This window comes from Sedimentitalea nanhaiensis DSM 24252, from assembly GCF_000473225.1.
Taxonomy (GTDB): Bacteria; Pseudomonadota; Alphaproteobacteria; order Rhodobacterales; family Rhodobacteraceae; genus Sedimentitalea; species Sedimentitalea nanhaiensis.
Genome location: NZ_KI421509.1, coordinates 2808868 through 2866538, shown reverse-complemented (window position 1 = coordinate 2866538; position 57671 = coordinate 2808868). Strand labels below are relative to the sequence as shown.

At 59.0% G+C, this 57671-nt stretch carries 53 protein-coding genes and 3 pseudogenes (1 of these 56 running past the window's edge); 33 read left to right on the top strand and 23 right to left on the bottom strand.

Features of this window, described 5'->3' with window-relative positions; genetic code table 11:
- The 3 genes from yghU to NANH_RS28025 all read left to right on the top strand — a co-directional run.
- A protein-coding gene (gene yghU, locus NANH_RS0115890) for a glutathione-dependent disulfide-bond oxidoreductase (RefSeq protein ID WP_027262930.1) crosses the window boundary here: on the top strand, positions 1 to 654 show its 3' portion. 228 nt of this gene lie to the left of the window's left edge; only the last 654 of its 882 coding nucleotides appear in the window; its start codon lies off the left edge, out of view; the stop codon is at positions 652 to 654.
- 122 nt (positions 655 to 776) lie between these two features.
- Positions 777 to 1952: an acetyl-CoA C-acyltransferase family protein gene (locus tag NANH_RS0115885; protein ID WP_027262929.1), complete on the top strand. Its 1176-nt coding sequence runs from the start codon at positions 777 to 779 to the stop codon at positions 1950 to 1952.
- Positions 1953 to 2521: 569 nt separating this feature from the next.
- Positions 2522 to 2902, top strand: a complete 381-nt coding sequence (locus NANH_RS28025; protein ID WP_139236433.1) for a transposase — start codon at positions 2522 to 2524, stop codon at positions 2900 to 2902.
- A 400-nt stretch (positions 2903 to 3302) separates the two neighbouring features.
- Here NANH_RS28025 and NANH_RS0115880 read toward each other — a convergent pair whose 3' ends face one another.
- Complete coding sequence (locus NANH_RS0115880; RefSeq protein WP_245601537.1) at positions 3303 to 4253, bottom strand: MurR/RpiR family transcriptional regulator; 951 nt, start codon at positions 4251 to 4253, stop codon at positions 3303 to 3305.
- 95 nt (positions 4254 to 4348) lie between these two features.
- On the opposite strand from NANH_RS0115880, the gene NANH_RS0115875 reads away from it, so the two are divergent.
- The 8 genes and pseudogenes from NANH_RS0115875 (at position 4349) to NANH_RS0115840 (ending at position 11202) form a co-directional block, all read left to right on the top strand.
- On the top strand, positions 4349 to 5497 hold the full coding sequence (locus tag NANH_RS0115875) for a mandelate racemase/muconate lactonizing enzyme family protein (protein ID WP_036049938.1): 1149 nt from the start codon (positions 4349 to 4351) through the stop codon (positions 5495 to 5497).
- 4 nt (positions 5498 to 5501) lie between these two features.
- Complete coding sequence (locus NANH_RS0115870; RefSeq protein WP_036049936.1) at positions 5502 to 6044, top strand: TRAP transporter small permease; 543 nt, start codon at positions 5502 to 5504, stop codon at positions 6042 to 6044.
- Positions 6041 to 7321, top strand: a complete 1281-nt coding sequence (locus NANH_RS0115865; protein WP_027262925.1) for a TRAP transporter large permease — start codon at positions 6041 to 6043, stop codon at positions 7319 to 7321. The genes NANH_RS0115870 and NANH_RS0115865 overlap by 4 nt, the downstream gene beginning before the upstream one ends.
- A gap of 66 nt (positions 7322 to 7387) precedes the next feature.
- Positions 7388 to 8446, top strand: a complete 1059-nt coding sequence (locus tag NANH_RS0115860; RefSeq protein WP_027262924.1) for a TRAP transporter substrate-binding protein — start codon at positions 7388 to 7390, stop codon at positions 8444 to 8446.
- A 53-nt stretch (positions 8447 to 8499) separates the two neighbouring features.
- Entirely contained in the window at positions 8500 to 8895 is a 396-nt protein-coding gene (locus NANH_RS28020) for a RidA family protein (protein WP_161631373.1), read from the top strand.
- Entirely contained in the window at positions 8892 to 9677 is a 786-nt protein-coding gene (locus NANH_RS26405; protein WP_051372459.1) for a creatininase family protein, read from the top strand. Before NANH_RS28020 ends, NANH_RS26405 begins: the two co-directional genes overlap by 4 nt.
- A 9-nt stretch (positions 9678 to 9686) precedes the next feature.
- Positions 9687 to 10589 (top strand): annotated as a pseudogene (locus NANH_RS27505) (2-dehydro-3-deoxygalactonokinase).
- Positions 10582 to 11202 carry a 2-dehydro-3-deoxy-6-phosphogalactonate aldolase gene (locus NANH_RS0115840; protein WP_027262923.1) on the top strand — a complete coding sequence of 207 codons (621 nt, stop codon included), beginning with the start codon at positions 10582 to 10584 and terminating at the stop codon, positions 11200 to 11202. The pseudogene NANH_RS27505 and the gene NANH_RS0115840 overlap by 8 nt, the downstream one beginning before the upstream one ends.
- 214 nt (positions 11203 to 11416) lie before the next feature.
- Here the strand turns inward: NANH_RS0115840 and ubiB are convergent, their stop codons facing one another.
- Positions 11417 to 12949, bottom strand: a complete 1533-nt coding sequence (gene ubiB, locus NANH_RS0115830; protein ID WP_027262922.1) for a 2-polyprenylphenol 6-hydroxylase — start codon at positions 12947 to 12949, stop codon at positions 11417 to 11419.
- 1 nt (position 12950) lies between these two features.
- Complete coding sequence (gene ubiE, locus NANH_RS0115825; protein ID WP_027262921.1) at positions 12951 to 13703, bottom strand: bifunctional demethylmenaquinone methyltransferase/2-methoxy-6-polyprenyl-1,4-benzoquinol methylase UbiE; 753 nt, start codon at positions 13701 to 13703, stop codon at positions 12951 to 12953.
- A gap of 86 nt (positions 13704 to 13789) precedes the next feature.
- Here ubiE and mutM point away from each other — a divergent pair, with 86 nt between their 5' ends.
- From mutM to gyrB, 8 genes are all read left to right on the top strand, one after another.
- A complete protein-coding gene (mutM, locus tag NANH_RS0115820; RefSeq protein WP_027262920.1) occupies positions 13790 to 14641 on the top strand; it encodes a bifunctional DNA-formamidopyrimidine glycosylase/DNA-(apurinic or apyrimidinic site) lyase in 852 nt (283 codons plus the stop codon).
- 64 nt (positions 14642 to 14705) lie between these two features.
- The gene (locus NANH_RS0115815; RefSeq protein ID WP_027262919.1) at positions 14706 to 15482 is read left to right on the top strand and encodes an enoyl-CoA hydratase; all 777 of its coding nucleotides are present in this window, start codon (positions 14706 to 14708) and stop codon (positions 15480 to 15482) included.
- Between the two features lie 169 nt (positions 15483 to 15651).
- Positions 15652 to 15915 carry a 30S ribosomal protein S20 gene (rpsT, locus tag NANH_RS0115810; RefSeq protein ID WP_027262918.1) on the top strand — a complete coding sequence of 88 codons (264 nt, stop codon included), beginning with the start codon at positions 15652 to 15654 and terminating at the stop codon, positions 15913 to 15915.
- A gap of 592 nt (positions 15916 to 16507) precedes the next feature.
- Positions 16508 to 17872, top strand: coding sequence for a chromosomal replication initiator protein DnaA (dnaA, locus tag NANH_RS0115805; protein WP_027262917.1), 1365 nt, complete (start codon positions 16508 to 16510; stop codon positions 17870 to 17872).
- A gap of 208 nt (positions 17873 to 18080) precedes the next feature.
- On the top strand, positions 18081 to 19199 hold the full coding sequence (dnaN, locus tag NANH_RS0115800; protein WP_027262916.1) for a DNA polymerase III subunit beta: 1119 nt from the start codon (positions 18081 to 18083) through the stop codon (positions 19197 to 19199).
- Positions 19200 to 19239: 40 nt separating this feature from the next.
- Positions 19240 to 20340, top strand: coding sequence for a DNA replication/repair protein RecF (recF, locus tag NANH_RS0115795; protein ID WP_027262915.1), 1101 nt, complete (start codon positions 19240 to 19242; stop codon positions 20338 to 20340).
- A complete protein-coding gene (locus NANH_RS0115790) occupies positions 20337 to 20957 on the top strand; it encodes a LysE family translocator (protein WP_027262914.1) in 621 nt (206 codons plus the stop codon). Before recF ends, NANH_RS0115790 begins: the two co-directional genes overlap by 4 nt.
- Positions 20958 to 21034: 77 nt before the next feature.
- Positions 21035 to 23452, top strand: coding sequence for a DNA topoisomerase (ATP-hydrolyzing) subunit B (gene gyrB, locus NANH_RS0115785; protein WP_027262913.1), 2418 nt, complete (start codon positions 21035 to 21037; stop codon positions 23450 to 23452).
- A gap of 653 nt (positions 23453 to 24105) precedes the next feature.
- Here the strand turns inward: gyrB and NANH_RS26395 are convergent.
- On the bottom strand, positions 24106 to 24594 hold the full coding sequence (locus tag NANH_RS26395; protein WP_036049933.1) for a MarR family winged helix-turn-helix transcriptional regulator: 489 nt from the start codon (positions 24592 to 24594) through the stop codon (positions 24106 to 24108).
- Between the two features lie 173 nt (positions 24595 to 24767).
- Between NANH_RS26395 and NANH_RS0115770 the strand changes: the two genes are divergently transcribed.
- The 10 genes from NANH_RS0115770 (at position 24768) to fahA (ending at position 34413) form a co-directional block, all read left to right on the top strand.
- Entirely contained in the window at positions 24768 to 25718 is a 951-nt protein-coding gene (locus NANH_RS0115770; protein ID WP_027262912.1) for an MBL fold metallo-hydrolase, read from the top strand.
- 24 nt (positions 25719 to 25742) lie between these two features.
- The gene (locus tag NANH_RS0115765; RefSeq protein WP_027262911.1) at positions 25743 to 27371 is read left to right on the top strand and encodes an FAD-dependent oxidoreductase; all 1629 of its coding nucleotides are present in this window, start codon (positions 25743 to 25745) and stop codon (positions 27369 to 27371) included.
- 1 nt (position 27372) lies between these two features.
- Positions 27373 to 27561: a DUF2783 domain-containing protein gene (locus NANH_RS0115760; protein ID WP_027262910.1), complete on the top strand. Its 189-nt coding sequence runs from the start codon at positions 27373 to 27375 to the stop codon at positions 27559 to 27561.
- Between the two features lie 19 nt (positions 27562 to 27580).
- Positions 27581 to 28612 (top strand): TRAP transporter substrate-binding protein, encoded by a 1032-nt coding sequence (locus tag NANH_RS0115755; protein WP_027262909.1) that lies wholly within the window; start codon positions 27581 to 27583, stop codon positions 28610 to 28612.
- A gap of 3 nt (positions 28613 to 28615) precedes the next feature.
- Positions 28616 to 29167 carry a TRAP transporter small permease gene (locus NANH_RS26390; protein ID WP_081710470.1) on the top strand — a complete coding sequence of 184 codons (552 nt, stop codon included), beginning with the start codon at positions 28616 to 28618 and terminating at the stop codon, positions 29165 to 29167.
- On the top strand, positions 29164 to 30480 hold the full coding sequence (locus tag NANH_RS0115745; protein WP_027262908.1) for a TRAP transporter large permease: 1317 nt from the start codon (positions 29164 to 29166) through the stop codon (positions 30478 to 30480). Before NANH_RS26390 ends, NANH_RS0115745 begins: the two co-directional genes overlap by 4 nt.
- A 65-nt stretch (positions 30481 to 30545) precedes the next feature.
- Complete coding sequence (locus tag NANH_RS0115740; RefSeq protein WP_027262907.1) at positions 30546 to 31091, top strand: VOC family protein; 546 nt, start codon at positions 30546 to 30548, stop codon at positions 31089 to 31091.
- Between the two features lie 64 nt (positions 31092 to 31155).
- Positions 31156 to 32511 (top strand): homogentisate 1,2-dioxygenase, encoded by a 1356-nt coding sequence (hmgA, locus tag NANH_RS0115735; RefSeq protein WP_036049930.1) that lies wholly within the window; start codon positions 31156 to 31158, stop codon positions 32509 to 32511.
- Between the two features lie 5 nt (positions 32512 to 32516).
- Positions 32517 to 33152, top strand: coding sequence for a maleylacetoacetate isomerase (gene maiA / locus NANH_RS0115730; RefSeq protein ID WP_036049927.1), 636 nt, complete (start codon positions 32517 to 32519; stop codon positions 33150 to 33152).
- Between the two features lie 10 nt (positions 33153 to 33162).
- Positions 33163 to 34413, top strand: coding sequence for a fumarylacetoacetase (gene fahA / locus NANH_RS0115725; protein WP_027262904.1), 1251 nt, complete (start codon positions 33163 to 33165; stop codon positions 34411 to 34413).
- Positions 34414 to 34765: 352 nt separating this feature from the next.
- Here fahA and NANH_RS26385 read toward each other — a convergent pair whose 3' ends face one another.
- The 18 genes and pseudogenes from NANH_RS26385 to NANH_RS0115625 all read right to left on the bottom strand — a co-directional run bounded on the left by NANH_RS26385 (position 34766) and on the right by NANH_RS0115625 (position 55402).
- Positions 34766 to 35647 carry a VOC family protein gene (locus NANH_RS26385; RefSeq protein WP_051372452.1) on the bottom strand — a complete coding sequence of 294 codons (882 nt, stop codon included), beginning with the start codon at positions 35645 to 35647 and terminating at the stop codon, positions 34766 to 34768.
- A gap of 4 nt (positions 35648 to 35651) precedes the next feature.
- Positions 35652 to 36374 carry a serine O-acetyltransferase gene (locus tag NANH_RS0115715; RefSeq protein WP_027262903.1) on the bottom strand — a complete coding sequence of 241 codons (723 nt, stop codon included), beginning with the start codon at positions 36372 to 36374 and terminating at the stop codon, positions 35652 to 35654.
- Positions 36371 to 36913 carry a zinc-binding metallopeptidase family protein gene (locus NANH_RS0115710; protein WP_027262902.1) on the bottom strand — a complete coding sequence of 181 codons (543 nt, stop codon included), beginning with the start codon at positions 36911 to 36913 and terminating at the stop codon, positions 36371 to 36373. Before NANH_RS0115710 ends, NANH_RS0115715 begins: the two co-directional genes overlap by 4 nt.
- A 257-nt stretch (positions 36914 to 37170) precedes the next feature.
- Positions 37171 to 38679: an aldehyde dehydrogenase family protein gene (locus NANH_RS0115700; protein WP_027262900.1), complete on the bottom strand. Its 1509-nt coding sequence runs from the start codon at positions 38677 to 38679 to the stop codon at positions 37171 to 37173.
- A complete protein-coding gene (locus tag NANH_RS0115695) occupies positions 38672 to 39526 on the bottom strand; it encodes an NAD(P)-dependent oxidoreductase (RefSeq protein WP_027262899.1) in 855 nt (284 codons plus the stop codon). Before NANH_RS0115695 ends, NANH_RS0115700 begins: the two co-directional genes overlap by 8 nt.
- Before the next feature lie 24 nt (positions 39527 to 39550).
- Entirely contained in the window at positions 39551 to 41224 is a 1674-nt protein-coding gene (locus NANH_RS0115690) for a dipeptide ABC transporter ATP-binding protein (protein WP_027262898.1), read from the bottom strand.
- Positions 41221 to 42123 carry an ABC transporter permease gene (locus NANH_RS0115685; protein ID WP_027262897.1) on the bottom strand — a complete coding sequence of 301 codons (903 nt, stop codon included), beginning with the start codon at positions 42121 to 42123 and terminating at the stop codon, positions 41221 to 41223. The genes NANH_RS0115690 and NANH_RS0115685 overlap by 4 nt, the downstream gene beginning before the upstream one ends.
- A gap of 1 nt (position 42124) precedes the next feature.
- A complete protein-coding gene (locus NANH_RS0115680) occupies positions 42125 to 43093 on the bottom strand; it encodes an ABC transporter permease (protein WP_027262896.1) in 969 nt (322 codons plus the stop codon).
- Positions 43094 to 43162: 69 nt separating this feature from the next.
- Positions 43163 to 44743, bottom strand: coding sequence for an ABC transporter substrate-binding protein (locus tag NANH_RS26380; protein WP_036049924.1), 1581 nt, complete (start codon positions 44741 to 44743; stop codon positions 43163 to 43165).
- 102 nt (positions 44744 to 44845) lie between these two features.
- On the bottom strand, positions 44846 to 45763 hold the full coding sequence (locus tag NANH_RS0115670; RefSeq protein ID WP_027262895.1) for a LysR family transcriptional regulator: 918 nt from the start codon (positions 45761 to 45763) through the stop codon (positions 44846 to 44848).
- 301 nt (positions 45764 to 46064) lie between these two features.
- Positions 46065 to 46226 carry a cytochrome bd-I oxidase subunit CydX gene (cydX, locus tag NANH_RS28015; RefSeq protein WP_074920502.1) on the bottom strand — a complete coding sequence of 54 codons (162 nt, stop codon included), beginning with the start codon at positions 46224 to 46226 and terminating at the stop codon, positions 46065 to 46067.
- 15 nt (positions 46227 to 46241) lie between these two features.
- The gene (gene cydB / locus NANH_RS0115660) at positions 46242 to 47405 is read right to left on the bottom strand and encodes a cytochrome d ubiquinol oxidase subunit II (RefSeq protein WP_027262894.1); all 1164 of its coding nucleotides are present in this window, start codon (positions 47403 to 47405) and stop codon (positions 46242 to 46244) included.
- Positions 47406 to 47410: 5 nt separating this feature from the next.
- On the bottom strand, positions 47411 to 49021 hold the full coding sequence (locus NANH_RS0115655) for a cytochrome ubiquinol oxidase subunit I (RefSeq protein ID WP_027262893.1): 1611 nt from the start codon (positions 49019 to 49021) through the stop codon (positions 47411 to 47413).
- A gap of 123 nt (positions 49022 to 49144) precedes the next feature.
- Positions 49145 to 50785 (bottom strand): amino acid ABC transporter ATP-binding/permease protein, encoded by a 1641-nt coding sequence (locus NANH_RS0115650; RefSeq protein ID WP_027262892.1) that lies wholly within the window; start codon positions 50783 to 50785, stop codon positions 49145 to 49147.
- Positions 50782 to 52389 carry a thiol reductant ABC exporter subunit CydD gene (gene cydD / locus NANH_RS0115645; protein WP_051372451.1) on the bottom strand — a complete coding sequence of 536 codons (1608 nt, stop codon included), beginning with the start codon at positions 52387 to 52389 and terminating at the stop codon, positions 50782 to 50784. Before cydD ends, NANH_RS0115650 begins: the two co-directional genes overlap by 4 nt.
- A gap of 309 nt (positions 52390 to 52698) precedes the next feature.
- Positions 52699 to 53247, bottom strand: a pseudogene (locus tag NANH_RS28010) (transposase); the annotation flags it as partial.
- A gap of 775 nt (positions 53248 to 54022) precedes the next feature.
- A pseudogene (tnpC, locus tag NANH_RS26370) lies at positions 54023 to 54832 on the bottom strand (IS66 family transposase); the annotation flags it as partial.
- Positions 54833 to 54862: 30 nt separating this feature from the next.
- Positions 54863 to 55402 carry a (2Fe-2S)-binding protein gene (locus NANH_RS0115625; protein WP_027262888.1) on the bottom strand — a complete coding sequence of 180 codons (540 nt, stop codon included), beginning with the start codon at positions 55400 to 55402 and terminating at the stop codon, positions 54863 to 54865.
- Here NANH_RS0115625 and NANH_RS29830 point away from each other — a divergent pair.
- From NANH_RS29830 to NANH_RS0115605, 4 genes are all read left to right on the top strand, one after another.
- Positions 55323 to 55838, top strand: coding sequence for a YgjP-like metallopeptidase domain-containing protein (locus tag NANH_RS29830; protein ID WP_367889526.1), 516 nt, complete (start codon positions 55323 to 55325; stop codon positions 55836 to 55838). The genes NANH_RS0115625 and NANH_RS29830 overlap by 80 nt on opposite strands.
- Positions 55774 to 55962 carry a M48 metallopeptidase family protein gene (locus NANH_RS29370; RefSeq protein WP_367889527.1) on the top strand — a complete coding sequence of 63 codons (189 nt, stop codon included), beginning with the start codon at positions 55774 to 55776 and terminating at the stop codon, positions 55960 to 55962. Before NANH_RS29830 ends, NANH_RS29370 begins: the two co-directional genes overlap by 65 nt.
- Positions 55963 to 56006: 44 nt before the next feature.
- Positions 56007 to 56597 (top strand): hypothetical protein, encoded by a 591-nt coding sequence (locus NANH_RS28630; protein WP_139236251.1) that lies wholly within the window; start codon positions 56007 to 56009, stop codon positions 56595 to 56597.
- A gap of 110 nt (positions 56598 to 56707) precedes the next feature.
- The gene (locus NANH_RS0115605; protein WP_139236249.1) at positions 56708 to 57304 is read left to right on the top strand and encodes a hypothetical protein; all 597 of its coding nucleotides are present in this window, start codon (positions 56708 to 56710) and stop codon (positions 57302 to 57304) included.
- 137 nt (positions 57305 to 57441) lie between these two features.
- Here NANH_RS0115605 and NANH_RS26360 read toward each other — a convergent pair.
- Positions 57442 to 57671 (bottom strand): ATP-binding protein (locus NANH_RS26360; RefSeq protein WP_036049921.1); only part of this gene is annotated, 230 nt, incomplete at its 5' end.

Below are 57671 nucleotides of genomic sequence, written 5' to 3'. Positions count from 1 at the left end.
GACGCGTGGCTGATCAACATCGGAGATGGCGATCAATTCGGCAGCGGCTTTGTGGCGGTGAACCCGAACAGCAAGATTCCGGCGTTGATGGATCACACCACCACCCCACCGACCCGGGTGTTTGAAAGCGGCGCTATCCTGTTACATCTGGCCGAGAAGTTCGGTGCCTTCCTGCCCTCGGACCCCGCAAAGCGAGCCGAGATGCTGTCCTGGCTGTTCTGGCAGATGGGCAGCGCGCCCTATCTGGGCGGCGGGTTCGGTCATTTCTATGCCTATGCGCCGACCAAGATGGAATACCCGATCAACCGGTTTGCGATGGAGGTAAAGCGCCAGTTGGACGTGCTGGACCGCCAGCTTGCCGACAACACCTATCTGGTCGGCGAAGACTATACGATCGCCGACATTGCGGTCTGGGCCTGGTATGGTCAGCTGGTGCTGGGGCGTCAATATGGCGCGGCCCAGTTCCTCGATGCGGAAAGCTATACCAACGTGCTGCGTTGGGCCAATGCCATCGACGCGCGTCCGGCGGTTCAGCGTGGTCGTATGGTCAATCGAACCTTTGGCGAACCTGAAACGCAACTGCATGAACGTCACGATGCCAGCGATTTCGACACCCGGACCCAGGACAAGATCGGCGAGCCAGCCGAGATCTGACGCGGGGTCGAGAACGCAAGTTGCACGGTACCGGGTCTTGTGACGCCGCAAAGATCCGGTACCGTTGCGACAGCCAAATGCCCGGCAAATGGCCGGATCGAAAACGCAACAGGAGAATGAACATGACCGATATCGTGATTCTGGACGGTGCCCGCACTGCCATCGGAACCTTTGGCGGGGCCTTGGCCAGCACCGCGCCAATAGATTTGGCGACGGTGGCCAGTAAGGCCGCAATGGAACGTTCGGGCGTAGAGCCGGGCCAGATCGGCAATGTGGTCTTTGGCCATGTGATCAACACCGAACCGCGGGACATGTACCTGTCGCGCGTCGCCGCGATGCAGGCAGGGGTGCCTGCGGGCACGCCTGCGATGAACGTCAACCGCCTTTGCGGGTCCGGGGCGCAGGCCATCGTGTCCGCCGTTCAGTCGTTGATGCAGGGCGATGCGGAATTTGCGCTGGCAGGCGGGGCGGAAAGCATGTCCCGCAGCCCGTTCATCGTGCCGGCCGCCCGTTGGGGGCAAAAGATGGGCGACGCCAGCGCGCTGGACATGATGCTGGGCGCTCTGAACTGTCCGTTCGGCACCGGGCATATGGGTGTGACGGCGGAAAACGTCGCCGCCGAGCACCAGATTACCCGCGAGGCGCAGGACGCTTTTGCGATGACCAGCCAGCAGCGCGCCGCCGCCGCCATCGAAGCCGGGGTATTTGACAGCCAGATTGTCCCGGTCCAGGTCAAGGTTCGCCGCGACATGGTGGATTTCAAGGTCGACGAACACCCCAAGGCCACAACGGCCGAAGCCCTGGCCGGGCTGCGAACCGTGTTCAAGAAGGACGGCACCGTCACTGCGGGCAATTCCAGTGGCATCAATGACGGCGCCGCCGCCATCGTGCTGGCCACTGCAAATGCCGCCGAGAAGGCAGGTCTGACGCCCAGGGCGCGGATTCTGGGCTATGCCCATGCCGGTGTACGCCCCGAAGTGATGGGCGTCGGACCCATTCCCGCGGTTCAAAACCTGCTTAGACGCACCGGGCTTTCGATTGGCGATTTCGACGTGATCGAAAGCAACGAGGCGTTTGCGGCGCAAGCGCTGGCAGTCAACAACGAACTGGGCCTGGACCCGGCCCGCGTGAACCCGAACGGGGGCGCGATTGCGTTGGGCCACCCGGTTGGCGCGACCGGTGCCATCATCACGGTGAAAACACTGTATGAACTGGAGCGGACGGGCGGAACCAAAGGCCTGATCACCATGTGCATCGGTGGCGGACAAGGCATCGCTCTGGCCATCGAGCGGCTTTGAAACCAAAGCCGGGGGGCTGTCTGCCCCCCCCCCGGCACCCCCGAGGATTATGCGTAAGACATTGCTTCCCGTTTCTTCTCTGAGAGAATGAAGTCGGCCGGGTTCCGGATAGCCATCCGAGAGCTGGTGGCGGGCGGGCCACCCCGAGGAATGATCCGGTCTGCGGTGGCAAAATTTCTTGCCACCCGTCACGTCTGTCCGGCCATCCGAACGGTAGAAGGCATGATCAGGGACAACGACAACGATATGAGCCGTATTTCGGGCGAGGTAGATCGCCAACATCATTGCATTCGTAGCTTTCAAAGCCAGCCTGACGGTTCACAGCGTGCCAGATGATCGCCAGATGACGATCCCGAATTGCGCGGCGGCGATCGAACGTTTGCCTGGGCATCGCGCGCACCCGGAACATTGCAACGTATCTAGACCTCTCTGCCAAAACAGATTCAGTGGACGCAAGGATGCTGGCACTCTTTGCAGCAAAGCCGCATGAGCTGCGTTTATGGCAGCCACCGAGCTAAGAAACGGTCGAGCTTCGCGGCTTGCGGCGGCGGCGCGATGATCTTGCCCAGGTGATCCGTACTGAACAAAACAGACTGGAACATCCACAAATCAAAGCGGTAGAGCAATCATTGAAGCGCCATGTTCGGACTATGTCCAAGGAAACGAGTGAGCTGGACACCCAAATCGCCACGCTGGTCGCCGCAACACCAGAGTTTCGGCGGAAGTCGGATCGTCTGACATCGGTGATTGGCGCCGACCCCAAGACTGCTGCGGCCTGCCTTGCCTGTGTGCCGGAACCCGGCTCACCGACAACAGGCGAAGCAGCGGCCATTGCTGGCCTTGCGCCGCACACCCAGGATTCAGGAGCGATGAAAGGGCACCGTCGTATATCAGGCGGAAGGCGAGAGGTCAGGGCGAGCCTCTATATGGCCGCACTTTCAACGCTGTAATACGATCCGATGATACAATCGTTTGCACATCGATTGCGTGAGCGTGGAAAGCCCGCCAAGGTCGCAATCATAGCCATCGTGCGCAGGCTGAGCGTCATAATGAACGCCGCCCCGAAGACGGGAGCCCCGGCGTGACGGCCATTGCCTGCATGACGATTGCAGACCTCCGCTGCCACTTTCCCCAGAGCGGTCGTTAACCAGCGTCGAAAGTACCGGTTCTGTAACCGGCCTTTCGCCGCGCCTTGCCGTTACAATCAGGTCGCGGGGCGAAGCGCCATTTCACTGAGGTTGCACAAATGTCCGCTTTCGGAAAATCGTCATCACATTATCGGGCTAAATAACAGTTCTCTGATGTTGGGGGCTGTAAAAGTTCAACCAACATCCGCGCATTTCTTTTGGATCAATCGCCGATCGGTTGGCGCTCCACATGGCCGTGCAGTCGGCTGAGCGTCAAGCGTATCCTGCTGAGATTTTCGGCGCTCTCGCTTCGCAAGATTGCAAGATGACCCGCGATGCAATCAAGGGCAAAAAGCTGTGCATAGCGGGCTTGGTTCGGCAAGTTGTAGAATGCTTCCTGATCGACGGTATCCATCGTCAGAACGAGGTGTGCCTGTTCTGCCAACGGGCTTTCCGGACGTGTGATCGCAATGACCTTTGCGCCGTTGGCGCTTGCATCTGCCGCGCAAGAAACCAGGTGAGTGGGACGGCCTGTTACGGAAAACACGAGAAGGACATCTCCGGGTCCGGACACAGCAGCGGTCATCTGCTGTCGATACCCGTCCGAGGTGGCCTGAACGGACAATCCCAAGCGGAAAAACCGATTTTCGGCCTCTTCTGCGAGGATGGCTGATGTGCCGCCGGTTCCAAAACAAAAAACGCGCCTGCTCTCGTTGAGTGCCGTTGCGATGGCTTCGAGAACTTGAGTGTCCAGTTCATTGGTGGCCTGATCGAGAGCCGCCTTGGCAGCCTCGCTCATTCGCGTGACGATGTCGCTGACATTGGTGTTGGCGGCCACGCTGGGTGCGTCGATATACATTTTTGCGACAGCCGTTTCCCGGGCCAGCCGCAATTTAAAGTCGGAGTATCCGCTGCATCCCAGTTTGCGGACAAACCTCAAAACCGTGGGCTCGCTGACCTCGGCCCGCGCGGCAAAAGCCTTGATGCTCAGGGACATGACCTGCTCCGGATCGGTCATGATCACGTCTGCCACCTTTCGCTCGGCATGCCGCAATGTCGCAGAGATGCGTTCAATCGATCCAAGCAATCGCTCATCATATGAAGTTTTGATGTCGCCCAAATTTCCGGTTCCCGCGTTATGCTTACATTTGTCGGAGCCTAGCACCAAAAACACAGACAAAACAGAATGTAGTAATACATACTAAATAACAAAAACGTTTGTAATGCTACAAAATCGTGTTATGCAATGGCGAACTGGGAGGGTTCAAAATGACAGCGACAAGAATCAAGGCTTTGTATTTTGAAGAAGTTGTCGTTCCAGCGCATGAAGGGGTCATCAACTCTGACGGCCTCGACAAGCCGTTGCACATGCTGCCGTCCAGGGGGAAACCGGGCTGGTCCGTTCAGTTCGATACGTTGCCCAAGGTTATCCTCCGGCTGGAACTTGAAAACGGTGTCATAGGGCTTGGCGAGTTTTATCGGGACCATTCGTGGAGCGTGCTCGAAACGGTTGCACATTCTCTGATCGGTTTAGACGTCTCCGAAATCTGCCTGCAATCCCTCCCGATCGCCTTGTGCCGGGAGTATGATGGTTTCGAATGTGCCATCTGGGATGCCGCCGCCAAATGCCTCGGAGTTCCGCTTCACCGGCTTTTGGGCGGGGCAGTGCGTGACAAGGTCTGTGTCGGCGCCTGGTCCAGCCACAGGCACACGTCAGAAGTAGGCGTTTGGGCGCGGGGCTATCAGGATCAGGGTTTCGACTGCATCAAATTCAAGGCCGATCTCGAAGACGATCTGACGGGTCTCTGCAGCGAAATTGCTCAGCACGCTCCCGGAATGAAAATCATTCTTGACCCGAACCAGCGCTTCGAAAACCTGGGCGAGGCCAAAAGGATTGCGCGTCAGATCGAAGGCATCGGCAATGTCCTGCTGCTTGAAGATCCGATGCCACGCTGGATGCTACAGGATTTTGCCCGCCTCAGGGCGATGACCAGCATCCCAATCTTTCTGCATGTCTCCCTTCCCTACATTCTGCAGGGTCAGCGCCCCTATGACGCTGTCAACGCGTTGCAGCATGGCGCGGTTGACGGGTTCAATTTCAACGCGGGCCTGGCGAAGTTCCAGCAGCTCGACAACGTTGCTCATACGGCCAATCTGCCATGCTGGCACGGGTCCGAGATTGATCTGGGCATTCTGGAAGCGATGTATGTTCATCAAGCTGCGGCGGCTCCGTCCTGTACATTGCCCAGCGATATTTTCAGCCGCATGATCCGTCAGCACGATTTGCTGAAGAAACCGCTAAACGTGACGCCTCCGTTTGTTGCCGTGCCCACAGGACCGGGGCTGGGTGTCGAGCTCGACCGCGACGCGATGGAAAAATTCAAGACTGCCGAAAAAACCGTGACGGACAGGGGCTAGACGGATGTCAGCGCTTGCAACACTGTCACAACGCGCGGGTCTCTTGAGCCAACGGATCAATTCCGTCGTTGAAATCGTCATCGCGATCCTTCTCGTGCTGCTTGTTCTGGACGTCTGGCTGGCGGTTCTGGATCGCTATGCGTTTCACTGGCAATTGCCATGGCCCGAGGTTCTGGCCCGCTTTCTGATGATCTGGGCGGCCCTGCTGGGTGTCTCCTCGGGTGTCGCCCGACGCGAGCATATCGGTCTTGGCCTGATGGTTCAGCGCCTGCCCGTGCGGCTGAAGGCGGTGATTCTGATCAGCGTCGATGCGCTGGTGCTTTTCCTCTTTATCGCGCTGTTTTTCTTCGGGCTGGAGTTCGCGGAAAAAGGTGCATCAAGGCAGGCGCAAATTCTCGGCGCCACTCTCTTGATCCCCTTCGCCTCCATTCCGGCCTGCGCACTGCTGTGCATCGTCCAGACCATATTGGTCGGATTGCGCGACATGGGACATTACGCGGTCGGCGGCTCTCCCGACGACATCCTTGAAGAGGAGAACACACCATGATTGTCGGGCTGCTTTTCGTCGTGCTTCTTTTGTTCGGAATGCCAATCGGCTTTGCCATCGGGATTGTCGCGTTTGTCGGACTGTACCAGACGGGCGGTGCGAGCTTTGCAGCCCAAGCCCCGGGAAAGATGTTCAACGGGCTGAACATCTTTCCGTTCCTGGCTATGCCGTTCTTTATTCTGGCTGGCGAGATCATGAACCATATCGGGATCACTTCTCGACTGGTCAAACTGGCCCAGTCCATCGTCGGGCATCTGCGCGGCGGTCTTGCCCATACCAACATGCTGGCATCGGTCTTCTTCGCGGGTCTCAGCGGGGCGGCTACAGCAGACGCTGCGGCTTTCGGGCGAACACTTGTGCCCGAAATGGTCCGCGAAGGATACAGGCGCGACTATGCCTGTGCGGTGACTGCCGCGGGCTCGATCATCGGGCCAACCATTCCGCCGTCGGGGTTGATGGTCGTTTACGGCTCGCTGATGGGGGTTTCGGTCGGCGGCTTGTTCGCGGCCGGAATCATTCCGGGCATCCTGATCTGCGCGACCTGCATGGCGGTGATCTGGTTCGGCGCAAAACGCAACAACCTGCCCGTCGCCGGTAAAAGGGCCTCGTTCATCGAGGTGGTCGCAGCGGCACGCCATTCCCTGACGGCGCTTCTGATGCCCGCGATTATCCTTGGCGGCATTCTTGGTGGCCTGTTCACACCGACTGAAGCGGCCTCCATCGCAGTTGGATATGCGCTCTTCCTTGGCTTCTTCATCTACCGCAATCTGTCGGTTCATGATTTGATCACGATGCTGATCCGAACCGGCCGCATCACCGGGGTGATCTTTGTCATCATCGCCTTTGCAGCCGTGCTGGGGTGGTGGATCAGTTTCAACCGCTTCCCGCAAGCTCTGGCGGAACTGGTGGTCAGTGTTGCCACAGAACCCTGGATGGTTCTGACCCTTATCATTATCATCCTGCTGGCCATAGGGATGATCATGGATATTACCGCAATCCTGATTATTCTGGCGCCGATCCTGGTCCCGTTGACTTCGGAGATCGGGATTCAACCGATACACGCCGGCATCATCTTTGTCACCGCGCTCAACATCTCACTCATGACGCCACCGGTCGGGGCCTGCCTGTTCGTACTGTCGTCTGTGACAGGCGAGCGGATCGAAAGGATTGCGGCCAAGCTGTGGCCCTTTCTACTGGCCGAAGTCTCGCTTCTGTTCGTTCTCGCCTTCTGGCCGAAACTGGTCATGTTCCTTCCCAATGCTCTTGGTTTTCGCTGATCCGGAAACCCAAAACAAGAACGGTTAACCCGCCAAATATTCAATAATTTCAACAAGGAGACTCTCATGTCCAAACTCAACAGAACTGCTATGATTGCAATTTCCGCAGGACTGGTCGTCGCGGCCGCGTCGTCGTCCGCCGATACGAAACTGCTGAAGTTCGCGCATGACAACATCACCGATCCACTGGAGAACCCCGCACATGCCTGTGCCGCCGTTTTCAACAATATCATTGAAACGGAATCCAACGGATCGATCACGACCGAGGTATTTCCATCAAACCAGCTTGGCAATGCGCGCGAGCATGTTCAGCTTCTGCGTGACAACGTCATCCAGGCGACGCTGACCTCGACCGGGGCCATCGCTTCTTATTACCCCCGGATTGATGTTCTGAACCTGCCTTTCGCCTTTGACAGCAACGCGTCGACCTACGAGGTCTTCGATGGTGCCTTCGGTGAGGCGCTGGCGGCTGATATCGAGCAAGTTCTGGGAGACGTCGAAGTTCTTGGTTTCCCGGATACCGGTGGTTTCTTTGCAATCACCAACTCCAAGAAGCCGATCAGGACACTGGCAGATTTCGAGGGTATCCGCATCCGGACAATGACCGTTCCGGCACACCAGACAGCCATTCAGTCTCTCGGCGGGCAGGCCTATCCGCTGGCTTGGGGCGAAGTCTACACCGGCCTTCAGACCGGTGTGATCGATGGTCAGATGAACCCAATCCCGATCATCTCGACCTACAAGATGTACGAGGTGCAGGACTACATGACCCTGACGAACCACCTGTTCTCGCCTTACACATTCATGGTCTCGTCCGCGTTCTACGATAGCCTGACCGAACAAGAGCAGGCGATTGTGCGCAAAGCCGCAGAATCGTGTGTCGTGGCCAGCCGAGGCATCGCCCGGGTCATCGAGGCCTCTGACCGGGGACTGGCGGGTCTGGTGGACCAGATCGAGGTGTCTGCACTATCGGACGAAGACCGGGCCGGTTTCCGCGATGCAGCGCAACCCGCCGTCATCGAGTTGATTGAAAACAGCGGCGACCCCAAAGCCGTCGAACTGCTCAACCTGTTCCGCACAGAGGTCGAGCAGGCCAACGAAGTAACGTCACATTACATGGACTGATCGTCTGCGCGGCCTGCAAGCTGTGGGCCGCGCTTTTTTGGAGAGAATTCACTTTGACACACCCCCACCCAACAAAAATCGTACCGCCTGCAACGCAACACCTCACGGCGGGTCCCTACTCTCCTGTTCTGGAAGTAAAGGCCGGTTCTTTCGTCATCATCTCCGGACAGGCCCCAATCAAGGAAGACGGCTCGCTCTATGAGGCTGACATGGCCATTCAGACCAAGGCCACGCTCGAATCCTGTCTTGTGCAACTGAAGAACGCAGGTTGCGATTTCAACGATGTTTTTAAGGTAAACGTGTATTTGACCGATCTTGCCAATTGGCCCGAATTCAATCGCATCTACTTAGGTTTCATGCCCAAACCGCTACCTGTACGCACGGCTGTACAGGCGGGACTCTTGCACAACTTCCTTGTCGAAGTGGATATGTGGGCCGCCAAACCATGATCTGGGAACAACTGGTCCATACTGATTTCGCAAGTATCGATCGCGCCACGCCGGTCGTCGTCAATATCGCGGCCATTGAGCAGCATGGCCCGCACTTGCCCCTGGATGTGGATTGCCGCATCGGAAGCCATTTCTGCGAGCAAATCGAATTGGCACTGCGTGAAAACGTTCTGGTGCTGCCGCAGATCAAAGTCTGCTGTTCAAAACACCACATGAATTTTTCGGGTACATTGTCGGTGTCGCATACCACGCTTCTTGCATACCTCACGGATATCCTGAATTCCGTCTTAGCGCACGGTTTCAGGAACGTTTTCATTCTCAACAGTCATGGGGGCAACCAGGCCATCGGGCGTGTTGTCATTGAGTCCCTTGGTCCCACCTTTGAAGCCGCGGGTGGCTTGCTGGGCATAGCAAGCTGGTGGGATGTTGCCTCGACAGAATTGACGAAAATAAACGACTCCGGCCCACAAGGGGTCGGCCACGCCTGCGAATTCGAAACCTCCCTGATGCAGCACATCGACATTAGCAGCGTAAGACAGGCCGAGATCGGATCGAAAGCTTACGCGAGCCTTAGGCCGTGGGCGGATGGAGACCTATTGCGCGGACCCTCGGTAAGTCTCTATCGGTCAATGAAATCGATCTCCGGTGGCTCTGGTGTGGTCGGCGACCCTTCGTTCGCGTCCCCCGAAAAGGGCCAGAAAATTTCAGAAATCGTTGTTCCAAAACTTGTTGAAATTCTGACGGATTACCGTGCAGCTCAACCGTCACAAGTCGAGGGTTGATTTATACTTGTGCCATCATTCATCGCTGTCGATTGGGGTACTAGCAGTTTTCGACTGTGGGTAGTGGGCGCGCGTGGTGAGGTCCTCGCTTCAGCCGATGCCCCCTTCGGCATGTCGCGCTTGAAGAGAAGCGATTTTGCCAACGTCCTCGAAGAAACTCTAACCAAACTACGAATTGGCCCAGATGTTCCTGCTGTCATCTGTGGTATGGCGGGTGCTGCACAAGGTTGGTGCGAAGCACCATATCTGTCTGTGCCAACACAATTGGACGAATTGGGGAATGGGGCCGTCAAGGTGCGCGGTTCGCTGCGGGATGTTCGAATCCTGCCGGGGGTCAAACAACGATCGCCAGCCAACGTGATGCGCGGCGAGGAAACCCAGATTGCAGGGTTTCTGTGCCAACAACCCGAGTTTGAAGGCACCGTTTGTCTTCCAGGGACGCACACGAAATGGGTTCATGTATCGGATGCGACTATCCAAGACTTTGAGACCTGCATGACCGGGGAACAGTTTGCCATGTTCTCAGAGCGATCCGTTCTTTCTCACTCAATGATTCTGGATGGCTGGAGTACCCCATCGTTCGACGAGGCCGTCAAAACAGCTGCAGAAGACCCTGCTAGCGTCTCCCGCAGATTCTTCTCGATTCGAGCAAATATGTTGATTGCTGACCAGACCAGCGCTGAAGCACGCGCTACATTGTCTGGGTTGCTCATTGGCTAAGAGTTGATGGCGGTCGGGGCATACTGGCAAGAGAACCCGATTGTGCTGATCGGCGATACCTTTCTCTGCAATCTCTATCAGCAAGCTTTAACCCTCTTGGGCGCCGACAGCTGCGTGATGGAAGGTACCGATATTACACTGAGGGGCCTGCACGCGGCCCATAAACTGCAAAGAGAACGGTCCAATGCATAGAGAAATCGTCGCTATACTCCGTGGCGTCCGCACAACGGAAGTCGAGGCCATCGGTGAGGTTCTGATCCGTAGCGGCATAACGATCATCGAAGTTCCACTTAACTCGCCATCCCCCATTGAAAGCATCAAACGACTGGCACAAAGCTTTGGCAGTGTTGCCCGCATCGGCGCAGGTACCGTGCTGTCAGTTGACGATGTGCATCGCGTGGCGGATGCCGGGGGCAAATTGATCGTCTCCCCAGACGTGGTGCCTGATGTCATCGAAGCAACAAAAAAAGCCGGGCTCTTGTCCTACCCCGGGGCGTTGACTCCGACAGAATGCTTTCGTGCGCTGCGGCATGGTTCGGATGCCCTGAAGCTTTTCCCATCCTCGCTCATAGGTATCGACGGCCTGAAAGCGCTATCCGCTGTTTTGCCAACCAATGTGAAAACCTATGCCGTCGGAGGAGTAGGACCAGAGAATTTCCAAGCTTGGCTCAACGCTGGTGTAACGGGCTTCGGTATCGGCTCGGCAGTTTTTCAACCGGGATTTAGCTCTTCGGAAACGGCAATGCGAGCGGAGAAAATCGTTGCTAGCTACGACAATGCCTTAAAGAATAAAAAACTGTACTAAACTTAAATACGACACGCCTCGCAAAGCTGAAAACTGTCCGAAAATTTATGATCAAAATACAAAGCTTGATCTGAAATCTCGGCTCCCATGGAGCGCAAGCAAGGCGTGTCGATCAATGACAGGCATTCACGAGAAGATTATCAACCTGAAGCTCGCGCCGTTGGTTCTTGGGCACACGGTAGATATCTTTAGCGTGAGGAAGGCCCGGTAAATTTCAGGTGAGCGCGTCGATCATCAACATCAACCCGGCCCCAATTGCGATACCCCCAGCGCCCGTGGCAATCAGGGTCGCCCACGACGATCGACGCGGCCGTTCGGGTTCCGAGGCCTGTCGAACCAGAGCGGCCTCGACCAGGCCGGGAAGGCGTGGCCCGAACCGGGCGAGAACGCGCGCGGTCTTGGTCAGATCGCCGATGACCGCACGCGGGCCAATGGACTGTTTGATATAATCCTCGACCACCGGGCGCGCGACCTCCCAGATGTTGGTATGCGGATTCAGGGACCTTGCCACACCTTCGACCACAACCATGGTGCGCTGCAGCAGGATCAGTTCGGTGCGGGTTTCCATGCCAAAACGCTCGGTGACTTCGAACAGGTAGCTCAGCAGCCGTCCCATCGAGATTTGGGTGGCATCCATGCCGAAAATCGGTTCGCCCACGGCCCGCAGAGCACGGGCGAATTCGTCTACATCCTTGTCGGCGGGCACATAGCCCGCTTCGAAGTGCACCTCTGCCACACGTCTGTAGTCGCGCCGGATAAAGCCGAACAGGATCTCGGCATAGACCCGGCGGGTGTATTCATCGATATGGCCCATGATGCCAAAGTCATAGGCAATGATATCGCCATTTGCGGCAACCTTGAGGTTGCCCTGATGCATGTCGGCGTGAAAATACCCGTCGCGCAGGGCATGCAACAGAAACAGCTTCAACACGCGCTCGGCGAGGGCGCGGCGATCGTGCCCAGCGGCATCCAGCGCCGCGTTGTCGCCAAGGTTTGCCCCATCCGCCCAGCCCAGCGTCATCACCCGGCGTGCCGACAGGTTCCAGATGATCGGCGGCAGCTGAAACCCTTCATCGTCCTTGGTATTGGCGGCGAATTCCGATGCCGCCGAGCTTTCCAGCCGCAAGTCCAGTTCGCCGCGCACCACGCCATCGAAATGTTCGATCACCTCCATCGGACGCAGCCGGCGTGCCCCCGGAGCAAACAGATCGACGATGCGCGCCGCGAAATAGAAGGCGTCGACATCCTTGCGAAAGGCCCGTTCGATGCCCGGGCGCAGAACCTTGACCGCCACCAGTTGCCCGGTTTCCGCCAGGCGCGCGCGGTGCACCTGAGCAATCGAGGCGGCAGCGATGGAGTCGTCGAATTCCGAAAACATCTCGACCACGGGGCGGCCCAGTTCGCGCGCCACCTCGGCCTTGGCCTGTTCAATGGAAAACGGCGGCAACTTATCCTGCAAGACGCGCAGCTGTTGCGCCAGATCATCACCGACCACATCCGGGCGGGTCGAGAGCACCTGACCGAACTTGATATAGGCCGGTCCCAGCGCGGTCAGCGCCCGCGTGGCCGGTGGCATGGCGGGGTCGCCCTTGTAACCCAGCCACTGGAACGGTTTGCCCAAGGCATGGGCGACAAAGCGCAGCAGCGCGGGGGCCTCGAACGCGTCCAGCACCACGTTCATGGCACCGGTCCGTTCCAACGTGGCGCCGGTGCGGATCAGGCGGATGATATTGTGCGGACCGCGCATGTCAGAGTTTCCAGCCGGAATGCAGCGCCGCGATTCCCATGCTGAGATTTCGATACCTGGTCTGTTCGAACCCGGCGCGGCGGACCATGCCCAGAAACGTCTCTTGGTCCGGGAAATTGCGGATCGATTCGACCAGATATTGATAGCTGTCCCGATCCCCGGCAATCAGCTGGCCCATGCGTGGAATGACATTGAAACTGTAGAGATCGTAAAGCTTCTGCAGCCCGTCGTTTGGCAGCTGGCTGAATTCCAGCACCATCAGGCGACCGCCGGGGCGCAGCACACGAAACGCCTCGTTCAGGGCCTGCTGCGGGCGGGTGACATTCCGGATACCAAAGGAAATCGTGTAGACATCGAATGTGTTGTCGGCAAAGGGCAGCGCCATGGCATCCCCGACAATCCAGTCCAGACTGTCGGCCATCTTTTCGGCCTCGGCACGTTTGCGCCCCTCGATCAGCATCGGTTCGGTCAGGTCCAGCACCGTGGCATGTCCCCACCCCGCGCGTTTGAGAAACCGGAAAGAGATATCGCCGGTACCGCCAGCCACGTCCAGCAACCGCTGACCGGGGCGCGGAGCCAGCCAGTCCATCATCGCGTCCTTCCAGACACGATGGATGCCCATGCTCATCACGTCGTTCATCACGTCATATCTGGACGCGACCGAATTGAATACGCCCTGTACCCGCCCGGCCTTTTCGCTCTCGGGAATGGTCTGTGACCCGAAATGGGTGGTTTTGTCGTCGCTCTGTACCATTGGCTCTTGCCGCCTCGCAATTTCGCCCCTGTTATAGGGTGCTGTGGGGCAGGCACAATGCGGCCCCTTGGACCAGAGAGAGCGAAATGCCGGAATTACCGGAGGTAGAGACCGTGCGCCGCGGGTTGGCGCCGGTGATGGAAGGCCAGCGGATAGACCGGGCCGACGTCAACCGACCCGATCTGCGCTGGCCGTTTCCGCCCGACATGGCGGATCGCCTGCATGGACAGCGCGTCTTGCGGCTGCGGCGGCGGTCGAAATACATCCTGATGGATCTGGAGAGCGCGGAAACCCTGTTGGTGCATCTGGGCATGTCCGGGCGAATGATGGTGTCGGGCGACCCGCTGGGTCGGTTCGCGCATGACCACCCAGTCGCACAGAAACACGACCACGTGGTGTTGCACATGGACAACGGCGCGCGCGTCACTTTTAACGATCCGCGGCGCTTTGGGGCGATGGATCTGTTGCAGACGGCCACTGCGGATCGGCACAAGCTGTTGGCCGGGCTGGGGCCCGAGCCGCTGGGTAACGATTTTCACGAACAGCATCTGATCGATGCCTTCCGGGGGCGGCGCATGCCGGTCAAATCAGCCTTGCTGGATCAGAAGATTGTTGCCGGGCTGGGCAATATCTATGTCTGCGAGGCGCTTTATCGTGGCCGGATGTCGCCACGTCGGCTGGCAGGACGCATAGCGTCCAAGCGGATTGCGGCCCTGGTGCCGATCATTCGGCAGGTGTTGCAGGATGCCATTGCGGCAGGGGGCTCTTCGCTGCGCGATTTCCGCCAAGCCGATGGCGAACTTGGATATTTTCAGCATTCCTTTGATGTCTACGGACGCGAGGGCCACCCATGTAAAACACCCGAATGCGAAGGGCTGATTCAACGAATCGCTCAATCCGGGCGCTCCTCCTTCTACTGTGCGCAATGCCAAAGATAACTTGATCCGTTGTCGTCGCGTGTTAAGGAGTCGGCCCTGAACGGAACAAACGAAAGCATATTCCATGGCCTTTGAGACGATCAACGTCGAAGTCGATGACCACGTTGCCCTGATCAAACTGAACCGCCCCGATGCCCTGAACGCCCTGAACACCCAGCTTCTCAGCGAGTTGTGTCAGGCCCTGGAAGAGGCAGACGCAAATGACAAGGCACGCTGCATTGTCATCACCGGCTCGGACAAGGCCTTTGCCGCCGGTGCGGACATCAAGGAAATGTCCGAGATGAGTTTCGGCGACGTGTTCACCATCAACCTGTTTGCCGATGTCAGTAACCGGATCGTGCGGATCCGCAAACCGATCATCGCCGCCGTTGCGGGCTATGCTCTGGGGGGGGGATGTGAGCTGGCGATGGCTTGCGATTTCATCATCGCGGCGGATACCGCCAAGTTCGGCCAGCCGGAAATCAACCTTGGTGTGATTGCGGGCCTGGGTGGAACGCAGCGCCTGACCCGGTTCGTGGGCAAGTCCAAATCCATGGACATGAACCTGACCGGCCGCTTCATGACCGCCGAAGAGGCCGAGCGCAGCGGGCTGGTCAGCCGGGTGGTTCCGGCCAAGAAGCTGATGGAAGAAGCGATGAGCGCAGCCACCAAGATCGCGGAAAAGTCGATGATGGCGACGATGGCGGCCAAGGAATCGGTCAATCGCAGCTATGAGACCACGCTTTCCGAAGGCCTGTTGTTCGAACGCCGGGTGTTTCATTCGATGTTCGCAACCGAGGACCAGAAGGAAGGCATGGCGGCGTTCCTTGAAAAACGCACGGCGCAGTTCCGCGACAAGTAGCGCAGGAAATCACGATTCTGGTTGGCAAACCGAAAAAACTTGGATATTGGGCGCGGTCATACATGCGCGTGCGGCCCGCTCAGGCTAGAATCATACCGATGGATCGTTCCTTGGGTCGGGTTGTCGCTGCGTTGCAGAAGTGAACTGAACTCGAACAAAGGTTGATACCATGGCCAATTCGCCGCAATCCAAGAAACGCGCCCGCCAGAACGAGCGCCGCTTTGCCGTTAACAAAGCCCGCCGGTCGCGCATCCGCACCTACCTGCGCAAAGTCGAAGAAGCAATCGAGACGGGAGACAAGGATGTGGCAACTGCTGCTCTGCGTGCAGCGCAGCCCGAATTGATGCGTGGCGTCACCAAAGGCGTGTTCCACAAGAACACCGCAGCGCGCAAGATGTCGCGCCTGACATCCAGAGTCAAATCTCTGGGCTGAGTCGCGATACCGGCCAAGTTGAAAGACATGATACCAAAAGGCGTTGCTCCGGCAGCGCCCTTTTTGATTCTCCCTATAGTTGCATATCTGGTGCGTTATTTACCGCATAGATAGTGTGGCCTTTTCGCCCTCGGATAGATTCTTTGCACCCAATCGCCGAGTCAACACCATAGTTTCATTGCCGCTTCACACCCGAAATTGCTACCACTGTACTCAGCGATTCACTTGCTTGGGGGGACAGGCAGTCATCATTCAGACTCTACGGGCATTGGGTTCATGAGCGATGACGATTGTTGAACGGTCCGGCTGCCAAACCGACTGCTTCAGCCTGCTGCACTAACCGGCTACTCACCGGTTTGCGGCCCTGTCATAACATGAGTGTGTAACGAAGTTGTGTCGATCTAAACATCCTGTCGGGATGCAGGATAGCCGATGCCTCATCGTCACTGCGGCGCCATTGATTTGCGGCGCCGACGGTGCCAGCCATGCGGCTGGTGCACTCATATCCTGTGCTGTGAATCCTGCCGGATTGAACTCCGGTCAAACAAGGGGAAAGGCCACAAGGCCATAATTGGGATGCGTGAGGCGCTGCATGACACAAGAAAAATGGGGTCAACTCAGACAACGACTGCTCAAAACAGTGGGGCAGAACAACTATACCACCTGGATCGAACCGCTGGAGTTCGCCCACCTGCAGGATGGGGTGGCCATCTTCAACGTACCGACCAACTTCATGGGCAATTACGTCAGCCAGAATTTCGCCGACCTGATCCTGTATGAACTGAACACGTCGGGCACCAAGGTGCAGCGGGTCGCTTTCCGTGTCGCTGCCAATGTACCGGTACGCCCCGCTCCACGGGTTGTCGCCCCAGAGACCCCGACACCTGCGGCCGAGTCCACCGCACGCCACGATGCGTTACAGGCCGCACCGCTGGACGCGCGCTTTACCTTTGACTCGTTTGTTGTCGGCAAGCCGAACGAACTCGCCCATGCCGCGGCGCGGCGCGTCAGCGAAGGCGGCCCTGTCACCTTTAATCCCCTGGTGCTGTATGGTGGCGTCGGACTGGGCAAGACCCATCTGATGCACGCCATCGCCTGGGATCTGCGCGCCCGCAAACCGGAACTGAACGTCCTGTATCTGTCAGCCGAACAGTTCATGTACCGCTTTGTCCAGGCCCTGCGCGAACGCAAGATGATGGATTTCAAGGAACTGTTCCGCTCGGTCGACGTGCTGATGGTCGATGACGTCCAGTTTATCGCCGGTAAGGACAGCACGCAGGAAGAGTTCTTTCACACCTTCAACGCGCTGGTGGACCAGAACAAGCAGATCATCATTTCCGCCGACCGTGCGCCGGGCGAGATCAAGGATCTCGAGGATCGCGTCAAGTCGCGCCTGCAATGCGGTCTGGTGGTGGATCTGCATCCAACCGACTACGAACTGCGGCTGGGCATCCTGCAAACCAAGGTGCAGCAGTATCGCGACAGCTATCCGGGGCTGGAAATCGCAAATGGCGTGCTGGAGTTCCTTGCGCAGCGGATCTCGACCAACGTGCGTGTGCTTGAAGGCGCGCTGACCCGGCTGTTCGCTTTCGCCTCGCTGGTCGGGCGCGAAATCGACATGGAACTGACGCAGGACTGTCTGGCCGATGTGTTGCGCGCCAGCGAACGCAAGATCACCGTCGAAGAAATCCAGCGCAAAGTATCGGATTACTACAACATCCGGCTGTCCGACATCATCGGACCCAAGCGGTTGCGCTCTTACGCACGCCCGCGTCAGGTGGCGATGTATCTTGCCAAGCAGTTGACCAGCCGGTCTCTGCCCGAGATCGGCCGCCGATTTGGCGGACGCGACCACACCACGGTGATGCACGGGGTCAAACGGATCGAGGAACTGAAACTGACCGACGGGCAGATCGCAGAAGACGTGGAGATGCTGCGGCGGACGCTCGAAGCCTGATCCAGACCTGTCTTGCGCTATGAACCGGGTGCCCATACGGCACCCGGTTCCAACGGTTCACGGATTGCGAGGATGCAATACCCGGAAACTGCCTTGTCTCCGCCCCTTGACGGCTGACTCATTCCGGCGGACAAATTCACAAAAAACTTGTGCTGTCGGGGTAAACGGCTAGTTTGCCCTTCCCCGCCTTAACAGAGGATCGAAGGATATGAAGCTCAGCATCGAACGCGGCGCGCTATTGAAGGCCGTGTCGCAGGCGCAATCGGTTGTGGAACGCCGCAACACGATCCCGATCCTTGCCAATGTCCTGATTGAAGCCGAGGGCGATGAGGTGCATTTCCGCGCCACCGATCTGGATATCGAAGTGGTCGACAAGGCCCCGGCACAGGTGGAACGCGCAGGGGCGACAACCGTGGCGGCCACCACCCTGCATGAAATCGTGCGCAAGCTGCCGGACGGCGCGCTTGTGACACTGACGGCGGACAGCGCAGCGGGGCGCCTGACAGTCGAAGCCGGGCGGTCGAACTTTTCGCTGGCCACCCTGCCCAAGGAAGATTTTCCGGTCATGGCGACCTCGGAATACGACTCGAACTTTTCCGCCCCTGCGGCGATGCTGCGGCGATTGTTCGACAAATCGAAATTCGCAATTTCCACTGAAGAGACACGCTATTATCTCAATGGCGTCTACATGCATGTGGCCGAGTCCGAGGGCGGCAAGGTACTGCGCTGCGTGGCGACCGACGGTCACCGGCTGGCCCGGATCGACGCCGATTTGCCGAATGGGGCCGGAGATATGCCCGGCGTGATCGTCCCCCGCAAGACCGTGGGTGAAATGCGCAAGCTGCTGGATGACGATGAGATGGCGATCGCCGTTTCGGTCAGCGAAACCAAGGTCCGCTTTGCCACGCCCGACATCACCCTGACCTCCAAGGTAATCGACGGCACCTTTCCCGACTACACCCGCGTCATTCCGCAGGGCAACACCCGTCGGCTTGAAGTCGATGCGGCCGAGTTCGCCCAGGCGGTGGATCGTGTGGCGACCGTCTCGTCGGAACGCTCGCGCGCGGTCAAGCTGCAGTTGGAAGAAGACCGGTTGATTCTGTCGGTCAACGCACCGGACAGCGGTGCCGCAGAAGAGGAACTGGCCGTGGCCTATGCCGACGAGCGCCTGGAAATCGGCTTTAACGCCAAGTACCTGCTGGAGATTGCCAGTCAGGTGGACCGCGAAAACGCAGTGTTCATGTTCAATTCATCCGGCGATCCCACGCTGATGCGCGAAGGCAACGACCAAAGCGCGGTTTATGTGGTCATGCCGATGCGTGTCTGACCCGCACCGGACATCGTCGGCCCGGAAAGACGCGGCAGGCATGCCTCTGGCTCTGACCCAACTCAGACTGTCCCATTTCCGCTCGCATATGACGGCGCGAATTGAGCTCGACGGTCGCCCCATCGCCATTCACGGGATGAACGGTGCCGGCAAGACCAACATCCTGGAAGCCGTATCGCTGCTGTCGCCGGGACGCGGCCTGCGTCGGTCAAGCGCATCGGATATGACCCGCCGCCCCGAGGGGCTTGGCTGGAAAGTCTCGGCGGTGATTGACGCCGAGGGCCGGGCGAGTGAGATCGAAACCTGGTCGGAAAACGGCGCGGCGCGGCAGGTTCGGATCGACAACAAGGCGGCCAGCCAGGTTGCGCTTGGGCGGATCGCACGGGTCTTGTGGCTGATTCCGGCCATGGACCGGCTGTGGACTGAAGGGGCCGAGGGGCGGCGAAGGTTTCTGGACCGCATGACCCTGAGTTTTGTACCCGATCATGCGGATGTCTCGCTGACCTACGAAAAGGCCATGCGCGAGCGTAACCGCCTGCTCAAGGAGCAGGTGCGCGACGCTGGCTGGTACGGTGCGCTCGAAGCGCAGATGGCCCGGGCAGGCCACATGATTCACCAAAACCGGTGTCAGACGCTAGATCTGTTGAGCGCGGCACAGGCGAGGACGGAAACCGCGTTTCCGGTGGCCGAGCTGGACCTCACCCAGACCGAAGGCGAGATGCCTGCCAGCGCCGATGACTTGCGCGAAGCATTGGCCGAAAGCCGCTTTCGCGACTTGGCGGCGGGGCGCACGCTAGTCGGCCCGCACCGCGCCGATCTTTACGGTGTCTACGCCGCCAAGGGCGTTCCCGCGCGGGATAGCTCGACCGGCGAGCAAAAGGCATTGCTGGTCTCTTTGATCCTGGCCAATGCGCGCGCGCTGTTCGAACAGATCGGCGCACCGCCGATCCTGCTTTTGGACGAGGTCGCCGCCCATCTGGATGCGCAACGCCGCGCCGCCTTGTATGATGAAATCTGCGCCCTGGGTGCGCAGGCCTGGATGTCAGGCACCGGCCCGGAGCTGTTTGCCGAGCTTGGCGACCGCGCGCAGGAACTGCACGTCACCGAGGTCGATGGCGTGTCGAAAGTCACAGCCTTATGACCCTGTCCGCCGTCGATCTGCTGCTGTACGCAAGCGCGGTCTTCATCCTGTTCATCACGCCGGGGCCGGTCTGGATGGCGGTGATCGCCCGTGCCATGTCGGGCGGGTTCGCGGCCGCCTGGCCGCTGACGCTGGGGGTGGTGGTCGGCGACATGCTGTGGCCGCTGCTGGCGATCCTGGGCGTCAGCTGGGTGGTAAGCGAATTTACCGCCGCCGCGATGATCCTGAAACCGATCGCCGCGCTCATGTTCCTGACCATGGGCGTTCTGACCATCCGCAACGCCGGTCGCGTCATCGGTGCCGACAGCCGTCTGACCCGCCCCGGTGCGTGGGCCGGCTTTACGGCCGGGGTCGTCATCATTCTGGGCAACCCCAAGGCGGTGCTGTTTTATATGGGCCTGCTGCCGGGCTTTTTCGACCTGCGCTCGCTGACCGGCTGGGACATCGCGGCGATCGTTCTGGTGTCGCAGCTGGTACCGCTTTCTGGCAACCTGATGCTGGCCGGTATGGTCAGCAGACTGCGTGCGGTTCTGGGGTCTCCTGCGGCGCTGCGGCGCACCAATCTGGTGGCCGGGATTCTGCTGATCCTGGTTGGGGTCGCAATCCCCTTTACATGACACAAAATATGGGGCGATCACGTGACATCCCCCGCAATAAGCCGTATATGAAGGTCAGAAAAACAAGGAAGACCCGGATGTCGGACGACGTAAATGCGCCACAAGAGTATGGCGCAGATTCTATCAAGGTTCTCAAGGGCTTGGATGCTGTTCGCAAGCGTCCGGGCATGTATATCGGAGATACTGATGATGGTTCGGGTTTGCACCACATGGTCTACGAGGTGGTGGACAATGGCATCGACGAGGCGCTGGCAGGCCACGCAGACGCGGTAACGGTCAAGATTCACGCCGACAACAGCGTTTCTGTCAGTGACAATGGCCGTGGAATTCCGGTTGGCATCCACGAGGAAGAAGGCGTTTCGGCCGCCGAGGTCATCATGACCCAGCTGCACGCGGGCGGAAAGTTCGACAGCAACTCCTACAAGGTCTCCGGCGGGTTGCACGGTGTCGGCGTCTCTGTGGTCAACGCGCTTTCGGACTGGTTGGAACTGCGCGTCTGGCGCGACGGCAAAGAGCATTTTGCCCGGTTCCACCATGGCGACACGGCAGAGTCGCTGAAGATCGTCGGAGAGTCCGGGGGCCATACCGGAACCGAGGTACGCTTTCTGGCCTCGACCGATACGTTCTCCAATCTGGAATATTCGTTCGAAATCCTGGAACGCCGCCTGCGCGAACTGGCTTTTCTCAATTCCGGTGTGCGGATCATCCTAATCGACGAGCGCCCCGCCGAAGCCCTGCGCAGCGAGCTGTTTTATGAAGGCGGCGTCAAGGAATTCGTCAAATACCTGGACCGGCACAAGTCGTCGGTCATGGACGAGCCGATCTTCATCACTGGCGAGCGTGACGATATCGGCATCGAGGTGGCGATGTGGTGGAACGACAGCTACCATGAATCGGTACTGCCGTTTACCAACAACATTCCACAACGCGATGGCGGCACCCATATAGCGGGCTTTCGCGGCGCATTGACCCGGACGATCAACAGCTATGCCCAGTCCAGTGGCATCGCCAAAAAGGAAAAGATCAACTTTACCGGCGACGATGCCCGCGAGGGGCTGACCTGTGTACTGTCGGTCAAAGTTCCGGACCCGAAGTTTTCCAGCCAAACCAAGGACAAGCTGGTCAGTTCCGAGGTCCGCCCGGCGGTCGAGGGGTTGATCAACGAAAAGCTGTCCGAATGGTTTGAGGAAAACCCGAACCAGGCCAAGATCATCGTTGGCAAGATCGTCGAAGCCGCAATGGCCCGCGAAGCCGCCCGCAAGGCGCGTGAACTGACCCGTCGCAAGACCGCGATGGACGTGAATTACCTGGCCGGAAAGCTCAAGGATTGTTCCGAAAAGGACCCGTCCAAGACGGAACTCTTTCTGGTCGAGGGGGACAGCGCCGGTGGGTCGGCTCAGACCGGGCGCGATCGCCGCACCCAGGCGGTGCTGCCCCTGCGCGGCAAGATCCTGAACGTTGAACGCGCGCGTTTCGACCGGATGCTGTCCAGCCAGGAGATCGGCAATCTGGTGGTGGCGCTCGGCACCGGCATCGGGCGGGACGAATTCAACATCGGCAAGTTGCGTTACCACAAGATCGTCATCATGACCGATGCCGATGTCGATGGCGCGCATATCCGCACATTGCTGCTGACATTCTTCTATCGGCAGATGCCCGAGTTGATCGAGGGCGGATTTCTATACATTGCGCAACCGCCACTCTACAAGGTCGCGCGCGGCAAGTCCGAAGTCTATCTGAAGGACCAGATGGCGTTGGATGACTACCTGATCCAACAGGGCGTCGAAGGTGCCGCCCTGCGGCTGGGGTCGGGCGAAGAGATCGCTGGCGCGGATCTGACGCGTGTTGTGGATGAAGCCCGCCAATTGCGCCGGGTACTGGACGCATTCCCCACCCACTATCCACGCCACATATTGGAACAGGCTGCCGTTGCCGGTGCCTTTGTACCCGGCGCGGTGGATTCCGATCTGCAAGGTGTCGCCGACAAGGTGGCAACGCGTCTGGATCTGATCGCGGTCGAATACGAACGCGGCTGGCAAGGTCGGATCACCCAGGATCACGGCATCCGCCTAGCACGCATCCTGCGCGGCGTCGAAGAGGTGCGCACCCTGGACGGCCCAATGCTGCGCTCGGGCGAAGCCCGCAAGACCGGTAGCTTCACTCAAAGCCTGCAGGACATCTATTCGATTGCGGCAACGCTGGTGCGCAAGGACCGCGCGCAAGCCATCTATGGTCCGCTGGGTTTGCTGGACGCGATCCTTGATGAGGGCGCCAAGGGCCTGAGCCTTCAGCGCTACAAGGGACTTGGTGAAATGAACCCGAGCCAGCTGTGGGAAACAACGCTGGACCCGGATGCCCGGACATTGTTGCAAGTCCGGGTCGAGGATATGGCCGAAGCCGACGATCTCTTCACGAAACTGATGGGCGATGTCGTCGAACCCCGACGCGAATTCATTCAGAAAAACGCGCTGAGTGTGGAGAATCTGGACTTCTGAAGTTTTGTAGGGAAGCACATAAAATTGAGCGGCGCGCATTTAGGTGCACGCCGCCCGCAAGGCGTCTGAGATTATAATATTACTTATTCAATGGCTTGCGAAATTTTCACCAGGATGGCGGACTTAGGGGGTCGCGCCAAAATCGCCACTTCCCTGCTAAACCTGAGTTAATCTTCAATCCAGTCTACGGTCAGTCTTTGGCCATTCTCGCCAGCCGATGCCCGCCGTATCGTCGACGGATCCCAGTAGCATTCCACGCCAAAACACGGCTTCTGGCTCAACATCGCCGAATGCGAACTGAGCATCCTCGCACGCCAATGCATCGACAGACGCATTCCGGATGATGCCATCCTGAAGACGGAAGTTCGGATATGGACACAATCCCGCAACTCCGCCCGTACGAAGGCCAACTGTCAGTTAATACCCCACGGAATCAGAACCGAACTCGCACAGCTTTACCCGCAAATTGGCTGCATCACAGAACCAGAATCATTTTGTCCCACCTGAATTGGCCCACCACCGGATCCAGTTCTTGGGAATGGGGCCGCGAGACCGGAGGCAAGGGATATTGCAGATTGACAGCCATGCTGGTGTCTCCTCGACAATTCGGTTTTGTGTTCTGTTTGTAGCCCGTCGACAGGCGTCTCATCGGGTCAATCCGAAATGTTGGTGTCCATGCTGGACCGTCTTGGGGCGTTGGCATGCTTGTCCAATTCGTCATGAAGCTGTTCGATCAAGTCATCAAAGTGACTCGCTTCGTCTTCGGAAAACGCCCCCATAAGCCGGGCCTGGAACGACATCGCTTCAGGAATGATATCGTTCAGCACCCGCTGCCCGGCCTCGGTCAGTTCGATTTCGACAAGCCGCTGATCTCTGGTGCTCGCCGTCTTGGCAAGCAGTCCGGCCTCGACCATTTTTGCGACGGCGCGGCTGACGCGGGGTTTTTCCAGGTTGACGCAATTGTGTATGTCGCGAACCGACACCTTTTCGCAGCGCGCCACGTGCACCAGCACCCGCCATTCTGGCATCGAAAGGCCGAAACGCTCTTCATATATCGTGGACAGCACCTTGCTGATCCGCGACGCCAGAACAGCGAGCTTGTAGGGCAGAAAGCCTGAGAGATTGAAATCATTAGGTTTCATGGCTGAACGCTTCCGAAAATTATCGTTGCAATCGAAATGATATTGACATCTACGGCCACTGCAAGGAAAAACGTTTCCAGTGAAACGAATCTAGATGCCGCTACGGCAAGAAATTGAGCACTGCACCCGGCCTGTCAACACGTTCCGGTCGGGCGCGCAAAGGAGGATCACGGATGGCCAAGGCATTTGCGTCCCAGGGAGACCTGGGCGAGAAAAACATTACTTTCACCGAAGTGGGTGATGGGCTTTGGGCCTTTACCGCCGAGGGCGACCCAAACAGCGGTGTCATCATCGGCGACGACAGCGTGATGATCGTCGAAGCCCAGGCCACACCGCGTCTGGCAAAAAAGGTGATCGAAAAGGTCCGCGAAATCACCGACAAGCCAATCAGCCATGTGGTTCTGACCCATTACCACGCGGTGCGCGTGTTGGGGGCATCGGCCTTTGGCGCCGATCAGATCATCATGGGTGAACAGGCCCGCGCCATGGTCGTGGAACGCGGACAGGAAGACTGGGACAGCGAATTCCAACGCTTCCCGCGCCTGTTTGAAGGCCACGAGAGCATCCCCGGACTGACCTGGCCGACAACCACGTTCAGTGACGACATGACGGTCTATCTCGGCAATCGCCGAGTCGATCTGATGCATCTGGGACGCGCCCACACCGCCGGGGACATCGTCATTCACGTGCCGGATCAGAACGTGATGTTCACCGGTGACATCGTGGAATACCATTCCGCCTGCTATTGCGGCGACGGGCATTTCGCCGATTGGGGTAACACGCTCGACAACATCGCCGCCTTTGACGTCGACGCCATCGCACCGGGACGGGGCGATGCGTTGGTCGGCAAGGACATGGTGAGTGCTGCGTTGGAAAGCACCCGTGATTTCGTGCAAAGCACTTACCTTCCTGCCGCCCGCGTGGCGTCAAGGGGCGGGAGCCTGAAAGAGGCCTGGGACGCGGCGCGCGAAGCCTGTGATCCGAAGTTCAAGGACTTTGCAATTTACGAGCATTGCCTGCCTTTCAACGTCGCCCGTGCCTATGACGAAGCGCGCGGTATCGACACGCCGCGCATCTGGACCGCGCAGCGCGATCTGGAAATGTGGGACGCGTTGCAGGGCTGAGGACCAAAGGGAGGAGGAAACACGATGTTTGACGACAGGTATACGCTGGCCTTCAGGGCCTACCCTTACGAACGTTCAACCGATCAGGACCAGGAGGTGCCGGTGCGCCACCCGGTCGTGGTCATGGGCGGCGGCCCAATTGGCATGGCCACCGCGCTCGATCTGGGGCGGCAGGGCATTCCGGTGCTGGTGTTGGACGACCACGAAGGCGTCGGCATGGGCAGTCGCGCAATCTGCTTTGCCAAGCGCTGTCTTGAAATCGCCGACCGCTATGGTTGTGGTGAACCGATGCTGGACAAGGGCGTTGTCTGGAACGTCGGCAAGGTGTTCCATCAGGACCGCCAGGTGTTCGAATTCAACCTGCTGCCCGAAGAAGGCCACAAATACCCGGCTTTCATCAATATGCAGCAGCCGTATTTCGAACAGTTCATGATTGATCGCGCGCGCGAATTGCAGGCGCAAGGCGCACCGATCGAAATCCGGGGAAAGAACCGGGTCGATACGGTTCAGGTCAAGGACGATCACGTGGTGCTGACGGTGATGACGCCGGATGGCCCCTATACGCTCGAAGCGGATTGGCTGATCGGTTGCGATGGGGCCAGTTCGCCGCTGCGTCGGATGATGGGTCTGGATTTCACCGGGCGGGTATTTCAGGACAGTTTCCTGATTGCCGACATCAAGATGAAGGGCAACACGACATTCCCGACCGAACGCTGGTTCTGGTTTGATCCGCCGTTCAAATCCGGGGCGTCGACGCTGTTGCACAAGCAACCGGACGATGTCTGGCGCATCGATTTTCAGATCGGCTGGGATGTTGACCGCGCCGAAGAACTGAAAGAGGAAAACATCCGCACCCGTCTGGATGCGATGCTGGGCGCGGACGTCGAATATGAATTGGTCTGGTCGTCGATCTATACTTTCCAGTGCAAGCGGATGGAACATTTCCGATCCGGTCGGGTGTTGTTCGCCGGGGACGCGGCGCATCAGGTGTCGCCCTTTGGCGCACGTGGCGCCAATTCGGGCATGCAGGATGTCGACAACCTGGGCTGGAAACTGGGTCTGGTGATCGAGGGCAAGGCACCGCACACGCTGCTGGATACCTATGACACGGAACGGGTTTACGGAGCCGACGAAAATATCCTGAACTCGACCCGGTCCACCGATTTCATCACCCCGAAATCCGAGATCAGCCAGATATTCCGCGACGCGGTGCTGGACCTGAGCGAACATCACGCCTTCGCCCGCCCGCTGGTCAACTCCGGCCGTCTCAGCGTGCCCTGCACCTATGACGGATCTCCGCTGAACTCTGCCGATGGGATGGCCGGTCCGGCCCGCACGCGGCCTGGCTCTGCCTGTCCGGATGCGCCGTTGGGGGATGGGTTCCTGCTGTCCCGGTTCGGCGACGATTTTGTCCTGCTGACGATTGACGCCGATGCGCCCGACAGCTTGGACGAAGACGGCATCACCCTGCGCCGCGTTGCGGTTTCGGCAGCGGATGATCCGACCGGCCAACTGGCGGAACGCTATCTGGGCGACGCCAGTTCCGCAGTCTACCTGATCCGTCCGGATCAGCATGTGGCGGCACGGCGGACGAGCTTTGACGAAAACCTGATCCGGCAAGCCGTTCGCCGGGCCACCGGAAAGGACTGCTGACATGGGCGATCTGAACCTTACGGCCAATATCGACCGACCGGATGACTTTTACGAAGCGCTTTTGTCGACGCACGACGGGCTGAACAAAACCCAGAGCGATGCGCTGAATGCGCGGCTCATCCTGATTTTGGCAAACCACATTGGCGACCGCGACGTGCTGAAAGCAGCGCTCGCAGCCGCCGCAAAATAGACAGTCCAGGGAGGACACTATGACGATGAAACTGAAAGCGCTCGCGCTGCTTGTCGGCGCGGCCATGACAACCGCCGGTCTGACGACCAGCGCCCTTGCCCAAACAGAACTGGCGCTGTCGAGCTGGCTGCCGCCGCGCCACCCGATCGTGGTCGGGGCCATAAAGCCCTGGGCCAAACAGGTCAAGGAAGTGACCGACGGACGCGTCACCGTGCGGGTTCTGGCCAAGCCGATGGGCTCGCCGCCGTCGCATTTCGACATGGCCGCCGATGGCATTGCCGACATCACCTACGGTCTGCATTCCTTTACCACGGACGACCGGTTCTCACGCTCGCGGATCGGGCAGTTTTCGTTCGTCGGCGATGATGCGGTGTCCGGGTCCAAGGCCTTTTGGAACGTCTATTCCGGCTCGCTTGATGCGCAGGACGAACACGAGGGCGTCAAACTGCTGGGGCTGTTCGTGCATGGGCCGGGGGTGTTTCACAACAACGTCCGCAAGATCGAACAGACCGGGGATTTCGAAGGGCTGAAAATCCGCGTGCCGGGCGGTTATGTGTCGGACCTGATGACAGATCTGGGGGTGACGACGCTGTTTATGTCTTCCCCCGAGGTGTATGAAAAGCTGTCGCGCGGCGTAATCGACGGGGTGACGTTTACCTACGAGGCACTGACTGCGTTCAAGCTGACCGACGACATCAAATATTCCATGCGGGTGCCCGGCGGGATTTATAACACCACCTGGTTCCTGGTGATGAACGAAGGCAAATGGAATGAGATTTCCGCAGAGGACCGTGCGGCGATCGACGCGATCTCGGGCGAAGCCTTTGCCGAACTCGTGGGTGCCGCCTGGAACGATGCCGACGAAAAGGCCCTGGTTGCAATCGACAAGGCTGGAATCGAAATCTACGACGCTCCTGCCCCGGTTCTTGAAAACATCAAGACCAGCGCCGCCAAACACGAAGCGGCCTGGGCCGAACAGATAAGCGGCGACGGCTATGACGGGGCCGCGGCCCTTGCGGACCTGCGTGCGCAGGCCGGTGTGGAGCACTGAGCGATGGAACGGCTTCGCCATCGATTTCCGGTCCAGCCCCCCAAGAACGGGGGGCTGGACATCGGGTTGCTGCTCGACCGGACCCTCGGGATCGGCGCCGCTGTCGTTCTGCTTGTTCTGGCCTTTGTCACCTGTATCGACGTGGCCGGACGCTATGTTCTGGATGCCCCACTCGCAGGCGCTTTTGAAATGACCGAACTGCTGCTGGCCGCGCTGGTTTTCATGGCCCTTCCCCTGACCACAGAGAAAAACGAACATGTCGAGGTCGATCTGCTGAACATGGCACTGTCCGGACCCGCCCAGCGGTGGCTGGCGGCCTTTGCCGGGCTGTTTTCCGCAGCCTTGCTGGCGACCCTCGCCTGGCGTTTGTTCAGCCATGCCTACAAATCGGCTTTGGACGGGGCGGTAACAAACGCATTGGAAATTCCATTGGCCCCGTTTGGCTATTTGGCGGGTGCATCCTGTCTTTTGTCCGCCTTCATCGCTTTCCTGCGCGGTTTGCAGCCGCCAATCGAACCCGGCGACAATCCCGATACACTGGAGAGCGCGCCATGATGGAATCCCTGATCGGTTTCGCGATCCTGCTCACATTGATCCTGCTGCGGGTGCCGATTGCCTTTGCGATGGCCGCCGTGGGCGGCATCGGATTTGCCCTTATGCGCGGTTGGGAACCGGCCTGGGCAATGACGGGCCAGGTCGCATTCGACACCTCGCTGTCTTACAGCCTGTCGGTGATCCCGCTGTTCATCTTCATGGGCAATATTCTGGCCGGATCGGGCGTGGCGCAGGGTCTGTTTGCCGGGGCGAACCGCCTGTTCGGCCGGATGCGCGGCGGGCTGGCAATGGCGTCGGTGTTTTCTTGTGGCGGATTTTCGGCGGTCTGCGGGTCGTCGCTGGCAACGGCCGCAACGATGTCCAAGGTCGCGATGCCATCGATGCGGCGGTTCGGCTATGACGACAAGATCGCCACCGGTTCGATCGCGGCGGGCGGCACATTGGGCATCCTGATCCCGCCCAGCGTGATTCTGATCATCTATGGGCTGCTGACCGAAACCAACATCGCCAAACTGTTCATCGCCGGGATCATCCCCGGCCTGATCGGCGTTGCGCTTTATCTGGGTGCGGTGATGGTCGCGGTTCGCCTGAACCCGGCACTTGCGCCCGATCAATCCGAACCCGATCCCCTGAGCCGCACCGATATGATCGGCCTGTGCAGCGTGCTGGGTCTGTTCCTGTTCATCATGGTGGGCATCTATGGCGGGTTTTTCACCCCGACCGAGGCTGCCGGTATGGGCGCCGGCGCCTCTCTCGTGATCGCGGCGGTGCTGCGCACCATGTCGTGGAAAGAGTTCTTTGCCGCCACCTTGGACAGCGTCCGGGCGACGGCGATGATATTCGCAATCATCATCGGAGCGGAACTCTTCACCAACTTTGTGAATTTTGCCGGGCTGCCGGATGCGTTGGCCGGGTTTGTAATCGACAATGAACTGCCGGTCTGGGCGGTCATCGTGTTTATCATCCTGGTCTACATGGTGTTGGGCTGCGTGCTGGAAAGTCTGTCCATGATCCTGCTGACGGTTCCGGTGTTCTATCCGCTGATGTTCGAGTTGCAATTCACCAACGAACTGTTGATGGACCCTGAAAACGCGCTGATCTGGTTTGCTATCGTCGTCGTCGTCGCCACCGAGATCAGCCTGATCACCCCGCCCGTGGGGATGAATGTCTTCGTGCTCAAGGGTGTTCTGAAAGATGTCTCGCTGGGCACGATCTTCAGGGGCGTTTTCCCGTTCTGGGTCGCCGATATCCTGCGGCTGGCCCTGTTGATCCTGGTCCCGTCACTGTCGCTTTGGCTGGTCGGGGCAATGTAGACCGGCGCGGTATCGGGCCGCGCCGTCAAACTGAACCTGTCTGAACCCTCGGAAAGGAGGACCCAATGAAAATCGAACAGATCCATCATGTGGCCTATCGCTGCAAGGATGCCAAGGAAACCGTTGAATGGTACGGTAAGAACCTGAATATGGACTTTATCCTGGCAATTGCCGAGGACGAGGTGCCATCGACCCACGAACCGGATCCCTATATGCACCTGTTTCTGGATGCCGGGAACGGCAATGTGCTGGCGTTCTTCGAGCTGCCGACCAAACCCGAGATGGGCCGCGACCCGAACACACCGATCTGGTGCCAACACATCGCTTTCAAGGTCAAGGACCGCGATACGCTGATCGAATTCAAGGACCATCTTGAGGCCAATGGCGTCGAGGTCCTGGGCATCACCGATCATTCGCTGTTCCATTCGATCTATTTCTTTGATCCCAGCGGCCACCGCCTCGAACTGGCCTGCCCGGACCCCGAGGAAGAGGCGATGCTGGCGCGCATGGACGATGTAAAATGGGATATGCTCGAAGAATGGTCGCGGACCAAGAAGGCACCTAAACACGCCGACTGGCTGCACGCCAAGGAACTGGACAAAAAGATCTGAAACGGACTGCCGCGCGCCAGGGATCGCCTTGGCGCACAGCCCCCCGATCATACGGAGACGCGCGATGAACGATTTGGATATCAGCCCGATGGTGCAGGCGGACGGCGGCACGACGACGCCCGGCTATATGCCCGGATTTGGCAACGACTATGAAACCGAGGCGCTGCCCGGCGCCCTGCCCCAGGGCATGAACAGCCCGCAGAAATGCAACTATGGCCTTTATGGCGAACAGCTCTCGGGCACCGCCTTTACCGCGCCCAGCCATCAGAACGAACGCACCTGGTGTTACCGCATCCGCCCGTCGGTGAAACACTCGCACCGTTACCAAAAAATCGACCTGCCCTATTGGAAATCCGCGCCGCATATCGCCCCGGATGTGACCAGTCTGGGCCAGTACCGCTGGGATCCGGTGCCGCATACGGACGCGCCACTGACCTGGCTGACCGGCATGCGCACGATGACGACGGCGGGCGACGTGAACACCCAGGTTGGCATGGCCAGCCATATCTATCTGGTCACCCAAAGCATGGTGGACAGCTATTTCTATTCCGCCGACAGTGAACTTTTGGTGGTGCCGCAAGAGGGCCGCCTGCGGTTCTGCACCGAATTGGGGATCATCGATCTGGAACCCAAGGAAATTGCCATCCTGCCGCGCGGGCTGGTCTATCGCGTCGAGCTGCTAGACGGCCCGGCACGCGGCTTTGTCTGCGAAAACTACGGCCAGAAATTCGAACTGCCGGGCCGGGGCCCGATCGGGGCCAACTGCATGGCCAACCGGCGCGATTTCAAGGCCCCCGTCGCCGCCTTCGAGGACCGCGAGGAGCCCAGCACGGTGACGATCAAATGGTGCGGCCAGTTCCATGAAACCCGGATCGGCCACAGCCCGCTGGATGTGGTCGCCTGGCACGGCAACTATGCACCGGTGAAATACGACATGCGCAATTACTGCCCGATCGGCGCGATCCTGTTTGACCACCCCGACCCCTCGATCTTTACCGTTCTGACCGCGCCCTCCTCGTCGCCGGGCACCGCCAATATCGACTTTGTGCTGTTCCGCGAACGCTGGATGACAATGGAAAATACCTTCCGCCCGCCCTGGTACCACAAGAATGTCATGAGCGAGATGATGGGCAACATCTATGGGCAGTACGACGCCAAGCCTCAAGGCTTTGTGGCCGGTGGCCTGAGCCTCCACAACATGATGCTGCCGCACGGACCCGACCGCACGGCGTTCGAAGCCGCCAGCAACGCCGATCTCAAACCTGAAAAGCTGGACAATACCATGTCCTTCATGTTCGAAACTCGCTTTCCGCAGCATTTGACCGAATTCGCCGGAAAAGAGGCACCGTTGCAGGACGATTACATTGACTGTTGGGCCAATATCGAAAAGAAATTCGACGGCACACCGGGGGAAAAATAGGCGCGATGTTGACGCTCTATTCCTATTGGCGTTCGACCACGTCCTACCGGGTGCGGGTGGCGCTGAACCTCAAGGGGCTGCCCTATGAAACCGTTCCGGTGGATCTCGTGGCAGGGGCGCAGCGCGCTTCGGACTATGTCACACTGAACCCCGGACGGGGGGTGCCGACTTTGGTGCTGGAGGACGGATCCGTCCTGACCCAATCGCTGGCGATCCTTGACTATCTCGACCAGATCGCCCCAGACCCGGCGCTGTTACCAACCGATGCGCTGCTGCGGGCGCGGGTTCAGGCCGCCGCACAGACGATCGCGCTGGACATCCACCCCGTGAACAACCTGAAAGTCGTCAGCCGCCTGAAATCCGAATACGGGCTGACCGGCGATGATGCAATCGACTGGATGCGCCACTGGATGAGCGAGGGGTTCCGCGCCTATCAGGCCCTGCTGCCCGACGGCCCGGCGTTCAGCTTTGCCGACACCCCTCTGCTGTGCGACATCTGCCTGGTCGCCCAGCTTTACAATGCGCACCGATGGGGGGTCGACATGACCTCCTTTGCCCGGCTCCTCGATATCGAGAAACGGGCGTTGAAACTGCCGGCCTTTGACGCCGCGCGCCCCGAAAACCAGCCCGATGCTGCCTGAAGGAACGACTATGACACAGCTTCTCCGCTCTTGGGTCGACAGCGCCAATACGGCGACCACCGACTTTCCACTCAACAACTTGCCCTACGGCGCGTTCCGCTCAACTGGCGGCGACCTGCATGCCGGGGTTGCCATTGGCGATCAGATCTTGAACGTTACGGCACTAGAACAGGCCGGGCTGCTGGACTTGCCGCAACCCAACGTTTTCGCTGGCGGCACATGGAACGATTTCATGGCGCTGGGGCCGGATACCTGGGCCAGCCTGCGCGCCTTTCTGACCGGGGCGCTGGCCGAAGGCTCGGCACGCCAGGCCGATCTGGAACCGCATCTGGTGGCGATGGCGGGTGCGACGCTGGAAATGCCCTTTGCGGTCACCGAATTTACCGACTTCTATGCCAGTAGAAACCATTCATTCAACATTGGCTGCCTGTTCCGCGACCCGGCCAATGCCTTGCCGCCGAATTGGCTGCATATTCCCATCGGATACAACGGACGTGCGTCTTCCGTTGTGGTCAGCGGCACGGATGTGATCCGTCCAAACGGCCAGCTCAAAGGCCCGGATATGGAAATGCCGATCTTTGCGGCTTGCAAGCGGTTCGATCTTGAGCTTGAGATGGGCGCCATCGTCGGCACCCCTTCCAATGGCCGCGTCAGCGTGCAGGAAGCCGACGACATGATCTTTGGCTATGTGCTGCTGAACGACTGGTCGGCCCGCGATATTCAGGCGTGGGAATATGTCCCGCTTGGCCCGTTCCAGGCCAAGGCGACGGCCACCACGATCAGCCCCTGGATTGTCACCAAGGCGGCATTGGAACCCTTCCGCGCCTCGACGCCCCCGCGAGAAAAGGAACTGTTGCCCTATCTCGCAGAGCCGGGTCCGATGCTATATGACATCGATTTGGAAGTGGGCCTCGCGCCAGACGGCAAGGCCGAAACGATCCTGTCGCGCACGAACTATGATGTGATGTATTATTCGGCGGCGCAGCAACTGACGCATCACACCACCAGTGGCTGCCCGATGAGGGTTGGCGATCTGCTGGGGTCGGGCACGATTTCCGGCCCGGAAAAAGAAAACCGCGGCAGCCTGATAGAACTCAGCTGGGGCGGGAAAGAGCCGCTGACACTGGACACCGGCGAAACCCGCACCTTTCTGGAAGACGGCGACACCCTGACCCTGCGTGGCGCGGCCAAAGGAGACGGTTACCGGATCGGGTTCGGAGAATGTGCCGGCAAACTGTTACCGGCCCCCGCAATCTCCTAGATACAGTGGTTGCCGCAGGCTGTCTGTCTGCGGCTTCGCCTCTTGCAGGCCGCAGAAATAGTCCACGAGACGGACCGGTTTTCCGTCGGACGTGCCGTCGGACTTGCGCCTTCGGGCTGTTGCCGCGATGGGTGCGTGCGCTTTTTTCCGGTTCCTCCCTTCATGCGGCCAACAGCCGGAGCAGCCAGGCGAGATTGTTGGACCCATTGTCAGGATGAGCGGGATCGCACCCGTTGGATGCCGCGATGCGCAGATCGATCTCAGAAGGGGTGACCTGAGACAAAACTCTCCTCCACCTTATAGAGAAACCGCGTGTCGATGCAGAGCTACCGCTCCTTGGGTCATAACTATTTCAGTTAGGCACAAAATTCAGGAATGTGTTGCCGAATAGACGTGGATTGGAAAGCCGAAACTCGCGCCCGTGCCTGACATACTTCACATCGGAGTTTTGCAAACATGCCTCCAGCTTTTGCGCATCGGAATAGGCAAGATCCAGAGCCACGATACTCGGTTCATCCTCGGTCAGAACAGCAGTCGGAAGGGGCCCGTTACGCGCTTCGATCGCCGCCGGTGTCAGTATCCGCATTTTGCCATTCCCCGTGTCAAAGACGACGCCGCCAACACATGGATGAGGTGCACCATAAAGGCCGGAGTATTTTGCCGTTAGCGTGCCCATATCCTTATCGCGCGCCAATATTGAGACCCCTGCGTAGCCATGAACCGAATTCGGATGCTCCAACCAAGACGGCACATAAATCAATTCGGGGCGGTGTTGCTGGCACAGGAAAAACGACAGGCGCGGACACGTCGTGTCTGGCAGCAAGGCAAGCGTTGTCTTTGTGCGGCCCGTGCTGCCGTCTGGCAGCGTCACCTCGCGTCCGAATTCCAGATGCCCGCTGATAGGAAACCCGGCCTTTTCCGCGAGCTCTGCGTCTGCGACAGAATTGGTACTGTGCAGCGCCGTCAACGCAATGCCTTCGCGTTTTTGCAAATTTTCGTAGACATGACGCCCAAAACGAAAATCGCCTGCAGGCACCTCATCAATCAGCGTATCGTCGTAGATGCCCATGATTTCCAGCAGGCAGCCCTGGAACATGGCAAGGCTGGTGCTTGTCCCCCATGGATGTTTACCCATGGGCGTCATGTTGAACCCGACCGCGATCAACCGGTCACGCAAGGCACTGATGTCGTGCACGGCAATCAAAGGATGATCGATTCCGAAAGTGGTATTCATGTCATCAATCCTCGGGCTTTAGAAAGGACACCTTTGCCGCACCGACCTGTCTGGCCTTGGCGCCGACGACCACCGTTCCCGCGCCGACGTCCTCAACCACGATTGCGCCTGCCGCAACATTGGCCCCGGCGCCGACAGTGACATTGCCAAGGATGATAGCCCCGGCACCGATTACTGCGCCATCACGGATTGTCGGATGCCTTTGCGGGCCGCTATTGGAAAAATTGCTGCCCAACGTGACATTGTGCCAGATCGAGACATCCTCCCCGATCACGCAAGTCTCACCAGCGACGAAACCCAGCCCGTGGTCCAGCCAAAAGCCCGGCCCGATCTGCGCGTTGGGGTGGATATCGGTCGAAAAGGCCCGGCCGAAGGTCGAGCTTACGGCAAGCGCAAGGGTATGATCGCCGTCCTGCCAAAGCTGGTGGGCGACGCGGTGGGCCATGACGGCATGAACACCGCGCGCAAACAGCAGGGAGGCGACCGCGCCACCCGGTTCGAAATTGCGCCGCGCGGTTTCGGTGATGTCATGGGTGCTGACCTCGACCAGAGCCGGATGCCCGGCATAGACACGGCGGATGACGTCACCCGGCACACCCGCAAAAGCCGCAAGAAGCGCCCCCGCAAGATCGGCAAACCCCTCAAACCGCCGCGGCGTTACGCCAAGCAAAGCGGCGGCGTCGGGGCTGTCGGTCAACAGCGCTTCGGCTTCTGTCGCCAAATTCATCGTGCACCACCCCTGCAAGCCTTCATTCCCTTGGCCCCTCGATCAATGCCGCGAAGGACCACATCGTTGAAATCGTCTCTTGGCGTGTGCCGCGCACCAAAACCCGACACGGGGCCGTTCCCAAGCCAGATATATGCCCCTGGCGCCTGTTCCAACATAACGGCGAAATCCTCGGACGCCATCGACGGGTTTTGGTCGTCATTTACGGCGTCCGCGCCCGCAACTTTCTGCTGCGTCGCAATACCTTCGCAAATCTCGGTCGTCCGCTTTTGCAACCGTGCTTTCACGGCCTCGTGGAAATAGCGCGTGCCGCCCGCAAGGCGGACGGTTTCGGGGATGAGGTTATAAACATCGCCCGCATGAACCGGCCTCACGCTCAGCACCGCAGGCGACTGCGGAACAGGTGCGCGCGAAACGACAGATTGCAGCGCCCCGATCAATTGCCCGGAGGCCACGATATTGTCCGTGCAGTCATGCAGCATGGCCGCGTAGCCACCGTATCCGGTGGCGGCGATATCAATGGTATCAAACCCCACCATCCGCGCGCCTCGCCGAACGCAAAGCACACCCGGTGTCAGCATACCCACGATGCATCGTGTTTTCCATTTGCGCCTGACGTTCGGCTGCAAATTCGGATGTCTTGCGCTCTTGGCAGGCCAGTTCCAGGTGCTTGTGCAAATCGCGACGCCACCCTGCCCAGATCGAGTGAGTCGATGTGAAAAAAATCGTTTTCGGGCATCGTGTTGCTTTCATTTGCAGGGCGGCGGGCGCTTGGACCACCACCCCGTTTCCTTCATCAGGACACATATCCAAAGGCGATCTTGGGCGTTTTTCCACTGTCCAGCCACACTGACTTGGGACTTGTATACTCCATCAAGGCGTCGCTGCCACTGGACCGGCCAAAGCCCGAATTCAATGAGCCACCAAACGGCGAGGACACATGGATCGCCTTGTAGCTGTTGATCCAGAACGTGCCGGCGCGCACAGCCGCCGCCATGCGGTGCGCACAACCAACATCAGACGTCCAGACAGCGCCGGCCAGCCCGAATAGGGTGTCGTTGGCGATGGCAATGGCCTCTTCCTCGTCCGCAAAGGGGATTGCGGTGACGACGGGGCCAAAAATCTCGGTCTGGGCGGCGGCTGCCTTGTTGCCCAGACCGGACAACAGCGTTGGCGGCACGAAAAATCCGGTTTCGGGCGTACTTGTCCGGGTGCGAACACTGGCGCCTTCGTCGCGCGCAGCGGCGATCATTCCACTGACATGGGCGAATTGGCGGCCATTGCTGATCGGGCCGACCTCGGTTGCCTCATCGAGCGGATCGCCCAGCGCGATACTGTTCATGCCTGCCGCTATCATGTCCGTAAGCTCGGCATGGGCCGACTGATGTACCAGCAGCCGGGACCCGGCCACACAGCTTTGTCCAGCGCCCGAGAAGATCGCGGCCTGAGCGCCCAGTGCGGCGTGTTTCAGGTTGGCATCGTCAAACACGATATTGGCCGATTTTCCGCCAAGCTCCAGCACCGCAGGTTTCAGCGATTGCCCAGCTGCCATGGCAACGCGACGGCCGGCTTCCGGAGAGCCGACAAAAATCACCTTGCGCACCGCGTCATGTTCGATGGCCGCCTGACCGGTCGTGGGTCCCAATCCGCACAGCACGTTCACCAACCCTTTGGGCAGGCCAGCGTCTTCGGCGATATGCACCAAAGCCACGGTTGTCAGAGGCGTCAATTCGCTGGGTTTGATCACGACGCCATTGCCGGTGGCGATGGCCGGTGCAATTTGCCACCCGGCGGTAAAAATCGGCGCGTTCCACGGCGTGATCTGAAAGACCACGCCCAAAGGTTCGCGCAGGGTGTAGTTGAGGTGCCCGCTGGGAACGGGGATCACCTCGCCATGCAGCTTGTCGGCCCACCCTGCGTAATAGCGGAACATCTCAGCGACCTTGGCCACCTCGATCCGGCAATCGCGGATCGGTTTGCCAGCAACCAGCGCTTCGAGTTTGGCCAGTGGTTTCTGATTGGCGATGACGGCGCGCGCGACATCCTGCATCACATCGCCGCGTCTGGCCGCAGAAAACCCTGTCGCCCAGTCCTTTTGCACCGCCGCCGACGCGCAGCAAGCCTCAGCCGCCAGTGCCGCGCCGCAATCACTATAGCGCGCCAATTCCACCTGGGCATATGGGTCTTCGAGCACCACGGCATCGCCCGCGCCATCGCGCAATTGGCCAGCGACAAGGCTTTGCACGGTTGTGCCAAGCCCAAGTTCCCCCATGAGCGAGAGCAGAAGGTCTTTGCGTTCAGACATTTTCGGACGCTCCGTATTTGAAGATCTCGTTGAAATCGGCGCTATCGGCCAGAATTTCGCGGCTGTTTTCCCAGATTGCGGCGATGGCCTGCGTGGCAGGCAGATCGAGCCCGCCCTGGGCGGCCAATTTGGTGGCCAACCCCACATCCTTGCGCATCAGCCCCATGGTGAACCCGGAATCGAAGGCCCCATTCAGGATCCATTTGGGGAAGTTCACTTCGCTGACCCCGCTGCGCCCCGATCCGGCATTGACGCCTTGCAACAGGCTCTCCAGCGGCACCCCGCAGTTTTGCGCCAAACGCGCCATTTCACTGACCAGCACCAGGTTTGCCGCGCAGAGCAGATTGTTGGCGATTTTGGCGGCGTGTCCCGCGCCTGCCGGCCCGACATGCACGGTCTTGGCCGTCAGATCGTCGAGTACCGGGCGCAGCGCCGCGATCGCCTCTGCCGGGCCCCCCAGAACCATCGTCATCGTACCCGCGCGTGCGCCACCCGGACCGCCACTGACCGGACCGTCAAGGAAGGTATAGCCCGCCGCCGCCGCCGCGAGTGTCTTGGTCGTGTCCGGTTCCGAGGTCGATGTATCCAGGATGATCGTACCGACCTGCACATGAGGCACAAGATCGGCCATGACGCTGGTCACTGTCCCGGCATTTGGCAGCGACAGGATGATCTGGTCGCATTCTTGCGCCAACTCGCCCAGGCTCTCACAGACCTTGCCGCCATTGATCTCGGCCCGCGCGCGCGCTTCTGGCATCGCGTCATGGCATTGAACATCGTGGCCCTTTTCGACAAGCCGCGCGATCATCGCGCCGCCCATGGCGCCACATCCTACCAATCCGATCATGGTCTGCTCCTCACACTCATGTTTCTAATGGCCCGTTGCGCGCGGCGCGGTGGCCAACAGCATCCGGGTGTAGTCGTTTTCGGGGGAATCATACAAAGCCTCGGCCTCTCGGCATTCGACGATCTTGCCTTGCTTCATCACCGCCACCCGGTCAGAGACCTGCCGCACGACTGCCAGATCGTGGCTGACAAACAGCATGGTCAGCCCAAGCGATCGGCGCAATTCCATCAGCAGCGCCAACATGTCCGCCTGAATGGAGACATCCAGCGCCGAGGTCGGCTCATCACACAAAAGGAACCGGGGCCGCACCGACAGGGCGCGCGCGATGCAAATGCGCTGACGTTGCCCGCCGGAGAACTGGTGTGGAAATTTGCGCCCGGCCGCTGCCGGAAGGCCGACACGTTCCAGCAAGGCGCCAACAAGCCGCGGGATATCGCTGCGTGCGGCCAGACCGTGAAACCGGATCGGTTCGGCCAGAATATGATCGACGCGCATCCGGCCGTTGAGCGAAGAATAAGGATCCTGAAAGACCACCTGAACATCGCGGCGCAGCGCCTTGCGCCTGGCGCGCGACCGCACATCGGCCAGCGGCCCATGATCATCATAGCGCACATTGCCGGACGTGGGCAGGACAAGGCCGGTCATCATGCGGCCAAGCGTCGATTTTCCAGACCCGCTTTCGCCGACAAGGCCCAGAACCTCGCCCCGCTTGATGCTGAGGCCCGGAATGTCCACGGCGCGGAATGTGCCCGCCTTTCCCCAGAACGATTTCTTTCGGGTGGCAAAATCCTTGGTCAATGCGCTGGCGGTGACGTAATCGCCGGAACTTTCGTCCTTGTGGCCCTGCAAAAGCCATTGGTCGATTTCGCCGGTCTTTTGAGCCGGATTGCGGAATCTGTCTTCGCGCCGTTCGATGCTGGGGATCGCGGCGATCAGATCCTGGGTGTATTGCTCTGTCGGGGTGTGGATCACCTGGGCTGTGGGGCCGGTTTCCACCAGCTTGCCGTGGCGCATCACATAGACCCGGTCAGCGGTTTCGGCGATCACACCCATGTCATGCGTTACCAGGATCACCCCAAGAGACCGCTCGACACAGATGCTGCGGATCAGATCAAGCACCTGTTTTTGCACCGAGACATCCAGCGCCGTTGTCGGTTCATCCGCAATCAGAAGGTCCGGGTCACCCGCCATCGCAAGAGCAATGACCACCCGTTGACGCATCCCGCCAGAGAATTCGTGCGGGTATTGCCCCATGCGGCTAGCCGCATCTGGTATGCCGACCCCGTCCAACCGGTCAGCGGCCATCTTGCGCGCCTCAGACATCGGCAAATCCCGTAGCAAGGCAATGGATTCCGCCAGTTGGTCGCCAACTGTCATCAAAGGGTTCAGAGACGTCATTGGATCCTGAAAGATCATGCCGATCCGCCGCCCGCGCAGCCGCGCCATTGCCGCGTCGGACAGATCGATCAGGTTCTCACCTTCCAGATCGATCCTGCCGCCCGACACTTTTCCGGGATGCGACAGAAGGCCCATGATGGCATTGCCGATGGTCGATTTACCGGCACCGCTTTCCCCGATCAGCCCGACGATCTCGCCGCGCCGGACCTCCATGTCAAAGCCATGCACAGCGGTGAAATCGCCGAGCCGGTGCGGGAAGGTGATCTTGAGGTCTTTAGTTCTGCACAAAATCTCGGTCATCGCAGCCTCGGATTCAAATAGTCGCGGACCCAGTCGGCCACGAGATTAAAGGCGACCACCATCACCAGCAGCATGATGCCCGGAAAGATCACGACCCACCAAATGCCGGAAAACAGGTATTGACTGCCGATCTGGATCAATGCGCCCAACGATGGCTCTGTAAGCGGCGTGCCGAGGCCAAGGAAGGACAGGGTTGCCTCGGTCACGATGGCCACCGCGATTTGCAGCATGGCAAGGACAAGCACCGGCCCAAGGATGTTCGGCGTGATATGGCGCAGGATGATCGTTGCCGTCGGCAGGCCAATGGCGTGACAGGCGGTGACATAATCCTGTCCCCGTTGCACCATGGCCGAGGCACGCACGATGCGGGCGAACTGGACCCATCCGGCAAGGCCGATGGCGAGGATCATGATCGGAACGGCAGCTTGGGCAAAGACATCTGCGGGAAGCGAAGCCTTGAGGATGCCGTTGAACAGCAGCGCAATCAGGATCGGCGGAAAGGCGAACTGGATCTCGGCAACCCGCATCAGCACCGCATCGGTCATCCCGCCGAAATACCCGGCAAGCAAGCCCACGGTCATCCCGATGACGACGGACAGCGCCACAGCGCCAATCCCCACGAGCAGAGAAATCCGACCGCCATAAAGCATCGCTGACAGCACATCGCGGCCCTGAAGGTCTGTCCCCAAAAGGAAACGCGGATCAGCGCCGTCCTGCCAGGCGGGTGGCATATTGTTATCCATGATGGAAATCGTGGCCGGATCAAACGGCGTATGGGGCGCAAAGACCGGGGCAAAGGTGCAGCCGATTATCATCAGTACGATAATGACGGCCGATATGATCGTGACCGGAGAGTTCAGCAGCTCATACCAGAAGTCAGAGCGAATTCGTTCAAGCATATCAATGCGCTCCGTGACGAATACGGGGGTCGATCAGCACATAGACCGCATCCACGACAAGGTTCGAGATCGTGAACACCAGCCCGACAAAGATCAGATATGCGGCCAGCAACGGAATGTCGCTTTGCCCGATAGCGTGCAGCAATAGCGAACCCATGCCCGGCCATTGAAAGACCCTCTCGGTGATGATCGAGAAAGCAAAAAGTGAGCTGAGTTGCAGGCCAATCGCCGTGACCACGGGAACAAGCGTGTTTTTCAGCGCGTGGCGGAAATAGATCCGTTGCCCCGGTAACCCGCGCGCCCAGGCAAAGCGGATGTAATCGGTGCGCAGCACTTCCAGCATCTCGGCCCGGATCAGGCGCAGGATGACGCCAAGTTGAAACAGACAAAGGACTGCGGCGGGCATCAATGCGTGGCTCAGCCCGTCCCATGTAAAGAGGCTGGAGCGGACCCCAAGGACCGTAACCACATCACCGCGCCCGAAAGAGGGCAGCCAATTCAGCCAGACCGAGAAAACGAGAATCAGCAAAATGCCCAGCAGGAAGGACGGGATCGACACGCCGATCACCGAAAGCGCCATGATCGTCTGGGCAACGCCGCCCTTGCGCCGGATACCGGTGTAAATACCTGCCGGAATTGCAAGGATCAGCGACAGCACCCCCGAAAGCATCACCAGTTCAATTGTTGCGGGAAGACGGTCTGCGATCATCTCGCTGACATCGCGGTTGAAACTGTACGATATTCCGAAATCGCCCTGCAGCGCGTTCACGACATAGCGGGCATACTGAACGAGGATCGGGTCGTTCAGGCCAAGGCTTTCACGCAGCGCCTCGCGGTCTTCCACCGATGTTTCCTGTCCGACCAGGGACAAGACCGGGTCGCCCACGAATTGAAATACGAGGAAGCCAACAAGGGCAACGCAGAGCATCACAACCGTGGCCTGAAGCAATCGGGCCAGCAGAAAATACATATCAGGTGTCCATGTGGAGGAAACGTTGGGGGAATACGGCCCGATGTCGCCGGGCCGTAAAACCGAGGCTTAGTTGACGTTGAAGTATTCCAGCGGGAATTCAAACGTCGGGTGTTGCACCACCTCGACTTTCTCCGCCGCGCCCCAGACCAATTGCTGCACATGCAGCGGCACAAGGCAAACGTCTTCGACCATCAAGGCCATCGCGTCTTGCAGCATCTTTTCGCGTGCGGCGGCATCCATCGTCACAGCGGCCTCAGCGGCCAGTGCATCGGCCTCGGGAACCGAACAGCCCGAGATGTTCCAGGCCCCTTTGCCGTTTTCCAGATCGCGGGTGCCCAGCACGTTTTGGAAAACGTTCAGGCTGTCCATCGTCGACGGCGTCCAGCTGAGCAAGAAGAACGAGGTGCCGAAATCGGGCGCGACAACCTTGGGGAAGAACTGCGCTTTGGGCTGGGCGATCAGGTTTACCTTGACCCCGACCCGGGCCAGCAGGCTGACGGTCGCCTGACAGATCTGACCATCGTTGACATAGCGGTCTGTCGAACAATCCATCGTCAGTTCGAAGCCCTCAGGATAACCTGCCTCGGCCAGCAGCGATTTGGCAGTCTCGACATTGTATTCCAACCTGGTCAGATCTGGATTATAGCCGCTCACCTTGTCCATCACGTATTGCGTGGCCAAAGTCGCCTGCCCCTGCATCACGCGGTCGATGATTGCCTGTGCGTCCACTGCGTGTGCGAATGCCTGACGGACTCGCAGGTCCAGGAACGGGTTGCCCTCGACCGGGCTTTCGATGATCTGATCGCGCCATTGGTCCATGCCCAGGTACATGGTGCGCGCCTCGGCGCTGGAAACGACCTTGACCCCCGCACCGTTTTCAACGCGCGCAATATCCTGCAAGGGCAAGGGCATCACCAGATCGACCTCGCCTGACAAAAGCGCCGAAACCAGCGTCGCGGCGTTGTTGATCGGGGTGAACACGACCTCGGTCACGTTGCCCGTTTCGCCCCAATAACCGTCAAAGGCGGCCAGCGTCGTTTTTTCGCCCTGCGCGCGCGAGACCACACTGAATGGTCCGGTGCCGTTGGCGTTGGTCGCGCTGAATGCTTTCTCTTCGGCCTGAAGGTTGATGGGCTCGACCGCGCCATTCGCTTCCGCCCATTGTTTGTCGAGGATCATCAGATCGAGGAGATCGTTCAGCAAAATCGGATTGGGCGCTTTGGTCACGATTTCGACGGTCATGTCATCGACGGCGCTGTAACTTTCGACCGAGGCCAGCACGTGTTTGAAATTCGAGGTTTCGGAAAGGGCGCGATCCATGCTGAAGATCACATCATCGGCGGCAAAAGCAGACCCGTCATGAAAGGTCACGCCGTCGCGAAGCGTGAACCGCCATGTCGTTGCGTCGACCTGCTCCCAGCTTTGCGCCAACTGGCCTGCGATCTCGAAATCTTTGTCGCGTGCGACCAAGCCCTCGTAGATGTTGGCCAGAAAATAGTTAGTAAAGCTTTCATTGTGGCTGTGCGGATCAAGGCTGGTCGCATCCCCTTGGGACGCCATACGCAGCGTTTCCGCCTGAACCGGGATGATCGTTGCCGTTGAAAACGCCAAGGCCGCAGCCAGAGACGCGAGATAGGTTTTTGACATCTTATTACCCTGTTGAGATTTTTTGATTCTCGGCAGTGTATGTTCAGAACCGGCCTGCGGGAATTGCAGTAAATGTGAATTATTGTTGCCCCAGAGGCAACGCTAACCAGCATTCCGAAACGCGACCATCGACCGTGTGATGTGATCGACCAGACGTGTCACCCCTTCGGGCAACCGCCGACCATACCGAGTAAAAACCGAAGCCTCGCCTTTTCTAAGCTCCGGGACCGCCAGGCGTTTGGTGGCAATGGTCCCATCTGCGATTTCACGTGTCACCACAAAGGCCGGAAGCACCGTAACACCCAGCCCTTCGCGCACAAAACTGCGCAGCACCGCCAGAGAGTTGGAATGCACAAGCGCCCGCAATCTGACCCCATGTGCGCCTTCGGCGACCGCAATCATATCGCCCACGCCAAAGCCCGATTTCAAAAGCGCCGAGGGCAAAGTTTCAAGTTGCGCCATTGTGACAGGTTCTGACAGGTCCGCCCATTCCGACGTCGGGCTTACCAAAAGATCAAGCGGTTGCTTGACTTGCGCAGCGGTTCGGATCGCCCGTTCCTTTCCGGCATTATAGGCCAGGCCAAGATGCGCGCGATCGGTTCTCACGGCATGCAAGACCTGTTCGGTCGATCCGCTCAGCAGGTCATAGGTAAATCCGGGAAACGCCGCTTTATACGACGTCATGGCATTGCCAACAAAATCACTGATGAATCCATCGCCCACAGCAATCATCAATTCGCCACGCCGCATCCCCTTGAGCGCGTCGAATTCCGAAAGCAACGTTTCCTGTTCGCTTTGCTGATGTTTCAAATAGGTCCGCAGGATGGTTCCCGCCTCAGTCGGGCGTACGCCTTTGCGTCCACGTTCAATCAGAGCCGTCCCCAGAGACGTTTCAAGCGCTTTGATTTGGCGGCTGATTGTTGATGGTTCGACCCCCAAACGTTCCGACGCGGATCTGATCGACCCCTCTTCGCAGGCAACGAGGAATGAAGCAGATTGGACTGTGTCGATCTTGAACAATGAATGCTCCTCGCCGCCGCCAAGTGGTTTTGCAAAACACCGGAGCGCTGGTTCCTATCCTCTCTATAAGTTCAAGCCTTCGATGGCGAGACCCGGTTCTGCACCTATGCCGAGCGATACAATCGCACTGTCCGGCATGAATATCCGGTTCAATGGCACGGGTTAGGCCCCTCAGTCCCATGCCGATGACAAAGAATGTAGCCGGGAAATAGGCACGCCGCGATCGTCCGCAAAATCAGCTGCGAAAGCTGACATGGTCAGGCCTTTCTCAATCTGTCATCAACTGTCCGGTTGCGGCGGGTCATGACACGTGCCGCAACCGATCTTGTTGCTCGTCCGATGTGTTATCCGAAGAGTCTCCAGCCATTTTGCGTTCGTCTTCTTTCAGTTCGAGCCACATCGCGTTCATCACGGCGAAAATGGCGGCCAGCGGAAGGCCCAGAATCCAGGCAAAATACCACATCGAAAGTTCCTTTTCCTAATAGAGAGAGTGGGAGTTTTCAGAGACATCAGCCTCAGTGACCTTGCCCCACAGAACTTTGTAGACCCAGGCGGTGTACATCAGGATCAACGGCATAAAGATCGCGGTGGCCACCAGCATGATGAACAGCGTCAGATGTGAAGACGAACTGTTCCAGACCGTCAGCGACGACTGCGGATCGCTGGAACTGGGCATGATGAAGGGGAACATGGTCAGCCCCACAGAGGAGATCACGCCTAGAATTGCCATCTTGGAAACCAGCAGCGTCGAAACTTCGCGACCGGCCCGCAGCCCGAGGTATGTCAACAATCCGCCAATAATCCCCATGAGCGGGGCAACGGCGATCCAGGGACGGTCCGCATAGGCAGACAGCCAGCTTGGGGTGCGCTCTACCTCGAAATGCAGCGGGTTGGACGGGCCGTTCGTGACATAGTCCCCGACGATGCGAAATCCTTCGATACCGAAGGTCAACCACAGGCCCGCCAGCACATAGGTACCAACCGCGACCAACGCCGCCTTGGAGCCAATGGCGCGGGCGCGGATTTGAACCGGGCCTTCCGCTTTCAGCGTCAGCCACGCACTGCCGTGCATGATCAGCATCGACAACGAAACCACACCTGCAAGGATCGAGAACGGGTCGAGCAGGCCGATGAACTTCATGTACCAGGCCCCTTCGTAGATCGTATGCAGATCGTCGGTGAACTGGAACGGAACACCCTGGATCACATTCCCTACGGCAACTCCGAACAACAGCGCAGGCACGGCACCGCTGGCAAAAATCGCCCAATCCCACGTGGTTCGCCAACGCGGGTCGTCCCGCTTGGAGCGGTATTTGAACGCGACGGGGCGCACGATAAAGGCTGCCAGGATAAGGAACATCGCCAGATAGAAGCCAGAAAAACTCACAGCATAAAGCGGGGGCCAAGCGGCAAAGATGGCGCCGCCGCCAAGGATAAACCAAACTTGGTTCCCCTCCCAAACCGGGCCGATGGTATTGATCGCGATGCGGCGCTCAATGTCTGTCTTGGCGACGAAGGGCAGCAGCGCGCCAACCCCCATGTCAAACCCGTCGGTGAGAGCAAAGCCGATCAGCAAGACACCGAGCAGACCCCACCAGATAACGCGCAGCACGTCATATGTGATAAGTTCATGTAAAATCATCTGTCTTACTCCGCAGGTGTGGCGATAGCATCGGCATTTCGGCGACCAGCCAGGCGATCGTTGTGACGCTGGTTCCAGGCATCGGTCTCCTCAACATCCTGAAAAGGGCCTTTGCGAATGTACTTCAGCATCAGACCCATCTCGATGATGAACAGGATCGTGTAGAAGATCACGAAACCAGCCAGCGTCAGGGCCACTTCGGTCATCGATAGCGCGCTGACAGACATCGCTGTGGGCAACACGCCATCCACGGTCCATGGCTGGCGTCCGTACTCGGCCACAAACCATCCCAACTCGGCCGCGATCCACGGTGCAGGGATCATCCACACTGCCAAATGGAGCGCCGGACGCGGGAAGTTCATCCCCTTGAACGAGGCGCGGTAAAAGAAATAGGCCATGGTGGCGATGAACCCGAAGCCAAGCCCCACCATCAGCCGGAAGGCCCAAAACAGCGGCCAGACAGTCGGCACCGTGTCATCGGCGGCAGCCTTGATCTGCTCTTCGGTAGCGTCCAGAGGATTGTCGACGTATTTCTTGAGCAGGAAGGCAAAGCCAAGATCGGCTGAATGTGCCTCGAACGTCGCCATAACCGCCGCTTCAGTAGCGTCGCGATTGGCGCGCACGTCCAGCAGTGCCTCGTAGGCGATCAGGCCAGAACGGATGCGGTCCTCGGCGGTTGCCACCAGATCGTTGATCCCCGGAATTTCGGTTGTCAGAGACCGCGTGCCGATCAGGCCCATCGCCCAGGGAATCTCAATCGCGTAATGGGTTTCGCGCGCCTCTTGATCCGGAAAACCGACCAGATTGAAGGGTGCTGGCGCTTTATGTGTTTCCCACATTGCCTCAATCGCGGCGAGCTTCATTTTTTGGCTATGGGTCGCCGAATAGCCGGATTCATCGCCCAGCAAGACGACGGAGAACGCCGACGCCAGCCCGAACGCAGCACCGACAGTGATCGAGCGACGGGCCAATTCTACATGGCGGTTGCGCAGCAAGTACCACGCAGAAACGCCAATGACGAAGACCGAGGCGGTGACATAGCCTGCCGAAACCGTATGGACAAACTTGGCCTGCGCCACCTCATTGAAAAGAACCTCAAAGAAATCCGTCATTTCCATGCGCATGGTCATCGGGTTGAATTCGGCACCAACCGGGTTCTGCATCCAGCCGTTGGCGATCAGAATCCACAACGCCGAAAAGTTCGACCCGATGGCAACCAGCCAGGCGACGGTCAGGTGCCCGACTTTGCTGAGCTTGTCCCAGCCAAAGAAGAACAGCCCCACAAAGGTTGCCTCAAGGAAGAAGGCCATCAGCCCCTCCATCGCCAGTGGCGCACCAAAAATATCTCCGACGTAGTGGCTGTAATAGCTCCAGTTCATACCGAACTGAAATTCCATTGTGATGCCCGTGGCGACCCCAAGCACAAAGTTGATGCCGAACAGCATTCCCCAGAACTTGGTCATCTGCCGCCAAATCGGGCGGTTGGTCATCACATAGACCGTTTCCATAATCGCAACGAGGATCGACAGACCCAGCGTCAGCGGTACGAACAGGAAATGATACATCACCGTCACCGCAAACTGTAGGCGGGACAATTCAACGATACCGAACTCCATTAAATCCACTCCAATCTGAAGATGGCGATTCGGGACCATCAACCATTCGATTTTAGGAATGTGTGCGCCTTTGGCAGCCTCGGTACATTGATCCAGATCAATAACCGACATTGGAAATACAACTTATATCAACGGCACGACCCGGTCGGCAAATTCTATCTCTGCTTTGCGATGTGCCGCGATGAGAATGGCCGAGTTCGGAAGGTAATCCCGGACATTCCGCAGCACGGTCATGGCGGTTGCGCTGTCGAGCCCCTCGGTCGGTTCATCCAGCAACAACACGGCGGAATTTCGCAGCAAGGCGCGCGCCAGCGCCAGGCGGCGCGCCTCACCACCAGAAAGACCGTCGCCACGCACCCCGATAGCCGTTTCAAGACCCTGTCGCGCCCGCATCGTCGAAGCCAGCTGCACCACCTCAAGAACTTGCCACAACGCACTGTCGTCGCTTTCAGGCGCGGCAAGGCGCAACGCGTCGGCAACGGATCCCGACATCAACGCGCTTCGTTGCGGCAAAAGCGTTACCTCGTCGCGCAACACCGCCTCGTTGCAATCGGAAACGGACGCGGCACCCAACAAGATTTGCCCCTTGGAAACAGGATGCAGCGCTGCAACGGCCAGCAACAGCGTTGATTTGCCCACACCGCTGGGACCGGTCAGTGCAACGGTTTCACCTGATGCCACGGTAAGGGTCATATCCTCGATAATTGGGACCGATGAAAGATCGCGATGCAAGGTAACCGATTGGATGCTCAACGCGCCGTCTGGCACAGCAGCGCCCCCATGTATTGGCGATCGGGTCGCAATATCGCGCGACACCCGCCGCGCCGCCTCTGCCATCCGCCCAAGGTCACTTGCCGCCCTGCGCAAAGGGGCGATCGTTTCCGCCAAGGCCAGCGTGGCAAAGAAACCAAGTGCTGCAAATGGCGGCGCAATGGCACCGTCCTGCGCCATCGAAACCCCCAACCACAACGCACCCGCCGACACCCCCATGCCCAGCAGCTGTATCGCCGCACCGGCAAAACGCTCTGCCTTGTCCTGTTGTCGGCGCAAGTCAAGCCGCCGACCTTCCGCCGTCATGGTCAATTCCACCTGAGCCGTCACGCGCCCGTAAGCAGCCAGATTGCGCCGCGCTCTGATCAGGTCGATCAGCCGAGCGCGGAAAGCTTGCACCGCCGCTTCTGCCCTGCGGGACAAATGCGCTGTTTTGCGGGTTGTCTGCCAAAAAATCACTGTTGCCCCGCCGGTGAAACCGATGAAAATCCACACTGCTATTGGCAGACCAACCAACCACCAGAGGACAGCAAGGGCGGCTAATTGCGTTGCCAGACCTGCCAACACCGGTAAAAACAGCCTCAGGGACACGCCATCGAGCGCATCAACATCCGAGGTCAACCGGTTCAAAGCCCGCGCTCCTCTCAGCCGGACAGCCCGGCGATAGGGGGCAGCCATGAGACCGCTCAGCAAGTTCAAGCGCAGCGACTGAAGGGCGCGCAGTGTCGCGTCATGAGTCAGCACCCGTTCCCCGTATCGCGCCGCCGCACGCCCCAGAGCCAGGAATCGCACCATCGCCGACGGTCTGAAAACATCGAACACAGCCCCCAGCCCGGCCAATCCCGCAGCTGAGGCAGCCGTGATGAACCATCCCGAAAGGCCCAAAAGGGCCGCTCCCATAGCCAACACAAGGAAGCTGAGCAAAGCGCCACGGATCAACGAAACGCGCTGTTCTCGCAGAATGAGACTGAATATCTGCCACAGCGCTTTCATCGGGCCGCTCCGATGTGGACAACTCTGTCCATTCGGGCGGCCAGCTCAGGGTCGTGGGTCGCTACAATCAGCGTCGCGCCCCGCGTCACCTGTGCCAAAAGACCATCGGTGACGGCGGCGGCTGTTATCGTATCCAGATCGGCCGTCGGCTCGTCCGCAAGGATCACATCAGGTGCGCCATAGATTGCCCGCGCCAGCGTCAGGCGGCGTGCTTCTCCGCCCGACAGGCCGCCACCGGCCTCACCCAATCGCGTGTTGAGACCCTGCGGAAGCCGTGCCACCACGTCATCGACCGCCGCTTGTTTCAGCGCTGGCCATAGATCTCCTTTACGGCCAAGTTGTAAATTCTGCCGCAGACTGGCGTTCAGGAAATGCGGTGCCTGGGGCATCCACCCCACCCGCGCGCGCCACGCATCGGCCGTGTCCTTCGAAAGCGTCTGCCCCGCCACCTGCACCAGCCCTGCAACCGGTGCCGCCAGCCCCGCCATCAACCGCAAGGCGGAAGTCTTGCCAGCCCCGCTTTGCCCCATAAGCGCGACGCTTTCACCTGCTGCAATGTCGATGTCAGTCAACATATCGCCATTCGGCAGCTGACAGCCCCGGAGTGAAATGGCGGCAGCGCCCGGCATCCGTGCGCTTGCCGCACCACGTCCCATTAGCAAGGCGGTTTCTTGGGCGTCCCACACGCCGAACTCTTCCAGGACGGCATCGGCTGCGGCTTTATCATGCCATGCGGCCGAAAGATCGCGTAACGGCTGATAAAACTCTGGAGCCAATAACAACAGGAAAATACCGGCCTGCGGCGTGAGCCCCCCACCCCAGGCACCGAACTCAAGCGCCCCCAGCAGTGAAAATCCGACATATACCGCAACCATTGCCACACCGATCGCAGCAAAAAGCTCAAGCACTGTGGATGACAAGAATGCAACGCGCAGTACAGCCATTGTGCGATGCCGCAGCTCCCCTGCGTGCGCGGAAAACCCCTCGAGCACCGCCTCCTTCGCCCCCAGCAGCCGAATATCGACCAATGCCGAAAACCGCTCGACCAACAGGTCATTCAAAGTGCCGATTTCCACCAGCTGTCGTTGGCTCGCTTCTTTTGCCGCCATACCGACAAGCGCCATGAAGACCGGGATCAAGGGGCCGGAAATCGCCAGGACAAGCGCCACAGCCCAAGACTGCCAGACCGCCAGGGCGAGAATGGCCAGAGGCACCACCATCACCCGCGCCCGTGCGGGTGAATAGCGCGTGATAAATGGCGCAAGCAGATCAAGCTTTTCACTCGCCAGCGCCGTGATCCCCCCCGCGCCGCCAAATCGGCTGTCTTCGGCACGCGTCGCCTCGACTGAAACGATGTGCGCCCGAGCGGAATGGATCACAGCCTCTGCCGCAGCCTGTAACTGCGCTTCGCTTACCATGCTCAGCCACGCCCGCAGAGCACCAAAGCCCACATAAGCCGACACAACCCCAAGCACCGGAATTTCATCCTCTGTCAGCAAGCCTCCCAAAGCGTACGCCACCACGGCCGCCTGTAACGGCCAGAGCAGCGCGGCCAGAACCGACAGAATACTGGCACGACGTTGCAGCTGCGCGCCAGGCGTCATCGGAGCGGATCGTGGCGATGCGCCCGCATGTTCTGCAATTGCGTTGTTCGATTGTCGTTTGGTCACGAGCAGGCCATATAACTTGATTCTATGATGTTGGTTATTAAACTTGACTGGTCGTGAATGTGACCTGGATCAAATAGAGACGCATTCAAATGACCAAATATAAAGTTTCAGACCGATTGTCCGCCGTCAGGGATTGTGGACCCATTGTCAGCGTGATCCAAGAGAGGGGCTGGCACATCTGATTGGTTTGATTGCGCGGCGGCTTTGCGGTCAGCAAACGCCGGAATGCGATGGCCTGTCGTTGATCCGTTCCCGTTGTTTCAGAATGGCTTGGCCGCGCCCGAAGTAGACGTCGGCGGGTATAAAATTCTGCAAGCTCTCGTGGTAGCGCTGGTGGGTGTAGTGATCGACGAAGGCATCGATCTGCTGCTGGTGGTCTCCCGGCAGGTAGTAATTTTCCAGCAGGATGCGGTTCTTCAGCGTCTGAGGCCAGCGCTCGATCTTGTCCTGGGCCTGCGGGTGATACGAGGCATCGCGGTCGTGGTCCATCTGCTGATCTTCGAGCCACTCGGCCAGCTCGCGCGATGTAACTGGCGCCATTGCCCGATAACAGCCGCGGGGCGTTCAGAACCATCGCCCGGTCGCAGCCCAAGGCCTGTAGAGTCAGGTCCAGCGTGTCGGCCACATCCCCGGTCTTCATCGTCCTGTAGAGCTTCCAGGCGGTGATGTAGCAGCTGTAATCGTCCAAGATGGTCGACAAACAGAACCAACCCCAGCCAATGACCTTCAGGTAAATAAAGCCGGTTTGCCAGAGCCGATTGCCCTCTTGGTCTTGTCCCTGAACTCGTCGGCGACAGACCTCTTTCCTTCAGGGCCAGGTTCGCGATCTTCTCCCGAACCTGCTCGGGGATGCGGTTCGCGGTTTCAGTATTTTTCTTGATACCGCGCTGCACATCGCGCTTCTGGTCTTCGGACAGTTTCAGGTTATGAGATCGCGTCTGGCCAGATGCACGGGGTACGCCGCTTTGCGCCCGCCCACCATATCCCTTTGAAATCGCTTATTTTAAATTGGCGACTACGCTCAACTATTACGCCTTGCTCTGTGGATTGCGTCCATTTTCTTCCACGAACGCGGCGACCAAGGGGTAAGATCATGGCGAAACTGTCCAAACGCATCATCGACGCATTACAGCCAGAGGCACGCGATTACTTTGTCCGGGACAGCCAGATTCCGGGTTCGGGGTGCGGGGAATGCTCGCGTATCGTGCCGCAAAGGAGCACACAGATGGCATCACGGCCGACCGGGGAATTCCGCGCGGAAGCTGTGCGCGTAGCGCTGACCAGCGAACTGCGGCGAAAAAGGTGGCAGCCGATTTCGGCATCGGTTTTTCGACGCAGCACCGCTGGATACAGCGAGGTCGGCGCAACTCTGAAAAACCCACCTATCAATCCGATCTCGACATGAGATTGCCGCGCTGCGGAAAGAGACCCGTATGCTTCGGGAGGAGAGGGGAGGGGCCAAAAAAAGCCACCCAGTTCTTTGCGGAGCGAGGCAGATGAGGTGTAACCGCGCCATTGATACCATAGCTTACGCGGCTTGACTGCCGGCTTCTGGATGCAGCGCTTTTCAGTTCCACGGCAGCAATTCATCCAGCTTGTTGATCTTGTGGTCGTGGATGCGGCCGAGAATGTCAGCGAGATACGCCTGCGGGTCGAGGCCATTCAACCTAGCGGTCTCGATGATGGTCATTGCGCGAGCCAAGGTTTCTGCACCGGTGTCAGCGCCCGCGAACAACCAATTCTTACGGCCGATTCCGATAGGACGCAAAGCGCGCTCAGCTGGATTGCTGTCGATTGCCACACGTCCATCGGTTAGGAACAGGCTGAACGCTTCACGGCGGCTCACGCCATAGCGGAAGGCTTTGGCTAAGTCGCTCTTGCCAGGAATGCGCAGGAGCTGTTGTTCGGACCGGTCAAAGAAGGCCTCCACCCTTGGTCGGCTCAGTCTTTGACGGGCCGCAAGGCGGGCCTCTGCGGTCTGGCCGCTGATGTCGCGCTCAATATCGTAGAACTTACCGATCTGGTCGAGCGCCTCGCGCGCGATCTCAGGCTTAGTTGAGGCCCAAAAATCGTGGAAGTCCCGCCTTAAGTGAGCCCAACAGACCGCCTCGCGCAAACGTGGCGCGCCATCGGATTGAGGCTCGTAGAGCATGGCATAGCCCTTGCGGCCGTCCGCTTGCAGAATGCCGCAGGCATTGGCCAAGTGGCTCAGGACGTGCTCTTTCTTCCAATTGGATGCGAACCGACAAACAGCGCCACGCGGTGCGGCTCCCGCCCAAGTCCGCGGGTCACGCACGTAGGACCAGATACGGCCTTGCTTCACGCCTTTCCCCAACCCTTTGTCTCTTCTGGAACGGTTCAACACTCGGATCGGGGTAGACGACACCGTTGTGTTTGACGATCTTGCTCATCCGTTGACCTGTGTCGATACGTTCGATCGTTTGCTTTTCTCAATTGCTTCTGGTGCTGCCATCGCCGCGATCTCCGCGAGTGTGACGGGTTTAATCGGTGGGCGAATGCGGTAATGGCCGGTTTGGTCTGGTGACAATCCGTTGGCCTCGGACAACAGGTGGGTAACCGTAAGCCCACAATATCGCCCCTGACACGGCCCCATTCCGGCGCGGCCAAAAGCTTTAGTCTGGTTCGGACCCAAACAGCCCAACCCAGCCATGTGCCTAATGTCGCCCGCCGTGACTTCTTCGCATCGGCAGACGATGGTGGCATCTTGCGGGGCGAGTGCCGCCGCATAGGGCGGATAGGCGCTGTCGATGAAGGGGCGCGCGGCGCGCTCTTTGACTAAGCGCCTGCGCAAAGGACGTGCGGCGGCATTACGGTCTCCGGCTGTCAGGCGGTCGAGATCACAGGCAATGTCCAACGCCGCAATTTTACCGGCCAGAGCGGCGGCCTTTGCACCGCCAATACCGGCCCCGTCGCCAGCGATGAACACGGCGGGTTTCGGCGTGCGCCCCCATTTCAGCGAAGCAAGGGAACGCTATGCCCAAGTGCGCCCTCGTGAGTATGTCTCCGGGGAACAGGTACTTTATCTGGGCCGCCGTTATATGCTGAAGGTGATACCCGTTGACCGCAAACCGGCACCTGCAAGGCTGCGTGGCAATCGGCTGGAAGTCGAAACCGCCAACGGGATGGAAGATGACATCAAAGGCCGTCTTCGTGCATGGTACCTCGTCAGAGGTCGCGACTACCTGAGTCGTCGCATTGATGCGTTGGCAAAAAACCTCCCCTGGGTGGATGCCCCGCCATCCTTTCGACTTCTGGAGATGTCACGCCAATGGGGGAAGCTGCTCCCCGTCCGGCGAGATCATCATCAACCGTCACCTGGTCAAAGCGCCGCGGCAGTGTGTCGACTATGTGCTCATTTATGAACTGGCGCACCTGAAGCACCACGATCACGGCCCTGCCTTCTGGAACCTGATCGACGCACACGCTGGGGATTGGCGGAAAGCCAAGCGTCATTTGGATGGGTTGGTCGAGGTTTTGATGGATTGAAGCGAGTCACAAAGCTCGAAGTGTAGTAGCTGCGAGAACAGCGAATGACCGCACTGACAGGTCGCGCTATGCAAGCTTGCCAACATAATTTATCGCGGCCGTTTCGTTCTTCACCATTCCCTTTGAAACAACAAACACCCCGAGCGGCATTGCCGCTCGGGGTGTTCCTCTTTTCTTTAGGTACTCATAATGTCCAGCAAACAGCGGTGCGCGGCGACGTGGTCGAGTACACCGTCGCGACTGTTGAGAAAATCCTGGAACAGATATTGCAGCTCGATGAGCTCATTTCCGCGGTCGGAATAGACTGGAGTGTCACGAGTTTCGCCGCGTGGGCCAAAATCATCGTAGCCTGTTTCCTCGTACCGCTCTTCACTGCCGAGGAATTCCGAAGCAATACAGCGCTCCAGAATGTCCATGACGGCATCAAAGCCCCCTTCATCAGCTTCATCGAAAGGCTGGCGTTCCTTCAGGCGCGCAAAGCAGCGCGACACGAACGCCACATCCTTTGCGGTGTCGCCAAGGTGAAGCGCTTTGGCCCGCTCGGCGACCTGCCTTCCCAAGCCTACGGCCTCGGCTGCCAGATCATCCATGTTCTGTTTGTTGTAAAGCACGTGCATCGTCGTGTTAGCCCTTGAGTTAATTGTCGTTCATTGGAGCGCCCAGAATGGCCGCCCCTTCAAGACAGCCGACCCCCGTATGGGTCGGCTCTGGGGGTTCACGCGACTTGCGACAATTCCTGGGAGGCTTGGCAAAGAATGTCACTTGTGGGTTCATTCTCAGCGATCTGCCGCAGCAAGGACCCGAGCTTTTCGGACAACACACAGCACTCATCGACGAATTTAGAAGTAGGATTAATCTGGGCAAAGAGGCCGCATTCAATACGGTCCGGATCGCTGACGTGCTCCAGCGTCAGCAACTTGTGAAAGTCTACAAGTTGGCTGCTTTGTGCGCGCGTCAGGCGCCTTGTATGGCGTACAGCTTCACAGAGCAGGAAAACGCGACCACTGGCCGCTGGGCCACCAAGCCTGTGCGCAGCCAGAGCCAAAGCGGTCCCATGATCCCGGAGAAATCGGCGGACGAGTCCGAGCTTGGGGCAAGGCTGCTTTGTGGAAAAGGTTCTGTAGAAAGTCATCGGTTTCATCCCGAAAAATGCTGCGCCAAGCGGCAGCTCAAGAAGTCTGTTTTCCTCCTTTCCAAAGGCAGTAGGGCCAGACGCGCTGTAGCAGCAGCATTGTCTATCGGTCTGGCATTTGTTGATGTTTGTTTTGGTTCGGCCTCACCAGAGTTTCCGGATCTTCGCGGCCTCAAAAGAGGGCCCGCGCAAGATCTGGAAATCAGGTGAGAAGCCAGCCGATGGAGTTATTTAGTGTATCGACGCCACAAATTTGCGGCTCTTTACCCCAGTCTGTTGATTGTCGCTGAGAACTGACCCGGCATTGTCACCGAGACTTGACCCACCCAGCTGTTATGTTCTTTGCGTCATGATGGCGTCAATGCTGCTGTCTCCTTTCGTTTCTTTTTCGCTGTCTCCGAGCTGGCCTTGAACCGATAGCTGTCATTGCCGGTCTCCAGGATGTGGCAGCGGTGGGTAAGGCGGTCGAGTAGCGCGGTGGTCATTTTCGCATCGCCGAACACGCTGGCCCATTCGCTGAAGCTCAAGTTCGTGGTGATGACGACGCTGGTGCGCTCGTAGAGTTTACTGAGAAGGT

What these genes read in the sequence shown, in the direction of transcription:
- NANH_RS26385 (WP_051372452.1), bottom strand. Translation starts at nt 35,647, where the DNA reads ATGAATACCACTTTCGGAATCGATCATCCTTTGATTGCCGTGCACGAC.
- NANH_RS0115715 (WP_027262903.1), bottom strand. Translation starts at nt 36,374, where the DNA reads ATGAATTTGGCGACAGAAGCCGAAGCGCTGTTGACCGACAGCCCCGAC.
- NANH_RS0115885 (WP_027262929.1), top strand. Translation starts at nt 777, where the DNA reads ATGACCGATATCGTGATTCTGGACGGTGCCCGCACTGCCATCGGAACC.
- cydX (WP_074920502.1), bottom strand. Translation starts at nt 46,226, where the DNA reads ATGTGGTATTTTGCCTGGATTCTGGGCCTTCCGCTGGCCGCCATTTTC.
- hmgA (WP_036049930.1), top strand. Translation starts at nt 31,156, where the DNA reads ATGAACGATTTGGATATCAGCCCGATGGTGCAGGCGGACGGCGGCACG.
- NANH_RS0115685 (WP_027262897.1), bottom strand. Translation starts at nt 42,123, where the DNA reads ATGCTTGAACGAATTCGCTCTGACTTCTGGTATGAGCTGCTGAACTCT.
- dnaN (WP_027262916.1), top strand. Translation starts at nt 18,081, where the DNA reads ATGAAGCTCAGCATCGAACGCGGCGCGCTATTGAAGGCCGTGTCGCAG.
- cydD (WP_051372451.1), bottom strand. Translation starts at nt 52,389, where the DNA reads ATGACGCCTGGCGCGCAGCTGCAACGTCGTGCCAGTATTCTGTCGGTT.
- fahA (WP_027262904.1), top strand. Translation starts at nt 33,163, where the DNA reads ATGACACAGCTTCTCCGCTCTTGGGTCGACAGCGCCAATACGGCGACC.
- NANH_RS0115860 (WP_027262924.1), top strand. Translation starts at nt 7,388, where the DNA reads ATGTCCAAACTCAACAGAACTGCTATGATTGCAATTTCCGCAGGACTG.
- NANH_RS26390 (WP_081710470.1), top strand. Translation starts at nt 28,616, where the DNA reads ATGGAACGGCTTCGCCATCGATTTCCGGTCCAGCCCCCCAAGAACGGG.
- NANH_RS0115650 (WP_027262892.1), bottom strand. Translation starts at nt 50,785, where the DNA reads ATGAAAGCGCTGTGGCAGATATTCAGTCTCATTCTGCGAGAACAGCGC.
- NANH_RS28630 (WP_139236251.1), top strand. Translation starts at nt 56,007, where the DNA reads ATGACCGCACTGACAGGTCGCGCTATGCAAGCTTGCCAACATAATTTA.
- rpsT (WP_027262918.1), top strand. Translation starts at nt 15,652, where the DNA reads ATGGCCAATTCGCCGCAATCCAAGAAACGCGCCCGCCAGAACGAGCGC.
- gyrB (WP_027262913.1), top strand. Translation starts at nt 21,035, where the DNA reads ATGTCGGACGACGTAAATGCGCCACAAGAGTATGGCGCAGATTCTATC.
- NANH_RS26395 (WP_036049933.1), bottom strand. Translation starts at nt 24,594, where the DNA reads ATGAAACCTAATGATTTCAATCTCTCAGGCTTTCTGCCCTACAAGCTC.
- cydB (WP_027262894.1), bottom strand. Translation starts at nt 47,405, where the DNA reads ATGATTTTACATGAACTTATCACATATGACGTGCTGCGCGTTATCTGG.
- NANH_RS0115790 (WP_027262914.1), top strand. Translation starts at nt 20,337, where the DNA reads ATGACCCTGTCCGCCGTCGATCTGCTGCTGTACGCAAGCGCGGTCTTC.
- NANH_RS0115655 (WP_027262893.1), bottom strand. Translation starts at nt 49,021, where the DNA reads ATGGAGTTCGGTATCGTTGAATTGTCCCGCCTACAGTTTGCGGTGACG.
- maiA (WP_036049927.1), top strand. Translation starts at nt 32,517, where the DNA reads ATGTTGACGCTCTATTCCTATTGGCGTTCGACCACGTCCTACCGGGTG.
- NANH_RS0115840 (WP_027262923.1), top strand. Translation starts at nt 10,582, where the DNA reads ATGCATAGAGAAATCGTCGCTATACTCCGTGGCGTCCGCACAACGGAA.
- NANH_RS0115765 (WP_027262911.1), top strand. Translation starts at nt 25,743, where the DNA reads ATGTTTGACGACAGGTATACGCTGGCCTTCAGGGCCTACCCTTACGAA.
- NANH_RS0115815 (WP_027262919.1), top strand. Translation starts at nt 14,706, where the DNA reads ATGGCCTTTGAGACGATCAACGTCGAAGTCGATGACCACGTTGCCCTG.
- NANH_RS0115745 (WP_027262908.1), top strand. Translation starts at nt 29,164, where the DNA reads ATGATGGAATCCCTGATCGGTTTCGCGATCCTGCTCACATTGATCCTG.
- NANH_RS0115710 (WP_027262902.1), bottom strand. Translation starts at nt 36,913, where the DNA reads ATGGTGGGGTTTGATACCATTGATATCGCCGCCACCGGATACGGTGGC.
- NANH_RS0115875 (WP_036049938.1), top strand. Translation starts at nt 4,349, where the DNA reads ATGACAGCGACAAGAATCAAGGCTTTGTATTTTGAAGAAGTTGTCGTT.
- NANH_RS0115755 (WP_027262909.1), top strand. Translation starts at nt 27,581, where the DNA reads ATGACGATGAAACTGAAAGCGCTCGCGCTGCTTGTCGGCGCGGCCATG.
- NANH_RS0115690 (WP_027262898.1), bottom strand. Translation starts at nt 41,224, where the DNA reads ATGACCGAGATTTTGTGCAGAACTAAAGACCTCAAGATCACCTTCCCG.
- recF (WP_027262915.1), top strand. Translation starts at nt 19,240, where the DNA reads ATGCCTCTGGCTCTGACCCAACTCAGACTGTCCCATTTCCGCTCGCAT.
- NANH_RS0115760 (WP_027262910.1), top strand. Translation starts at nt 27,373, where the DNA reads ATGGGCGATCTGAACCTTACGGCCAATATCGACCGACCGGATGACTTT.
- NANH_RS26405 (WP_051372459.1), top strand. Translation starts at nt 8,892, where the DNA reads ATGATCTGGGAACAACTGGTCCATACTGATTTCGCAAGTATCGATCGC.
- NANH_RS0115865 (WP_027262925.1), top strand. Translation starts at nt 6,041, where the DNA reads ATGATTGTCGGGCTGCTTTTCGTCGTGCTTCTTTTGTTCGGAATGCCA.
- ubiB (WP_027262922.1), bottom strand. Translation starts at nt 12,949, where the DNA reads ATGCGCGGTCCGCACAATATCATCCGCCTGATCCGCACCGGCGCCACG.
- NANH_RS0115680 (WP_027262896.1), bottom strand. Translation starts at nt 43,093, where the DNA reads ATGTATTTTCTGCTGGCCCGATTGCTTCAGGCCACGGTTGTGATGCTC.
- NANH_RS26380 (WP_036049924.1), bottom strand. Translation starts at nt 44,743, where the DNA reads ATGTCAAAAACCTATCTCGCGTCTCTGGCTGCGGCCTTGGCGTTTTCA.
- NANH_RS0115870 (WP_036049936.1), top strand. Translation starts at nt 5,502, where the DNA reads ATGTCAGCGCTTGCAACACTGTCACAACGCGCGGGTCTCTTGAGCCAA.
- NANH_RS0115695 (WP_027262899.1), bottom strand. Translation starts at nt 39,526, where the DNA reads ATGATCGGATTGGTAGGATGTGGCGCCATGGGCGGCGCGATGATCGCG.
- mutM (WP_027262920.1), top strand. Translation starts at nt 13,790, where the DNA reads ATGCCGGAATTACCGGAGGTAGAGACCGTGCGCCGCGGGTTGGCGCCG.
- ubiE (WP_027262921.1), bottom strand. Translation starts at nt 13,703, where the DNA reads ATGGTACAGAGCGACGACAAAACCACCCATTTCGGGTCACAGACCATT.
- dnaA (WP_027262917.1), top strand. Translation starts at nt 16,508, where the DNA reads ATGACACAAGAAAAATGGGGTCAACTCAGACAACGACTGCTCAAAACA.
- NANH_RS29830 (WP_367889526.1), top strand. Translation starts at nt 55,323, where the DNA reads ATGTCCAACGCCGCAATTTTACCGGCCAGAGCGGCGGCCTTTGCACCG.
- NANH_RS0115770 (WP_027262912.1), top strand. Translation starts at nt 24,768, where the DNA reads ATGGCCAAGGCATTTGCGTCCCAGGGAGACCTGGGCGAGAAAAACATT.
- NANH_RS0115740 (WP_027262907.1), top strand. Translation starts at nt 30,546, where the DNA reads ATGAAAATCGAACAGATCCATCATGTGGCCTATCGCTGCAAGGATGCC.
- NANH_RS0115700 (WP_027262900.1), bottom strand. Translation starts at nt 38,679, where the DNA reads ATGTCTGAACGCAAAGACCTTCTGCTCTCGCTCATGGGGGAACTTGGG.